The following is a 56793-nucleotide window of genomic DNA, read 5'->3' on the forward strand; positions in this document are numbered from 1 at the left end:
CGTACAAACAGATCGTCTGTGCGGCCATGCGCAAGCTGCTGCACCTGGTGTATGGCGTGGTGAAATCCGACAAACCATTCGACCCTCAGATCGCACTTGCGATGTGAGGATCAAGACGGTATCTACAGGTGACCGCGATGACCTGCACCACTGCGGTGGCACTACGGGTGTAGGAGCGGCCCCTGTGCCGCGATCGGCCCCGCAGGGGCCGTAAAATCAGCCCCCTTATCCTTCAGGCAAACCTGCCCGCCAAGCTCCGTCCATACCCGCTCACTCTCCCTCTCCCTCCGTATCATCCCGCGTGATCACCGAAATCTTGCCATTGCGCTCGACAATCGCATACTTGATCCGCTCCACTCGCTCCACCCCCTGATTGGCCCGTGCCGACTCCAAGATGTCGTCCTCGGTCAGCCGACACCGGCGCATGCGCCCGCGCAAGAAGCGTCCGTCCTCCACCACCACCGTGGCATGCCCATCCAGCAGACGCGCGGCGCGGGTCGACCGGACTTTGATCAACGACAACCCCACATCGAGCACGATCAGCGTGCTGATCACCAGCACGGCATTGGTGAACGAAAAGTCATCGCCCAGCAGCGCCTGCTGGGTGGCCTCGCCGATGATCAGCAGCAACACGAAGTCGAAGGTGGTCAGGTCAGACAGCGAACGGCGCCCTGCTACCCGGAACAGCACCATCAAGGCGATGTACATCGCCCCCGCGCGCAGCACTGCATCCATGGTCGATCCTCAGGGGTAGACGAAGGTGGCGAAACGCACGGCGCTGCCCGAACCGACCCGAGCTTTACCGACGATCGAGCCGACGCTGTCGTTGCGCAGGCTCAGGTAAAGCCGTGCGACCCCGTCGGCGTCGGTCTTCAGGTGCAACAGCAAGGCGCGCCCCTGACTGACCGACGCCGTCGGCTGCGGCTGCATCGACTCCACCGTCAGGTCACGGAACATCGGCCCGTCGAGCAACAGCTTGACCTCGGTCTCCGGTGCGCCCTTGACGCGGATATCGACATGCTCGGCCGCGCCGTTACGGCTGAAGCGCGCATACTCGACCTCGACACGGCCATCGGCGCTGGCCACCGTGCGATGACTGGCCGGCCCATTGCCGAACACGCCCGCCAACGCTGCGATGACCACCGCCAGCAAGACATACCAGCCGATGCGCTCGAACAGCCACACCCGCCGCTGCATGGACACGTCCTCCCGGACCGGGAATTCCCTGGACACCTCATCCTGCTCCATCGCCATGACACTCTACTCCGGCGCGGCCCTCAGGCCCGTTCGCCCTGTAACCAACGTTGATGAAAATGCATCAGTTGCACCAGCCCATGCATTGTGGCCTGGTGCAGCACCGCCTGGCGCTCGCCGAAGAACCGCTCGGTACGGCTGAAGATCGCGGGCGCCCCATGGCCTGCGAACCCCCAGGCGAAGCACACGGTGCCCGGCGCGATATCACCTTGCGCCTCGGGCCCTGCCACCCCGGTGGTGGCGATCGCCACATTGGCCGAGCTGTCGTTCAAGGCGCCCGCCACCATCTCTCGGGCAACCTCCTCGCTGGTCAGGCCGCAGCGCTCGATTGTCTGTGCCCGCACACCCAGCAACCGCTGCTTGGCCTCCGGGGAATACACCACATAGCCGCTTTCCAGCACGCAGCCCGTACCCGGTTTCTCGGACAACAACGCCACGATCCGCCCGGCCGTGCACGATTCGGCCGTGGTCAGCACCAGCTCATGCTGCTTGAGATACTTGAGCACCCGCTCGATGGGGTCGATGCCCATGACCTGTCCCTCGATCTGTCTGTTTGCCGATAGACGTCGAGGGCCTGGCAATGGTTCAGGCCAGGCACGGCCCGCGCCTTTTCAGAACGCCACAGGGCCCTTCGGCTCGTGGATGGGGCAACCACTGTGCTGCCGACGAAACGCGGCGGAGTGCTCGTAAGCCGCCTTGCGCACCCGCATCACGCCCCCGATCGGTCGGTGCGCCGCCAGGCCCTGCCAGGGGCTGAAGGCCATGTCATGATCGACCTTGCGCACGCCCTCGTCCGTGTAGCCCTGCTGTGGCGGCACGTGGATCCGTGCCACGGTCACATAGGGGCTGACGTCTTCCGGCCAGACCACAGAGGCATCCTCTACCGGCATCTGCGCCAGGTCGGTGGCCAACTGGATACGTACGTCCCACCCGCCCCCCTGTTGGCTGAGCACCTCGTCGATCACCCGGCGCAACCCATTCTCGTCACCGTCCAGGTCGATCGGGCGATCGGTCAGGGCCGTCAGGCCAGGCGACACTGGCGCCACGCTCAACTTGGCGTAGTAGCGCCCGTACAGCAGCGGCACCGAGGTATAGAACGTCTCGCCCAAAGGATGGGTCAGCGGGTGACCGCCCAGGCTCTTGAGCGTTGCGCTTTCACCACCGACCGCCTCGACCACCGCTTCGGCGCCGCGCAGGCCGGCCGACAGTACACGCTTGGTCAGCGGCATGCGATCGGTGGTCCTGGCCAGCAGCTTGAGCGTCTTGAGAAACGCCTTGGGGTTGGCGGCAGTGAACGCGGGCGCATTCTGCATCACGAAATCCTGGGTGACTTCGCCTTCGCTACCCGGCAGGCGCTCGCCGCGCACGCCAATCACCTTCAGTGCCAGCCCCCGTGGCGTGGAGACCCGGTCGTCCAGCAGATCACCAGGGTTGGTCGACACACGCATCACCACCGGGTAGGTGCCAGGCTGGCTGAACAGCCCCTGCGCCAGGGGCTCGGGCAGGCCGTCGAACACTTGCACCTGACCATGCATGAAGGCATGGGCCTTGGCATGCACGCTGCGCACGGGGTGTTGGTAGTGCGCGTTGGTCGTCTCGAGGATCGTGTGCAACGCTTCGATCAGCCCTTGGGTGGTCTCCTGTTCATCTTCGGCCACCTGTTCGAATTCGGGGCGAAAAGGCAGTGGCTGGGGGGTCACGGTCGTCATGGTCAGTCCTGCGTCGGCCAGGCGTCGATGGGCGCCTTCGGGCTTCCCAGATGACAATTGGCCATCAGCGGTGTTCCACATGCTCCCCTGCACTTCGTCGCCTGCTCCCACGCGAGGGCCTGACATCCTGCACGGCTTATCGCCTGGCGCTTGCAGCTTGTCGTCCGGTCCTTACAATCACCGTGATATCACGCACCGCTCACGTACCTCTGCAGGCCTGCCGCCCATGGCACTCGACCCCATCACCATGCTCACCTTGACCATCGCGCTGGCCGCGGCGGCTGCGCTGTACCTGGCCATCGAATGGGGCAGCGTGCGCGAGCAGTCGTTGCTGTACTGGAGCGCCGGGTTCGCCACCATCAGCGTGGGCTGCACCCTGTCGCTGCTGCGCAGCCAAGGCCTGCTGGTGGTCGGCATCTGGTTCGCCAACGGCCTGCTGATCACGGCGCACTGGCTGTTCCTGCTGGGGGTGGCGCGCTTCACCGAGCGCGGGCTGTCACGGGCCTGGTACCTGATCTTCGTCTGTTGGCTGGCCATGCTGGCGCTGCCGGCCGAGCCGTACTGGTCCAAGGTCATGACGGTGGTCAATGCCTCGCTGGTGGCGTTGCTGTCATTGCGCGCCAGCTTCCTGCTGCGCCCGCACGGCCGCTCCCTGAGCGTGGGGGCCGTGCAGTTGCGCCATGTGCTGTTCTTCCATGGCGCCTTCTACATCGCCAAGGCGGCCATCGCGATCCTGCCCGGCACCCTGCTCGACCTGGCGGCGCTGCGCGGCGAGATCATCCAGGTGTCGTTGGTCGAGGGGGCCATGGCGATCATGTTGATCGCCCTGTCGATGACCGGGACAGAGCGCCATCGTCGGGAAAAACGCATCGCCCGACTGGCCGCGCGCGACCCCTTGACCGCGCTCTACAACCGGCGCGCCCTGGAGGTCCGGGCCCCCAGGCTGCTCGAGGAGGTCTCGGCGACGAGACCCGGCGGGTTGCTGCTGATCGACATCGACCACTTCAAGCAGGTCAACGACCTGCATGGCCATGCGGCCGGCGATCAATTGCTGGTGATGCTGAGCGAGCTGATTCGTGCGGTGCCTCCCTATGGCGCCCTGCCCGCGCGCCTGGGCGGCGACGAGTTCGTGATCCTGCTGGCCGATACTTCGGCCGAGGCGCTGCGCACGGTTGGCGAGACCTTGCGCGCGCGCTTCCACGCCGCAGCGGCCTTGGCCTTCGAGACGCCCGACCCGGTGACCCTGAGCATGGGTGCCAGCCTGTTCGACACCCCGGGCGCCCACCTGACGGACGTGATCGATCGCGCCGACAGGGCGTTGTACGCGGCCAAGCGCGCAGGCCGCGACAACGTGCGGCTGATCGACCAGACGACGGCCATGGGTGTATTGCTTCAGGTGGACTGACACGCGGATCGGTCGATGGCCTCCACGTGAACCGCGCACCGCTCGACAGGCTGGCAGAACCTTTCCTCGCGCTGCTCACTCGTACGCTTAGGCACACGAAACGTCAGTCTTTAGAGGGAGCACCACCCTATGCGGCTCATCCATCCCGCAGCCCGTTATCGCCCTTACACTTCTGCGTCCGGCGGCTGGGGGTCGGCCCATTCGGTGATGAACATCCTCTGGCGCGAGCAGGCCCTGCGCAAAGGCCCCCTGGCACTGCTCAAGCAGAACAAGCCCAAGGGCTTCGCCTGCGTCAGCTGCGCCTGGGCCAAGCCGGGCGACCCACACGCGCTGGAGTTCTGCGAGAACGGCGCCAAGGCCACGGCCTGGGAACTCACCGCCCTGCGCACCGAGCCGTCGTTCTTCGAGCGCCATACCCTGACCGAACTGCGCGGCTGGACCGACTATGCGCTCGAGCAACATGGGCGCCTGACCCACCCGCTTCACTACGACGCTGCCAGCGACCGCTACCTGACCACCTCCTGGGAGGAAGCCTACACGCGCATCGGCGCCACGCTGAAGACGCTGCAGCCTGACGAAACCGTGTTCTACGCCTCGGGGCGCGCGTCGCTGGAAACCTCCTTCATGTACCAGTTGCTGGCCCGGGCCTATGGCACCAACAACCTGCCGGACAGCTCCAACATGTGCCACGAGAGCACCTCGGTCGGGCTACAGGAAAGCATCGGCGTGCCCGTGGGGACGGTGACGCTGGAAGACTTCGAGCACACCGACTGCCTGTTCTTCTTCGGCCAGAACGTCGGCAGCAACAGCCCGCGCATGCTCCATCCCCTGCAGGAAGCCCGCAAGCGCCACGTCCCGATCATCACCTTCAACCCCTTGCGCGAGCGAGGACTGGAGCGCTTCGTCAACCCGCAGTCCCCCTCCGAGATGCTCGGGCCGCAGTCCACCGTGATCAGCACCCAGTACCACCAGGTGGCGATCGGCGGTGACACGGCCGCGGTCATGGGCATCGCCAAGGCGCTGCTGGAGATGGACCGTCAGGCGTCGGCCCAAGGGCATGCCCCGGTGATCGACCGTGCCTTCATCGAGACCCACACCGAGGGGTTCGACGACTTTCTCGCGAGCGTCGAGCGGCACACGTGGGACGCGCTCGAGCAGCGCAGTGGCCTGAGCCGCAGCGCACTGGAGGCCGCCGCCACGGTGTACGCCCGCAGCGAACGGGTGATGATCGTCTACGGCATGGGCATGACCCAGCATCGCCACGGCGTGGAAAACGTGCAGATGCTGGTGAACCTGCTGTTGCTGCGCGGCAACATCGGCAAGCGCGGCGCCGGCATCTGCCCGGTGCGCGGACATTCCAACGTGCAGGGCCAGCGCACCGTCGGGATCACCGAAGACCCGGCCAAGGTGCCGGTCGAGAAGATCGAGTCGCTGTTCGGCTTCAAGGTGCCCGAGCACAAGGGCATGGCGACCGTGGATGCCTGCGAAGGCATTGTCGAGGGTCGGGTCAAGGCCTTCATCGGCCTGGGGGGCAACTTCCTGCGCGCCATCCCCGACACCGATCGCATGGAGCCGGCCTGGGCTGGCCTGAAACTGAACGTGCAGGTGGCGACCAAGCTCAATCGGACCCACCTGGTGCCTGGCGCCGACGCCTGGCTGCTGCCCTGCCTGGGTCGTATCGAGATCGACCGCCAGAACGGTCACGAACAAGCCTACAGCACCGAGGACAGCACCGGCTGCATTCGTGGCTGGCGGGGCACGGCCGAGCCGGCCAGCGAACACCTGCGCTCGGAAGTGGCCATCGTCGCCGGCCTGGCCCAGGCCATGCTCGGAGGGCGGACGCAGATCCCGTGGGAAGCCTGGCGCCAGGACTATGCGCTGATCCGCCAGGCCATCGGCCAGGTCTACCCGGAGATCTTCCACGACATGGAGGCCCGGATGTGGGAGCGCGGCGGGTTCCATCGCCCGCTTCCGGCGACCCGCCGCGAGTGGGCGACCCCGTCGGGCAAGGCGCAGTTCAAGGTGCCCAACGGGCTGGACGAAAACCCGGACATGGCCGGTGACGTCACGCGGCGCGACATCGTGCAGTTGATGACGCTGCGCAGCAACGACCAGTTCAACACCACGGTCTACGGCTACGAAGACCGTTTCCGTGGCGTCAGCGGCACCCGCAGCGTGATCTTCCTCAACCGCAACGACATCGTTCGCCTGGGCTTCGCGGCCGGGGACTGGGTGCGCGTGCGCACCGCCGTCGATACCCAGGTGCGCCGTGAGGTCGGGCCGCTCCAGATCATCGCCTACGACATCCCCGAAGGCTGCGCCGCCGCCTATTACCCCGAGGCCAACCCGCTGATCCCGCTGTGGCACTACGCCGAGCGCAGCAAGGTGCCGGCCGCCAAGTCCGTGCCGATCACCCTGCACCACGCCCGGCCGGAGCAGAGCGACCTGGACCATGCCGTGCCCGAGAAGGACCAGGTCATCTGACACGGCCTGACGCGTCCCGGGTCGCCTGACACGGGGCGCGTTCAGCGACGCGTGAGCATCCCCAGGGTCAGCAGGATGGCCAGCAGCGCGATCGCCGTGGCGATCAGCCCCAGGTGGTCCAGGCCGAAGGTGGTGATGCCGGCGCCCCCGAGGATCGCCCCCAGACCGATGCCGGCGTTGGCGGCCGAGATGTTCAGGGTCGCCGCCAAGGCCTGCGCCCGACCACCAGCCTGCATGACGCGAACCTGGCAGATCGGGAACAGCGCCGTGTAGGCCACGCCCCAGGCGATCAAGGCGACGATCACCCAGAGCCCATGAGCGGCAGCCGGTACGGCGGCCAGCATGCCGACCGCCAGCACCACCAGAAACAGCAGCATCGCCCCCAGCGGGCTTCGGTCCACCAGATAACCACCTAGCTGGTTGCCGACCATGCCGACCGCACCGAAGCCCATCAGCCACCAGCCCACCTGCCCTGCCGGAACCCCGGCCAGTTGCTCCAGGGTGTCGGCCAGGTAGGTATAGGCTGTGAACATGGCGGTGAAGGTGAGCACCGACAGCAGCACATGGGCGATGAAGCGCGGCTCGCGCAGGATCGCGGTCTGCCGTTCACCTTCGGCCGCTGCCGGTGCACCTGGCAAGGACGGCATGACCCGGTGCATCAGCAGGGCGATGGCCACGCACACCCCGGCCAGCAGCCAGAAACTGCCGCGCCAGCCAACGGTGTCGGCCGCCACGGTGCCCAACGGCACACCGAACACCAAAGCGGCCGAGATGCCCAGGTACACCCGCGAAACGGCCTTGCCCGCGTTGCCCGGACCCGCCAGTTGGCTGGCCGTCTCGCTGGCCGTACCCCAGAACACGGGCAGGCCGAGCGCCGGGATGAAACGGGCCAGCGCCAGCACCCAGACATTCGGGGCCACCGCTGCCAGGGCATTGGCGGCAGTGAACACCAATAGGATGCAGGTGAACAGCCGCTTGCGTTCGACCCGGGCCAGACGGGCCGTGAGCCAGGGTCCACAGAGCATGACGGTGAAGGCGAACAGCGTGACGGTCTGACCGGCCAACGCCACCGAGATGCCCAGGTCACGGGCCAGGGCCGGCAGCAGGCCGAGAATCAGGAATTCGGTGGTGACGATGATGAAGGCGGCGACGGCCATGATCAGGATCGGCAGGCCCGACCGGGTGGACGCCTGGGCGAACGGCGCCGCCTCGAGGGTGGATGTGGACGACATGACACTTGACTCCAAACGATTTGCCGTCAGGCTATTGGAGAATCTGCGGATGATCTCGGGTAAAACATCCTGATTGCCCGGACGTGAATTCCTGAATGGGGAGCAATCGATGCAAGGTTCCGAGCGGCTCAAGGGCTTGGATGTGTTCGTCGCCGTGGCGGACCTGGGCGGTTTCACCGCTGCGTCCGATCGCCTGAACCTGACCAGCTCGGCCGTGGGCAAGCGCATCGCCCGGCTCGAAGCGCGTCTGGGCGTGCGTCTGTTCCAGCGCACTACGCGGCGCCTGACCCTGACCGAGGCCGGTGCATCGTTCTACCGGACGTGCGTGTCGGTGCTGGCGGAACTGGAAGAAGCCGAGACGGCCCTGGTCACGCACGATCACGAGCCGCAAGGGCGAGTCCGGATCGACCTGCCAGCGTCCTACGGGCGCCTGCACGTGTTGCCGCTGATTCTCGACTTCGTGCGCCAGCATCCACGCCTGCAACCTCACGTGTCGTTCTCCGACCGTTTCGTCGACCCGGCGCACGAAGGCATCGACATCGTCGTGCGCATCGGCGGCTCGGACGCCTGGTCCGCCGCCTTGGGGCATCGCTACTTCGGCGCACAACGCCTGGTGTTCTGCGCGTCGCCCACGTACCTGGCGGCGCATGGCGTACCGCAATCGGCCGCTGACCTGGACCATCACCATTGCGTGGGCTACGCCCACGGCGACGGGCAGGTCAGCCCCTGGTTCTTCAAGGGGCGCCAGGCGGGCGATCAGGAGCGCCGCGTGGTGCAGACGCGCATCGCGGTCGGCGATGGCGAGGGCGAAGTCGCGGCCGTGCTGGCAGGCCATGGCGTCGGGCAACTGCCGACCTGGCTGGTGCAGCGGCACCTCGACACCGGGGCGTTGGTCGAGGTACTGCCCACCCTGGCGACCGATGGCCTGCCGATGAACCTGGTCTGGCTCAAGAGCCGCGAGGGCCTGCCCAAGGTGCGCGCGCTGCTGGATTACCTGGCCGAACGCCTGGCACCGTTCGGCAGCCTGGAGCCGACGCGGTCGGCTGGCCATTCAGGCATTGTCGACGCCCAGGGATGAAGGGGACGCCAGTTCTTGCCCTTCGAGCAATCCGGCCGCCTGCGCCAGGATGGCGACGATCTCCTCCCGGACTCGCCGCACCCGAGCGACGGCGCTGTCGGCGTGACCGACCAGCCAGAGCGTTTCCTGCAAGGGCATGGGTGTCGGCAGGCGCTGCAACCCCTGCGCCAGAAAACACGGCAAGATCCCGACCCCCAGGCCTGCACTGATCGCTGCGCGCTGACTGTGCAGATGCGTGGTGCGCAGGTCCGGCTGGCGCCCGGTCAAGGTTTCCAACCAGCCCCTGGCCGGCAGCTGAAGCTCGCCGGCCCAACCGACCAGGCGCACGCGTGACAGGTCCGTGTTCAGGCCAGGCGCCGCATACAGGCCATACGCCTGCGTGCCCACCCGCTGACGTGTCAGGGCGCCCTGTTCCGGTTTGACCAGACGCAGGGCCAGGTCGGCCTCGCCTCGGGCGATGCCAATGGGCGTCACGCCCGTCAGACATTCCAGTTGCAGCGCAGGATACTGCCTCAACAGCGGCTGCAACGCCGGCATCAGGATGTGATCGAGCAAGGTCTGAGGTGCGGCCAGGCGGACGGTGCCGCTTACCGTCTCGCCTGGCGTGCCATGGGCGGTGAAGCGCGCGATGGCCGCCTCGACCCCCTCGGTCTCGCTCATCAAGCGCTGCGCATCGTCCGTGGGCAGATAGCCGCTGGCATGCCGCACGAACAACGAGGTCCCCAAGGCACTTTCCAGCGCGCCGATGCGCCTGCCCACCGTCTGGATGCCCACATTCAGATGACGCGCCGCGCCGCTCAAGCCGCCGTGACGCATGACGGCGGCGAAGTACCGCAGGTCATTCCAGTTCAGGGGGGTGTTCATGGTTGGAAAACTGTCTTCCCTCTATCGTCATGGGTGTCGAAATGGCGCGCGGGGGATGATAGGTCACCCGTTCACAGAGTATCCAGCATGACACAGCAAACACCCGAACAGGCCAAGGCCTTGATTGGACGCTACCTCGACGCCTTCGCCCGGGGCGATGCCCAGGCGACCCTCGCGTGCATTCATCCACAGGCCATCTGGCATATCGATGGCGATCCCGAGGTGGTCACGGTGGGCCTGCTTCAGGGGCGCGAGGCCATCGCGACCTGGTTGGCGCGTTTCCCCGACGGTTTCCAGGCACAGACGTTCTCCATCCGCTGCCTGCTGAGCGATGGGCAGGACGTCGTCGCCCTGGGTCGCTTCCGGCACCGCGTGCTGCCTGGCACGAGCCTGGTCGACAGCGACTTCGCCATTCGCTTCACGCTCAAGGATGGCTTGATCGTTCGTTACCAGATTTTCGAAGACTCGCTAACGATCGCCCAGGCACGTGCCACGGGCTCGCCTGCCCGTCAGCTGCCGGTGGAGGGCGGGCGTCTGGGCTGGAACGACGTGGGGAATGGCAGCCCGGTGATGTTCTTGCATGGGCTGTTCCTGGATCGCAACGTCTGGAACCCGGTGATCGAAGCCTGCGCGGCCACTCATCGCTGTGTGGCGTTCGACATGCCAGGCCATGGCGTCAGCCAGTGGCGGGCCGGGCTGACGCTTGAAGGCATGGCGCGCACGTTTGCGTTATGGGCACGGGAGAACGACGCGGTGCCTTTGACGATCGTGGGGCATAGCCAGGGCGGCATGGTGGCGCTGCAACTGGCGGCAGCCTTTCCCGACCTGGTGAAACGTGTGATCGTGATCAACACCAGCGCACGCGAGGAACCGGCCGAACGCCTGCCCGTCTGGCGCAGGCGCCACGAACGGTTGCTGACGGGCGCAAGCGAACAGGTGTTCAACGAGGTACAGGCTTTCGCCGGTCGACCTGCGCCCTGTCTGTGGCAATCGGCCGAGCAGGCACGGCAGCGTCAGGTACTGCATCAACAGGCGCCGGCTGGCTTGGCCATGGCCTTGCAAGCCGCCGTGCTGGAGCGCAAGGACATGCGCGCATGCCTGGCGCGGATTCGTTGCCCGGTCACGGTATTGGCGGGTGGCCAGGACCTTGCGACACCACCTGAGCTGGGCAGGGAAATTGCCATGTCGGTGCGTCGAGGGGTCATTCAGGTGGTGGAGCATGCCGGGCATCAGTTGCCTACGGAAGCGCCGGACATCATCGCCGAAGCGATCATGAAGGATCATCGGGCGGCATGAGCTGAGCGTTCGGAAATGGGCTTGCCCGCGATGGCGCGGGTGCAGACGCCACCCCATCGCCCCCCCCTTCAACGCCTTCGAAGGGCATGGCGGCACGCGCCGCCATGAAGTCCCTTCGCCGATTGAGGTTCAGTGCGCCGCCCCAGCGCTCTGCCGTGGCACACCCTGCGCCTCCACCGTCACCGGCATCTCCGGCAATCGGTTGTTCATCACCCGCACGTTGCGCACCGGGTGCGCGAAACGCACGTCCAGGTCGCGCAGCCCTTCCAGCAGCTGCAGGTTGATCTCCTGTTGCAGGTCCATGTAGCGGTTGTAGTCCGGGCTCTGGACGATGTACACGACCTCGAACAACAGGCGGCTCTCGTCGAACGACAGAAAGTGCGCCCGATCGAAGCGCGTGTCCGGCTGGCGCTCGATGATCCCGCGCAGCATGGGCGACACCGCGCGCACCTTGTCGGCCGGCGTGTCGTAGCTGATGCCGAAGGTGAAGACGATGCGCCGGGTGTCCATGCGCTTGTAGTTGTGCAGGGTCTGCTTGAGCAGGTCGGCGTTGGAACACACCACCTGCTCGCCGCTGAGGCTGCGGATACGGGTGGTTTTCAGGCCGATGTGTTCGATGGTGCCGGCCACGTCGCCGAAGACCACGAAGTCGCCGATTTCGAACGGCTTGTCGAAGCCGATCGAGAGAGACGCGAAAATGTCGCTGAGCACGGTCTGCACCGCCAGGGCCACGGCGATACCGCCGACGCCGAGGCTGGCGACCAATGCGGTGATGTCCACGCCCAGGTTGGCCAGAATCGACAGCAACATGATCGCCCAGACCACGATCAGGCCCAGCACCGAGACGATGGTGGTCATGACCGGATTGAAGTGCCCCTTGTCCTTGTGGAACAGCAGGCCACGCCCCCAGAGACGTACGCAGGCGTCCAGCCAGAGGGCCACCTGCAACGCGAGGACCACGAACCAACCATGGGAAAGCCCCGCACGCCAGGTGCCGGGCAGGTCGATCAGTTTCAAGGCCAGCAGCAGGGAAAAGACGAACAGCAGCACGCCGCTGGTCCGGGTGACGATGGCCTTTGCCCAGATGCGGCCCTTGTGACCGCCGACCGTGTCTTCGTCATGGGCCAGGCGCCTGCGCAACAACGACACCAGGCTGCGCAACACCAGATGAATGACCACGGTCGCCGTCGCGACGATTCCGATGTTCAGCCAGACCGTCGTGTCCAGCCATGCCTGCCACTGCATCGTGCCTCCTCGAAAAAATTCACTGGTAAACAGTTCCTTTTTCGGAAGGCTCAGGGCTCAGAAGTTCCCGTCGATGTGACCGGGGCCGGCTCGCCGGGTCATGGCGACCGGCCATCTGGCAGGCTCAGCGGTAGCGTTCGAGCCAGTGTGCGTAGGGGGCTGGCAGCGTCCACGACGCCTTGTCGACGCCCAGCTCCTTGGCGGCGAAATAGGCCCAATGGGGGTCGGCCAGGTGCGCGCGCCCGACCGAGACCAGGTCCAGCTGACCTGCCTCGACGGCTTGGTGAGCAAGTTGCGGGGTACCGAAGCCCCAGGCCGAGGTCACCGGCAAGTCTGCTTCGCGACGCACGCGCTCGGCGATCGGCCCCATGAAGGCCGGGCCCCACGGGATGTTGGTGTCGGGGATGGTGAAGCCCACGCTCACGCTCAGCAGGTCCAGACCGCCGGCCTTGAAACGGCGCGCCAGCTCGATGGACTCGGTCAGGGTCTGCTCGTCGCGCCCGTCGTACTCGATCACACCAAAGCGTGCGGTCAAGGGCAGGTGCTCTGGCCAGACCTCACGCACGGCCGCCAGGGTTTCGAGCAGGAAGCGGCTGCGGTTATCGAAGCTGCCGCCGTAGGCGTCGGTGCGCTGGTTGGAGTGCTCCGAGAAGAAGCTTTGGCCCAGGTAGCCGTGGGCGAAATGCAGCTCGATCCACTCGAAGCCAGCGTCACGGGCGCGGCGGGCGGCATCGACGAAGTTCTGCTGGACGCGGGCGATGTCCTCGAGGGTCATCGCGCGCGGCACCTTGGGCAGGTGCTCGCCGAAAGCGATGGCCGAAGGGGCGATGGTCTGCCAGCCGCGCGGGTCATCGTCGGCGATGTGGTCATCGCCCTCCCAGGGACGATTGGCACTGGCCTTGCGGCCGGCGTGGGCGATCTGGATGCCCGGGACGCAGCCGGCGGCCTTGATGGCCTTGACCACCGGAACGAACGCGTCGGCCTGTTCGTCGGTCCAGATGCCTGCGCAACCGGGCGTGATGCGCCCCTCGGGCGCCACGGCCGTGGCTTCGACCACCAGCAGGCCGGCGCCGCCTCGGGCCAGACCGGCCAGGTGCACGTGGTGCCAGTCGTTGATCAGGCCGTCATCGGCCGAATACTGGCACATCGGCGGGATGGCGATGCGGTTACGCAGCGTGACGTCCTTGAGGGTGTAGGGTTGGAACAGTGCAGACATGGACAAGCTCCTTGGGAGGCTCATGTGTTTTCGATAGTTCGATCATAATCGAACTATGGCATTTGATGAAACCCCCGTTATCATGTGCGCCATGCGATCCTACAAACACCCTCACCCTGATGACTTCATGCTCGAGCGCGTTCTCTACGCCTTGAGCGACCCCGTTCGCCTGGACATCGTGCGCTGCCTGTCCACGGTGGAGGAAGCCAGCTGCGGCGAGCTGGACGGTGGTCGTCCGAAGTCGAGCATGTCCCATCACTTTCGTGTGCTGCGCGATGCCGGGCTGGTGCAGACCCGTAACGTGGGGACCACCCACATGAACTCGTTGCGGGCCGAGGCCATGCAGGCGCGGTTCCCAGGGTTGCTGGCGTCGGTGCTGGCGCAGCGGTGAGGTGAGTGTGCCGGGCGAGCCTGTGCGCCTGGAGGGTTGAAGCTGGGTGTCTTGGCTGCACTGGCCATGGCAGGGGGACGCTTTTGCAGGACTGTCTTTGTGGGCCCTGGCGGGCCCAATCGCGGCACTGGGGCCGCTCCCACAGGGGTCGAGTCGGTCTGGCAGGCCATCGTTGAAGATCGGCTTGTGAGCAGTCCACACCGAGTGCCAGCCTGTGCGTCTGGAGGGTTGGAAAATTGCGGCACTGGGGTGAACCACACCTGTAGCCGCATGATGGCGTCGCAGGCCATCGCGGTCTTCTGTGGGAGCGGCCCCAGTGCCGCGATTGGGCCCGCAGGGCCCATGAAAACAGCCACACCCTACGGCCGAGGAACACAAGCGTCTCAGCCACGCCCCAGGCTCTTCATCAATGGCGCATCTGGATACCCGGATGTCGCAATCAGACAACGGCCTGGCGCTGGCAATCGATCGCCCGCCTCGCTTGCTCGCCATACTTGCACCCCTGGAATGACCCTGCGCCACGGGTCGTTCCGTGCGACACCGCGAGTCGGCAGCCTCGCTTCACAATTCCAACGCTGCGGCGCCCCTGTGCATCGGCCTTTGCGCCTGCACGCCTTTGACCCTCATTCGAACAACCTCGCGCCACGCGGCCAGCAAGCGCCCGCGCGCACTTTCGTGAAGATCTGACTGCCCATGCTCGCTACTTCCCTCCCCGGCGCACACGTCTCGACCGGCCAGCGCACCGCGTTGCTCGTGGCACACCTTGCCGCCGTGCTGTTCGGGCTCACCGGCATCCTCGGTGCCTTGATCCAGGCCGACGCCAGCGTCATCACCTTCGGCCGTGCCACCGTCGCCTTCATCGCCCTGGGCTTCGTGGCCGGCCTCAAGGGCACACGTCTGCTCGACGCGCTGACCTGGCGCAACCTGCCCACGATTCTCCTGACCGGAACCTTGCTTGCCGTCCACTGGGTCGCCTTCTTCATCGCCGTCAAGGTGGGGGGCGTGGCCATGGCGACCCTGGGGTTCGCCGCATTTCCAGCGTTCATTGCGCTGATCGACGTGCTGGTCCTGCGCGAGCGTCTGGCTACCTTCGACACCTTGCTGCTGATGCTGGTCTCGACCGGGCTGGTCCTGGTGGTGCCATCGCTCGACCTGTTCGACCAAGGAACGCTGGGTCTGGCGTGGGGGCTGGCCTCCGGCTTGGCCTTCGCCGTGCTGACCGTGGTCAATCGACGCCGCGATGCCAGCATGAACGCCCTGCAGGTCGCCTTCTGGCAGAACGTGGTGGTCGCCGTGCTGGTCGGCCCGGTCGTCTTCGGCGCCTCGGAGGGCCTTCGGCTACAGGGCGATGACTGGACGCACCTGATCCTGCTGGGCGTGTTCTGCACAGGCCTGGCGCAGTTTCTGTTCGTCAAGAGCCTGGAAGGCCTGCCGGCGCGCACGGCAGGCATGATCATCGCGCTGGAGCCGGTCTATGCGATCGCCGGGGCCTGGTGGCTGTTCAGCGAACAACCTTCGCTGCGCATGCTGTGTGGCGCGTCGGTGATCGTGCTCGCCACGCTGATGAGCGCTGCACGCAAGGCGCCCGCTCACTGACAGGCACGCCCTCCTTTGCCCCTCCGGGCGACGGTGGGCGTGGCCAGGTCATTGCAACCAGGGCGGTGGCGGCTCCTGGTCCTTGGCCGGACCTTGTTCGGCTTCGGCCCTGCCTGCGCGGCGGCGCGCATCCTCGAAGCGGGCTGCCTCGATTTCCCGCAGCACGCCCCCCACATCCGCCTCGTGGGTGTCGTCTTCGTACAGCCCCGTCAATGGCGCATCCGGCGTGAGCTGCCCGGCCTGGTACAACGACCAGATCTCACGCGCGTACCGCGTCTGCCTGATCGACGGGTCGAAGCGGCTGAAGTAACCGCTCATGTTCTCGACATCACGCTCCAGCATGCTGAACGCATGGTTGTTGCCCGCAGCATCCACCGCCTGAGGCAGGTCGATGATCACCGGACCGTCGGGACCGAGCAGCACGTTGAATTCGGACAGGTCGCCATGCACCAGGCCGGCGCACAGCATCAGCACCACCTGGCGGATGACGAACTGGTGATACTCGCGGGCCTGCTCCGGCTCCAGCACCACATCGTTCAGCCGCGGCGCCGCATCCCCGTCGGCATCGGTGACCAGTTCCATGAGCAGGACGCCGTCCAGGAAGTCATAAGGCTTGGGCACCCGTACACCGGCGCTGGCCAAGCGGAACAGGGCCGCCACCTCGGCATTCTGCCAGGCGTCCTCGGCTTCCTTGCGCCCGTACTTGGAGCCCTTGGCCATGGCCCGGGCCTGGCGACTGTTACGCACCTTGCGCCCTTCCTGATACTCGGCCGCCTGGCGGAAGCTCCGCTTGTTGGCTTCTTTGTAGACCTTGGCGCAACGCAAGGCCTGGCCGCAGCGGACCACATAGACCGCTGCTTCCTTGCCACTCATCAAAGGCCGGACGACTTCGTCGACCAGACCGTCCTCGATCAGCGGTTCAATCCGTTTTGGTGTCTTCATCGGGTGTTTTCTGGATACTGCGTGGCCGAACACCGGGCCATGGTCTCACAGGTGACGGCAATACGCTTGCCTGTCGAAACGCCCATGGCCCGGACCTGCCAGGCTGCCCGGCCTGGGCCGGACAGCCTTTTGCCTCACGGGGTGCGCGTCACCCGCCAGACCGTGTTGGCCAGGTCGTCGGCGATGATCAGCGCACCTTTCGGGTCCACGGTCACCCCGACCGGGCGGCCACGGGTCTTGCCATCGTCGTCACGGAAGCCCGTGGCGAAGTCGACCGGTTCACCGGCCGGCTTGCCGTCGCGGAACGGCACGAAGATGACCTTGTAACCCACCGGATCGGATCGGTTCCAGCTGCCGTGCTCGCCGACGAACACACCGTCGGCGAAGCGCTCGCCCATGGCCGGCAGCGAAAAGTCGACGCCCAGTGCGGCCACGTGCGAGCCCAGGCTGTAGTCCGGCTTGATGGCCGCGGCGACCTTGGCCGGGTCCTGCGGCTGGGCGCGCGGGTCGACGTTCTGGCCCCAGTAGCTGTAGGGCCAGCCGTAGAAGGCGCCTTCTGTCAGCGAGCTGAGGTAGTCCGGCACCAGGTCCGGCCCCAGTTCGTCGCGTTCGTTGACCACTGCCCAGACCTGGCCGGTGCCGGGCTGAATGGTCAGCGCCGTAGGGTTGCGGATCCCGGTCACGTAGGGCTTGTGCGCCCCGGTCTGGGCATCGATCTGCCAGACGACCGCACGGTCCACTTCGGCTTCCATGCCGCGCTCGGTGATGTTGCTGTTCGAGCCGATGCCCACGTACAGGAAGCGACCGTCGTCACTGACGGCCAGGGACTTGGTCCAGTGGTGGTTGATCTGCGACGGCAGTTCGGTGAGCGTGACCGGCGCACCACTGGCCTGGGTCTGCCCCTCGGTATAGGCGAAGGTCACCAGGGCATCCTGATTGGCGACGTACAGCTTGCCGTTGGCCAGGGCCAGGCCATAGGGCGCGTTGAGGTTCTCGGCGAACACCGTCTGCACCTCGTAGCGCCCGTCGCCATCAGCGTCACGCAGCAGCGTCAGACGGTTGCCACCCTTGACCTGGGTATTGCCCTTGGCCTTGATGTAGCCGGCGATCACATCCTTGGGCTTGAGCTTGGCGGCATTGCCACCGCGGCCTTCGGCGACCAGGATGTCGCCGTTGGGCAGCACCAGGGTCTGACGCGGAATCTTCAGGTCCTTGGCGATCGCCGTGACCGCGTAGCCTTCCGGCACCGTGGGGGTACGATCGCCCCAGGCACTCGGCTCGGCGATCTTCATGCTCGGCAGCAGGCCGCGCTGCTGTTCGGGCAGTTTCGGGTCCGGGCCGCGAGCCTGGGTCTTGTCGGGGTCGGTGTCGCCACAGCCGCTCAGCAGCAGGGCCATGCTCAAGGCCGTCAATGCATGGGTCGATTTCATACCACCTCCTCCGAACGCAGGCCGGTCAGGCCGATCCAGGCCGTGATCAGCGACAACAGGGCCACGATGGCGGACAGGACGAGGCCCGAGGGCATCATCGCCCAGGCGTCCTTGGCATGCTCGAACGCACCGACCAGGCCCAGCACCCACGTGACCAGCAGCAGCACGAAGTACAGCGCCGGGCGACCGCCCTTGCGCTCGGCGCGCACCAGGTTGACCAGCGCGAACAGCAATGCCAGCCCGGCGAAGAGCAAGCCGCCTGCGATCAGCCACGACGCGAAGTTGCTCCACTGGATCTGGTAGGTCTTGGCATAGGCGATGTCGCTGAGCAGCGCGCCCAGAAACAGCGGTACGGCGCCTGCGAGCAGGATCGCATGCAGCGGCCCGGGCCGGCAGCGATGAAGGGGGTAGGCAGTTGCGGTCACGGCGGTCTCCTCAGGGTTCAGCGACCTGGATCACGGCTTGACGTGGATACGCTGGGCCATCAGGGTCGCGCGGACGTTGCAGAGAAAGTGATTGCACCTTGACAGCTTTAGTTCACCGTCCGCCCTTGCTCAGACTCATCGGGCCCGTCGCGCGGGGGAAAATTTTGTTAACAAATTGTGAAAACAATATAAAAGAATTGATATTATCTGCGTTGAATTCTCATTTGCGAACGCGCTTCACTCGCGTCCTTTCGCTCGACTCAGGAACAGGCTCCCTTGAACCCTCGTTTTTCTGCCCTCGTACTGCTTGCCGGTGTCTGTAGCCACCCCCCGTCCCTCATGGCCGCTACCGAAGTGGTCCTGCCCAACATTCAGGTCGAAAGCAACAGTGAAGCCGACGGCGGCTTGAGCAAGGGCTATCAAGGCCGGACCGCCAGCAGCACCACCCGCCTGGGGTTGTCCAAGCAGGAAACGCCGCAGGCGGTGACCACCTTGACGCGCGAGCAGATCGATGACTTTCGCATCAACGACGTCAGGCAGGCCCTGCGTGCCGCGCCATCGGTCACGGTCGAGCAGATCGAAACCGATCGCACGATCTTCACCTCGCGTGGCTTCACCATCGATACGTTTGAGTACGACGGCATGGGCATGCCGTTCGCGGCGACGACCCTGATCGGCGCGCAGGACCTGGCCGAATACGAGCAGATCGACGTGCTGCACGGCGCCAATGGCTTGATGAGCGGCACGGGCAACCCGTCGGCCACGGTCAACTTCGTGCGCAAGCGCCCTACCCTCACGCCCCAGGCCTCGATCGGTGTCAGCGCCGGTGCCTGGGACAACCGGCGCATCGCCGCCGACGTGTCCGGCCCGCTCACCGACAGCGGGAACGTGCGTGGGCGCTTCATCTATGCCCATGACAAAGGCAATTCCTACCTGGATCGCTATGGCCACGAGCTGAACGTGGCCGCCGGGCTGCTGGCGTTCGACCTTTCCGACGCCGATACCCTGACCGTGGGTTTCTCCCAGCACAACAGCGATGCCAATGGCAGCAGCTGGGGCAACCTGCCCCTGGTCGATGCCAGCGGCCGGGCCCTTCACTACAGCAGCCGCAGCACCAGCGTGGGCCAGCCCTGGACCTACTGGAACCTGCACACGCAACGGGCGTTCGCCGAGCTGACCCACGCGTTCGGCAACGGCTGGAACGGCAAACTGACGGTGACCGGTGTCTCGCAGAAGCAGGACACCAACATGTTCTACCTGTACAACGTGGTCGGCGACGCTGCGACCTCGTACGCCAGCGACACCACCAGCGACGAGCATCAGTTGATCGGCGAGGCGCAGCTCTCCGGGCCGTTCACGCTGCTGGGCCGAGATCACGAGCTGACCCTGGGCGCTAACTATGGGCGTACACACCACACGGAACGCGGCTACAACGTCAGTGAGGACGGCTATTTCGACTCGTCCTTCTCCGAAGCGCTGGCCGGCCGCATCCTTCGACCCTCCTTGGCCTATACCAGCGAAGCCAATACCCAGAACTTCACCGACCGCCAGAAGAGCCTGTACGCCGGGGCCCGCTTCAGCGTGATCGACGACCTGCACTGGATCCTCGGCGCACGGATGCTCAGCGCCGACGGCGAAGGCGACAGCTACGGCAGCTCGCACTACACCCGCGAGCACGGCAAGGTCACCCCGTACACCGGTCTGGTGTATGACCTGACCCCGCAATGGGCAGTGTATGGCAGCTGGACGCAGATCTTCAGCCCGCAGTACGAGGCAGGCCTGGATGGCGGATTGCTCGACCCTCTGGAAGGCACCAGCGCCGAGGTCGGCATCAAGGGCAGTCTCATGGACCAGCGCCTGGACCTGTCCGCCGCGCTGTTCAAGACCCGTCAGGAGAACGTCGCCGCCAATCCGGTGTACGAGGGCAATCGCTACCTGTACGAAGGTGTGGACTACAAGAGCCACGGCATCGAGCTGGAGGCCTCGGGCGAACTGCTGCCTGGGCTGAACGTGCTGGCCGGCTACACCTACGTACGGATCGAGGACCCGGAGGGCGACAAGGCGCGTCAGTTCGTCCCCAGCCATAGCCTGCGCAGCCTGCTCACCTACCGCCTGCCGACCCTGCCGCAGGTCAAGGTCGGTGGCCGTTTGAGCTGGCAGAGCGCCGTGCGCAGCGACACGTATCATGAAGCGCGCCAGGAGGCCTACGCCTTGCTGGACCTGATGACCACCTACGACATCGACGATCACTGGAGCACGTCGCTGAACCTCAACAACGTCACCGACCGCAAGTACCTGCAATCGCTGCAGACCGGCAGCAGCTCGAACTACGGGGCACCGCGTAATCTGACGGCATCGGTGACCTGGACCTACTGAAGGCGCCAGGACTTGGAGGCGCCGACGCTGTCGACGGCGTTGGCTTCTATGGGGCTTGCCAGCCATGCAGGCGGCGACGGGCCGGACGCTATCGTGGGCAAGCCCGCTCCCACAGGTCCGTGGTGGCCGGCCTTACCGCGGCATGGTCGTGGGGGTCTGGACTGCATCAATGCTCTGATAGATCAACGCACTCCCTTGTCGGCGATGACGGCAGTCGGCGCGCCCTGTGGGAGCAGGCTTGCCCGCGATGGCGGCAGTGCAGGCGCCCTCGCCAGCCAGGCGGATCACTTCTTTTTCTTCAACGCCTTCAGGCGAGCCTTGGCCTGCTTGACCACCTCGGCGCGCTCGCCCTTCTTCAGGCGCTTCCACTCACGGATCTCGTCCTTCAGCCGCCCGCACCCGGTACAGACGCCGTCACGGACCTTGCAGTTCGAGGTACAGGGGTTGTCGCTGTCTTTGCCCAACTCATCGTCTCCCACAAGTGGCGAGCATGCCTATGGCTTCGACACGGCCATCGGGCCGACGACTCAACCGCAGCGAGGACGCGGCTAGAAGAAGCTGCGCTGGGCCTTGAGCATGACCATGCTGTCGCACTGGGCATTGATGCCCGAATACACGTCGCAGCCGCTGCCGCTCAGGTCCGAACCGCTGTAGATCAGGTCCAGGTCCATTCCCAGCCAAGGCCGCGACAGTTTCAGGGACCAGTCGCTGAAGGCGTTGACCTCACCGCCACCGCCAATGGTGAACGGCGTCCCTAACCGATGATGCGCCACCTTGAACGTCACGCCGATGTCGAGCAGCGGCACCTGCCCCAGGTCGGCGTACAGCGTCCCCGTCCGGTTGTCCGGGTTGTCGTTGAGCGCCCCACCCAGGCGACTGCCGAACATCGACAGGCCGCCGTACACGGCATGGCTGTCACCGCCCGAGATTTCGGGGTAGCTGTAATGGATCATGCCCACTTCGTACCCCAGGCTGGTGTCGAAGCGGTGGCGATAGCCCAGGTAGCTGTCCAGTTGCAAGGTGGCGGTCGGCGCAATGCCCATGCTCGGGGCGAACTGGCCGAAATACACGCCACTGGGGTGGGTGAAGTCCAGCCCCCCATGGAACGAGCTGACGGCGCTCGGCGCAATCAACCCTTGGGCCATGCTGCGCGAGGGGGTGGTACCGAGCTTGAAGTCGAAGTCGCCCAACTGCCGCTGGATCTGCTGGGCCCAGGCACCTGGGCTGAGGAGGACCAGGGCGGCCACCAGCAGAAGAGGCCTGGTCATGCCGGTCTCCTGAAGAGTCTGTTCTAGAGGGGAAGGAGGATACCTGCGTCGGCCACTGGTAGATGACCGTTCGTCGAGCCGTCACGTCGTACGGCTCACCGTTTCAGCTTCGACGAAACGGCCGCCAGCCCGACAGGGCATGGGCCCCGCCGCGCTGGCGGCCGCTTTGACGCCCCTTCTGGATGAGCGTCGCGTCGCGATCGGTCGATCAGTCGAGCAGGTCGGCAGGGACCTGACCGCCGTTTTCCGACAGCTTCTTCAACACTGCCTTGTGCAGCCACAGGTTCATGGCAGCCGAGTCATCGGTCGAACCGGTGTAGTTCAGTTCCTTGGCCAGCTCTTTGCGATTGGTCAGGCTGCTGTCGATGTTCAGCAGCTTGAGCAGGTCGACGATCGAGGTTTTCCAGTTCAGCTTCTCGCTGTTCTGGGCAGCCAGGCCATCGAGCTTGGCCGCGACGTCGACCTGTGACAGGGCAGCCGGGGCTGGCGTGGAGGCCGAGGCCGTCGCCCCTGGGGTGGTCGACGCGGAGGCGTCTGCCGAGGCGGCGCCGCCACCTGCGGTAGACGCGTCGCTGGCCGTTGGTGCGGTGCCCTGATCGTGTTTGCGCAGGCCCAGTTTTTCGAGGATGGTGCCGAAGAGACTCATGTCGATTTCCTTTCTCTGGAGGGAATGATCAAGCGGTGGGCATGACCGACGGACACACAGGCCCATCGGTTGCCCGGTTACGATCAACGGCCTTTGAGCGGATCGTTCGGTGGCGTGATCGAGGCATCGCGACGTACGGCGCCTGGATCGTTCTGGACCTCGACATCGGTGCGACGAACCGTGTCACGGATGGTTTCCTGATGGTCGCTGGACTGCTTGCCCACGCTGACCTCCTCCACCACGCGTGCCGATTTCTCGACCACGGCCTGCTCGGCGGTTTCCTGGATCTCGATCGAGCCGGCCTTGAAGCCGTCCAGGTCGGCTGCAGTGGCCGGACGGTCCACCGGGCGACGTTCGATGTGGGCGTGTTCCTCGTGCAGGTTGACCGTCTCTTCGACAGGACGCTCGCTGAGGCGCGAGACCACGCGAACACGGCCGGTGGCGACTTCGCGCTTGCCGACGCGCAGGTCTTCCTCGATCACCGGGATCGACGTGCGGCCCGTGGCAGTGTCGAGGCCGGCAGTGTCGAGGCTGCGGTCCACGACATCGGCGCGGTCGGCGCCCAGGTGGGTGCCGGCGACGTGCGTCGTGGCGCCTGTGTTTTCGCGGCTCCAGCCAGCGACACGCTCATCGACGTCGATGGCACCATTGCGCTCGAGAATCTCCTCGGCCTTGTCGGCCTGCTCGTCGCTCATGACCGTCACGGTCAGCACGGCAGCGCCGCGGCGGGACAGTTCGGGGTAGGCGGTGGCATAGCGGTGCGGCTTGTTGGCATCGTGTTCATCGGTGCCGAACAGGGAGCTGAAGAAATGGCTGACCTTCTCGCCGAAGGACTCATGATGAGCAGGATCGTCGGCACGCCCTTCGGCGGCATGCAATTCAGAAGACGACAGTTCGATATTGCTCTCGAGCACGTGTTGGGCCAGCAGATCGCGCTTGGCGGCCTGGGCTTCGGTCAGGGTGTCGAAAGCGGCAACGAGTGTATGAGTCATGCGTCTCTCTCTTTGCGGGTAATGGAACTGGGGGTCCGGGCAGCGGCAGGAGTGTCGCCTTGCGGGTCGTCGGTCGGCGCGTTGCGGTGCGTGAGCACGATGTCTTCACGGCGCAGGCTGACCGTCTGTTGGAACGGGACGTCTTCGACGAAAGGCCGGATATGCAGCTCTTCCTTGAGCACCAGGCGTTTTTCGACGACGAGGACTTCTTCGAGTACAGGAATGATGGTCACACCGTCCTCGACACGCGTCTGTGGCGGATGGTCCCGGTCCACCGGCGTGCCTTTGGCGACGCGCTCGACCGAAGCCCCTTCCTTGCGCAGGGTGTCGCGAACCACCTGTTCATGCGAATGCACCTGTTTGTCCACGGTGGTGATACCCGTGACGACAGTGCGCTTCGACAGGCTGGCTGCTTCTTCCAGCACGGGAATGGACGCTTCGTGGTGATCAGGTCGGGTGTCCATGACGCAACGCGTGTCCTCGAAATCTCATGGGTTACCCTTAACCTGAGTGACGCGAATGCACCTCGGTTCAACCGAATTGCCCTGCTCGGCCGACGAATGGTCGGCGGGTCGGCCGCCGGGCAAGGCAAGACTTTGCCAGGCAAAACCCGGATAATGCCGGCCTGTCGTTCTTCTACGGTTCTCTTCGTGGCCTGCGCCCTCCTCCTGAGTGTCGGCCGCGTCATGCCTTTTCGTTTCACTCGTGCTCACGGTGCCCCCCGCAATGGAAATCAAAGTCAACTTCCTCGACAACCTGCGACTTGAAGCCAAGTTCGACGATTTCACGGTGGTGGCCGACCAGCCGATTCGCTACAAGGGCGATGGCTCCGCGCCAGGCCCGTTCGACTATTTCCTGGCCTCCTCGGCGCTGTGCGCGGCGTACTTCGTCAAGCTGTACTGCCAGAGCCGCGACATTCCGACCGACAACATCCGTCTGTCGCAGAACAACATCGTCGACCCCGAGAACCGCTACCAGCAGATCTTCAAGATCCAGGTCGAGTTGCCGGCGGACCTGTCGGACAAGGACCGCCAGGGCATCCTGCGCTCCATCGACCGCTGCACGGTCAAGAAGGTCGTGCAGACTGGTCCCGCGTTCGTCATCGAAGCGGTCGACGACCTCGATGCCGATGCCCAGGCCCTGCTGATGCCGGCCCTCGATGCGTCAGGCCGCACCGAGGTGCTGGGCAAGGACCTGCCGCTGGAGCAGACCATCGCCAACCTGTCGGCGCTGATCGCCGACCTGGGCATGAAGATCGAGGTCGCCTCCTGGCGCAACATCGTGCCCAACGTCTGGTCGCTGCACGTGCGCGACGCGCAGTCGCCGATGTGCTTCACCAACGGCAAGGGCGCCAGCAAGGAGGCCGCCCTGGCGTCGGCGCTGGGCGAATTCATCGAACGGTTGAACTGCAACTTCTTCTACAACGACCAGTTCTGGGGCGAGGACATCGCCAACGCCGCCTTCGTGCACTACCCCAACGAGCGCTGGTTCAAGCCGGGTCGCCGCGACGCCTTGCCCAAGGAGATCCTCGACGCCCACTGCCTGGCGATCTACAACCCCGACGGCGAACTGCGCGGCTCGCACCTGTACGACACCAATTCCGGCAACACCGAACGTGGCATCTGCGCGCTACCCTTCGTGCGGCAATCCGATGGCGAGACGGTGTACTTCCCGTCCAACCTGATCGAGAACCTGTACCTGAGCAATGGCATGAGCGCCGGCAACACGCTGGTCGAAGCCCAGGTGCAGTGCCTGTCGGAAATCTTCGAGCGTGCGGTCAAGCGTGAAATCCTCGAAGGCGAGCTGGCCCTGCCCGATGTGCCCGAACACGTGCTGGCCAAGTACCCCTCGATCCTGGCCGGCATTCGCGGCCTCGAAGAACAGGGCTTCCCCGTGCTGGTCAAGGACGCCTCGCTCGGCGGTGACTTCCCGGTCATGTGCGTCACCTTGATGAACCCGCGTACCGGTGGCGTGTTCGCCTCGTTCGGCGCCCACCCGTGCCTGGAAGTGGCGCTGGAGCGCAGCCTCACCGAACTGCTGCAAGGCCGCAGCTTCGAGGGCCTGAACGACTTGCCGCGGCCGACCTTCGAGAGCCAGGCGCTGACCGAGCCGAACAACTTCGTCGAGCACTTCATCGACTCCAGCGGTGTGGTGTCCTGGCGCTTCTTCAGCGCCAAGGCCGACTTCGACTTCGTCGAGTGGGACTTCTCCGGGCAGGGCCAGGCGTCCACCGCCGACCAGGCCGCCGCGCTGTTCGGCATCCTCGACGCGCTGGGCAAGGAGGTCTACATGGCGGTCTACGAAGACCTGGGCGCTGCCGCCTGTCGCATCCTGGTGCCGGGCTACTCGGAGATCTACCCGGTCGACGACCTGATCTGGGACAACACCAACAAGGCCCTGGCCTTTCGCGGCGACATCCTCGACCTGCACCGTCTGGACGACACACGTCTGCAAGCGCTGCTCGAGCGTCTGGAAGACTGCGAGGTGGACGACTACACCGACATCGCCACGCTGATCGGCGTGGAGTTCGACGACAACACGGTCTGGGGCCAACTGACGATCCTCGAGCTGAAGCTGCTGATCCATCTGGCCCTGCAGCAGTTCGAAGAGGCGCTGGACCTGGTCGGCGCGTTCTTGCAGTACAACGACAACACGCTCGACCGCGGCCTGTTCTACCAGGCCATGAGCGCCGTGCTGGAAGTGGTGCTGGACGATGAGCTGGAGATGGCCGATTTCGAAGGCAATTTCCGTCGCCTGTTCGGTGATGCGCGCATGGACGCGGTACTGGGGTCGGTCGATGGCAGCGTGCGCTTCCATGGCCTGACGCCGACCAGTTCGAAGCTCGAAGGGCTGGACCGCCACCTGCGCCTGATCGACAGCTACAAGAAGCTGCACGCAGCCCGTGCCCGCGCTGCGGGCCTGAGCGACTGATCCGGCTGCCACGACCCGATCGGGCGGCCCGGCGGCCGCCCCTCACGTGGTAGAGTGCGCGCGTTCATCGCCTGCAGGATTTCCCCATGCCACAGCTGTCTACAGACGCTCACCTGCCCAGTTGGGCCCAGGTCAGCGACCGTCATCCGTGCGACGCCCTGCTCCTGGGCAACGGCGCCAGCCGGGCGATCTGGAAGCCGTTCGGCTATTTCTCGCTGTTCGAGCACGCCCAGCAGGTCCGGCACAAGGCGCTGGGCGTCAGCGACCAGGCCCTGTTCAAGTCCCTGGGCAGCGAACTGTTCGAGCCGGTGCTCAGCGCGCTCAACACCACGGTGCGCGCCAATGCCGCCCTGGCCATCGGCTCGACGGCACCGCTCAATCGCTACTATTCGATCAAGGAAGCGTTGATCCACGCCGTGCGCGCGGTTCACGTGCCCTTCGGGCGTTTGCCCGAGGCCACGCTGCAGCGCCTCAACACCGAGCTGCGGCGCTATGCCAGCGTCTACACCAGCAACTACGACCTGCTGCTGCCCTGGGCCCTACAACAGGCGCCTGACGGGTTCGCCAGCCGCTTCGACGAGCAGGGCTTCTTCGACGTGCGCCAGCGACCCGGCAACGGCACCCAGGTGTGGCACCTGCACGGCGGCCTGCACCTGCTCAAGCTTCCCGATGGCAGCACGCGTCAACGTGCGGCGCGGGCCGGCGAGCTGCTCGATGGCTTCGCCGTCAACCTGCCCGGCGAAGTGCCCCTGTTCGTCAACGAAGGGCCGAGCGACGACAAGCTGCGGGTCATCCGTCAGTCGGACTACCTGAGCGCAAGCCTGGGCGAGCTGGCGCGCGAGCGCCGTGGGCTGTGCATTCTGGGCCAGCACCTGGACATCGGCGACCAGCACCTGCTCGAGGCCATCCGCCAGGCCCGCCCCCAGCACCTGGCCATAGGCCTGCGATCACTGGGCGATGCGGCGGTCCTCAACCAGAAGCGCCACTTCAGCGAGCGGTTCGCCGGGCTCGCCAGTACGCCCGTGCATTTCTTCGATGCCGCCAGCCACCCTTTGACGATGCCGGACCTGGCCCTGGCCGTGCCCACGCCGCGTCGTTGACGACGGCTTCAGCGCGCCGTTGCGGATGACTCGGCGAGCCAGCCATCGGCGCGCAGCAGGGTTTCCAGGCAGTGCTCGCGCACGCCGTAGAAGCGCTTCAGGTCGTCGATCCGCGCCAGCTGCGCCGCATTGTCGGCGGGCTGGGCGCGCTTGACCGCCAGGATCATCTTGTTCTTGTTGGTATGTTCCAGCGAGATGAACTCGAAGACCTTGGTCTCGTAGCCACAGGCCTCGAGGTACAACGCCCGCAGGCCGTCGGTGAGCATTTCGGCCTGCTGCCCCAGGTGCAGCCCGTACTGCAACATCGGCTGCAGGACGTCGGGGCTGTGCAGCTGGGGGCGGATCTGCTTGTGGCAGCACGGCGAGCACATGATGATCGTCGCGCCACAGCGAATGCCCGTGTGGATCGCGTAGTCGGTGGCCACGTCGCAGGCATGCAGGGCGATCATCACATCGATCGCCGCAGGCACCACGCTGCGCACGTCCCCGCATTGAAAGTCCAGGCCAGGGTGGTCCAGCCGCGCGGCCGCGCCGTTGCACAACGTCACCAGCTCCTGACGCAATTCCACGCCTGTGACCTGCGCCTGACGGCCCAGTCGGTCGCTGAGGTAGTCGTGGATGGCGAAGGTCAGGTAGCCCTTGCCAGAGCCGAAATCGGCGACCTTCACCGGCTGCCCGGCGTCCAGGGCGGCAGCGCCCAGGGCATGGTCGAAGACTTCGATGAACTTGTTGATCTGCTTCCACTTGCGCGACATCGACGGGATCAGCGCCCCTTGCGCATCGGTCACGCCCAGGTCGCGCAGGAACGGGCGTGACAGGTCCAGGTAGCGTTTCTTCTCGCGGTCGTGGCCGGTCGAGGTCTGCTCACGGGCCACGGGCGCGCCATGTTGCTGGAGCATCGGCTTGCCTTTCTTGCTGAAGGCCAGCTGGGCCTCGCCCTCGTCGCTGAACAGGTGCGCGTTGCGAAAGCTGCCGGGCAACAGCTCGGCGATGACCGCGAGCGCCTGCGCCGTCGGCAGGTTGCGGGTAATGTCGCGGGTCTGGTGGCGGTAGACCAGCGACAGGCAGTCTTGCGCCTTGATCCGTACCGGCTTGGCGATGAGGCGCTGCAAGGTCTCGTCGGCGCCGACGGGGCGGGCCAGGACCAGCTTGCTCAAGCGCTGCCCTTCGAGCGCAGCGGCCAGCAGGGCCAGGAACCGGTCACGCGCATCGGGCGTGGAAGCAGCAGGTGTAACGGACATGGGACAGGGTGCCTCGAAGAACGGATGACGCGCCAGGAGCGCTGTGGCCGGCATTCTACGTCGAGGGCGCTGCCGGGCGCAGCCTTTGTCGATGGGCGCACCGGGCCGCGCCGTTTCTCGCACGCACACAGGGATGCCGTGATGGCGCCGGGATAGCCTGGGGGCTGGCGCTGCTCACCGCCCTGTCGATCGCGACGTGCACCCGGCGGATGGGTGGCGTTGCGGTTGGCGTAAGGGTGTGTGATTGTGTTGATGGGCTTCATGGGCCAGGCTTTTCAACATCTTTGCCCAACACGATGTGGACCACATCGCTGCTCTGGCAGCGTGGTTCAGCCCCCTGTGGGAGCGGGCTTGCCCGCGATGCAGGCGGTGATGGGTCGGACGCTATCGCGGGCAAGCCCGCTCTCATAGAACATAAAATATCTTGTTGATTTTAAAAGGAATAATTTCAGGATTTTGTGGGCCCTGCGGGCCCAATCGCGGCACAGGGGCCGCTCCCACATGGGACCGCGATTGCCTGTGCCACTGCGGCGGGTGTAGGAGCGGCCCCTGTGCCGCGATGGACCGCAAAGCGGTCCCAGAAATCGATCAGCGACACAGCATCTGAGCACTGCCAGCTATCGCCATGTTCTCTGCGCGACAGCGCGGCGCCGGGGCGGCGGGCGAACTCCCACAGGATGGACTGCGCTTGCCTGTATCAGGCCGGTGAAGCTGTGCGACACGCCTCTATCGCACGTCCGGCTGCAACGGGCCCTTCGACCCATCGTGCCTGCCTCTGCCTCAGTCCAACACCACCAACCGGTTCGGCAGCTCGTCCCGCGCCTGCGTCAGCGGCACGTGCACCGCCAGCAGCGCACCGCAGGCCTCGATGCATTCGACGAAGCCGTCCAGGGTCTTGCCCTGGCGCACCTGCTCGGTGAACCGGGCGATGATCCCGTCCCAGGCGCCGTCCTCCAGGCGCTCGGCCACGCCATGATCCACCAGGATCTCGACGTAGCGCTCTGCCTCGCTGACGAAGATCAGCACGCCGGTGCCTCCGACCGTATGGTGCAGCCGCTGCTCGAGAAACTGCCGACGCGCCAGGTTGGCGGCCCGCCAGTGGCGGACGCGGCGCGGAATCAGGCGTGTGGTCAAGGCCGGGAGGCGAAACACCAGGCACAGCACGATGAACGTCAGCCACTGGGTCAACAGCAGCAGGTTCACGCTCAGCCAGCCGAACACATAGTGCAGCACCCCCGGCACGATCAAGGCCACCAGGCTGGCCCACAGCAGCGGGATGTAGGCGTAGTCGTCGGCCCGTCGTGCCAGGACCGTGACCAGCTCGGCATCGGTGCCGCGCTCGACCCGGGCGATCGCTTCGGCCACGTGGCGTTGTTCGTATTCGCTGAGCAGTGTCATGCCGTCATCATCTCGTTGAGTGTCGTTCTACCAGCCACCGGACGAACCTCCGCCCCCGAAACCACCACCGCCGCCGCCAAAGCCGCCGCCTCCACCGCCACCGAAGCCGCCGCCGCCGAAGCCACCCCCGCCGAAACCGCCGCCCAGGCCACCGCCGAAACCACCGCCGCGACCACCACGGCCACCGCGGCCGCCGCCAGAGCCGAGCCCCTGCACCACCAGCACGAAGACGAACAACAGGACCACCATGCCCGCGCCCCATGGCACCGACTCGCCTCGGGAGGCATCATCGGCCGCCCGCTGCGGCTCGGCCAGGGGGTCACCCCCGAGCACCTGCAGCATGGCGCTGACCCCGGCGACGATCCCGTCGGCGAACGCCCCCTTGCGAAACGCCGGGGTGATCACGCTGTTGATGATCACCGAGGATTGGGCGTCGGTCAGCCGGTCTTCCAGGCCGTACCCGACTTCGATGCGCAGCCGCCGCTCCTGCTTGGCGACGATCAGCAGCGCCCCGTTGTCCTTGCCCTTCTGGCCGATGCCCCAGTGTCGCCCCAGCCGATACCCGTAGTCCTCGATGCTGTCACCGCCCAGGTCGGGCACGGTCACCACCACCAGCTGGTCGCCGGTCGCCTGCTCGTGCGCCTTGAGCATGTTGTCGAGTTGCTGGGTGCTGGCGGCATCGAGCAACCCGGCGGTGTCCACCACACGGCCGGTCAGCGTCGGAAACGCCGGCTCGGCCTGAAGGCTGGCACTGACCAGCCACAGGGCCAGCCAGACGAACGCCATCGCCCGGCGCATCAGAATTTCACTTCAGGTGCCTTGTCGGCGTTGGCGCTGGTCGCCTCGAAGCTCTCGCGCACCTTCAGGTCGCTGTACATCACGCTGTGCCAGAGTCGCCCCGGGAAGGTGCGGATCTCGGTGTTGTACTGCTGCACGGCGGTGATGAAGTCGCGACGCGCCACGGCGATGCGGTTCTCGGTGCCTTCGAGCTGCGACTGCAGGGCCAGGAAGTTCTGGTTGGACTTCAGGTCCGGGTAGCGCTCGGACACCACCATCAGGCGGCTCAGGGCACTGGTCAACTGGCCTTGGGCCTGCTCGAACTGCTTGAGCTTGTTCGGATCGTCCAGCGTGCTGGCGTCGACCTGGATCGAGGTGGCCTTGGCCCGCGCCTCGATCACGGCAGTCAGCGTCTCCTGCTCCTGACGGGCGTAGCCCTTGACGGTCTCGACCAGGTTGGGGATGAGGTCCGCACGGCGCTGGTACTGGTTCTGCACCTGGCCCCAGGCTGCCTTGACCTGTTCATCGTATTGCGGGATGTTGTTGATGCCGCAGCCGGCCAACAGGCTGCCCAGCATCAGCAACACCACCATCTGGACAGACTTGATCTGAGTCATCTGCATGTCGCGCACGCTCCCTGGTTCGCTCTCGAATAATCATGAATCGGGCATAATCGGCCGGTAACCGCTGGATCGGGCTGGCCCGATCGGCTAAAAAGCCCCGGCAGACTCTACAACAATAGTCGCTGAGCTTCTCTCATCGCGCGCCCGTCGCCGTGGATAGGGACAGCGGCCCAGAGAAAAGAATTCATGAAAAATCTCCGTGTGCTGGGCCTGGTCATCGTGCTGGCCAGCCAATCAGCCCTGGCCGCGACACCCGACCTTCACGACAAGGCAGCCTTCATCGACCACCTGATCGCGCAGATGACGGTCGAGGAAAAGGTCGGCCAGTTGCGCCTGATCAGCATCGGCGCCGACATGCCGCGGGAAAAGATCCGCGAAGAGATCGCCGCCGGCCGCATCGGCGGCACCTTCAACTCGATCACCCGCGACGAGAACCGCGCGATGCAGGACGCCGCCCTGCGCAGCCGTTTGAAGATCCCGATGTTTTTCGCCTATGACGTGATCCACGGCCACCGTACCGTATTCCCGATCAGCCTCGGCCTGGCCGCCACCTGGGACCTGGACGCCGTGGCCCAGGTCGGGCGTGTGTCGGCGCTGGAGGCAGCGGCCGACAGCGTGGACATGACCTTCGCGCCCATGGTCGACATCGCCCGTGACCCGCGTTGGGGGCGCACCAGCGAAGGGTTCGGCGAGGACACCTACCTGACCGCTCAAATGGGCCGGACCTTGGTCCAGTCGTTACAAGGCAAGGGCACGGATCAGGCCGACAGTGTCATGGCCATCGTCAAGCACTTTGCCCTGTACGGTGCCGTCGAGGGTGGGCGCGACTACAACACGGTCGATATGAGCCTGCCGAAGATGTACAACGATTACCTCCCTCCCTATCGGGCGAGCCTCGATGCCGGGGCAGGTGGCGTGATGGTGGCCTTGAACTCGATCAACGGCGTGCCGGCCACTGCCGACACCTGGCTGTTGCACGACCTGCTGCGCCAGTCATGGGGCTTCAAGGGGGTGACCGTGAGCGACCACGGCGCCATCGAGGAACTGATTCGCCACGGGGTAGCCCGCGACGGCCGCGAAGCCGCCAGGCTGGCGCTCAAGGCCGGGGTCGACATGAGCATGAACGACTCGCTGTACGGCCAGGAACTGCCAGGGTTGCTGGCCGCCGGCGAAGTCACCCAAATCGAGCTGGACCAGGCAGTGCGCGAAGTGCTCGGCGCCAAGTACGAGATGGGCTTGTTCAAGGACCCTTACCTGCGTATCGGTCAGGCCAAGGACGACCCGAAGGACGTCCACGCCGATGATCGCCTGCACCGTCAGGCCGCCCGCGACGTGGCGCGCCGCAGCCTGGTGCTGTTGAAAAACCGCGGGCAGACTTTGCCTTTGAAGAAAGACAGCACCGTCGCACTGGTCGGGCCTTTGGCGGATGCACCGATCGACATGATGGGCAGCTGGGCGGCGGCTGGCCGTCCCGAACAGTCGGTCACGGTGCGCCAGGGGCTGACCGAGGCCCTGCAAGGCAAGGGTCGCCTGCTCCATGCGCGCGGCGCCAACCTGACGGACGACAAGGCGGTCGTCGACTACCTGAACTTCCTCAACTGGGATGCCAAGGAAGTCGTCGATGATCCACGGCCCGCTACGGTGATGATCGAAGAAGCGGTCGAGGCGGCCCGGCAGGCCGATGTGGTGGTCGCGGTAGTGGGCGAATCACGCGGCATGTCGCACGAGTCGTCCAGCCGGACCAACTTGAATATCCCAGCGGTGCAACGCGAGCTGATCAAGGCCTTGAAAGCCACGGGCAAGCCCTTGGTGCTGGTGCTGATGAACGGCCGTCCGCTGTCGTTGGCGTGGGAGCGCGAGCAGGCCGACGCTCTGCTCGAAACCTGGTTCAGCGGTACCGAAGGAGGACACGCCATCGCCGACGTGCTGTTCGGCGACTACAACCCGTCCGGCAAGCTGCCGATCACCTTCCCCCGTTCGGTCGGACAGATCCCTACCTACTACAACCACCTGAGTATTGGCCGCCCCTATAACCCGGGCAGTCCGGGCAATTACACGTCTCAGTATTTCGACGAACCCAACGGCCCGCTCTACCCGTTCGGCTATGGCCTGAGCTACACCCGGTTCGCCCTCGGCCCGCTCACGCTGTCGACCGACCGGGTGCAGCAGGGCCAGGGCCTGAGCGCCACGGTCACCGTGCGCAACACCGGCGCCCGCGAGGGCGAGACCGTGGTGCAGCTGTACCTGCGCGACACCACGGCGTCCATGAGCCGCCCGGTCAAGGAGCTCAAGCACTTCCAGAAGGTGGCGCTCAAGGCCGGCGAGGCGCGGACGCTGACCTTCACCCTGGACGCCGACGACCTGAAGTTCTACAACGGTCAGCTGCAGCACGTGGCCGAACCCGGTCTGTTCGAGGTGCAGGTCGGGCTCGATTCGCAGGCGGTGAACGACGCGCGCTTCGAATTGTTGTGACCCTGACACGGCCCGGCTTCGCCGGGCTCGTCGAACCGTTGGCCTCCGAGGACCGTCCATGCCCTCCTTGCTGCGCTCGCTACGCCTGATCGTGATCATCCTGGTGGTGCTGGCCGGCGCCGTCCTGTGCGCCAGCTGGGCCCTGCAACGCGCCGAGCGTCAGGCGCTGGAAGCCGATGCGCGACGGGCCAGCGAGCAACTGCACGTGTACGCCAACGCCCTGCATACCCTGATCGAGCGTTACCGGGCATTGCCTGCCGTGCTGGCGCTCGACCCGGAGCTGGTCCAGGCCCTGCAAGGCCCGGTGGACACGCAGACGCAAGACCGGCTCAACCGCAAGCTCGAACGCATCAATGGCGCGGCGGCCTCCTCCACCCTGGAACTGCTCGATCGCCACGGGCTGGCGGTCGCGGCCAGCAACTGGCGCCTGCCGACCAGCTATGTCGGTTCCAACTACGGCTTTCGCCCGTATTTCCAGCAGACCCTCAGCCACGGCAGCGGGCGGTTCTACGCGGTGGGCGTGACCAGTGGGGTGCCGGGCTACTTCCTGTCCAGCGCGGTCAACGATGAGCGCGGACGCTTTCTGGGTGCCATGGTGGTCAAGCTGGAGTTCCCCGAGCTGGAGCGCGAGTGGCGCCAGGGCAACGACATCCTGCTGGTCAGCGATGCACGCGGCATCACCTTCATTGCCAATCAGCCCGGCTGGCGCTACCGGGAGCTGCAGCCACTGACGTCCGAGGACCGCGCTGACATCGCCGCGACCCGGCAATATGACAAACAGCCCCTGACGCCGTTGCAGCACCAGGTGCGCACGCAGTTCCAGGACAACAGCCGCCTGAGCCGCGTCCAGGGGCCCACTGGCACGGCGGACTACCTCTGGGAGAGCCTGCCGCTGCCTGACGATGGGTGGACCTTGCACCTGCTGCGTGCGCCGCAGGTCGGCAAGGAAGGCGTCAATGCCGCGCTGACCGGCGCCCTGGCCTGGTTGAGCCTGGTGTTCGCCGCCTTGTTCGTGAACCAGCGCCTGCGCCTGGCGCGCTTGCGGGTGCGCAGCCGCGAGGCGCTGGAGCAGCAGGTCGAAGAACGCACCCGGCAATTGCGCCTGGCCCAGGAGGGCCTGGTGCAGTCGACCAAGCTCGCTGCGCTCGGCCAGATGTCCGCGGCGTTGGCCCACGAGATCAACCAGCCGCTGACCACCCAGCGCATGCAGCTGGAAACCGTGCGCCTGCTGCTCGACCACGGGCGCCACGCGGACGCGCGCCAGGCGCTCGAACCGCTCGAGCAGATGCTGACGCGCATGAGCGCCCTGACCAGTCACCTGAAGACCTTCGCCCGCAACAGCCCAGGTGGCCTGCGCGAGCGTCTGGACCTGGCCGAGGTGGTCGACCAGGCCTTGCACCTGCTGACCACGCGCCTGCGCGACGAAGGTGTCGAGCTGGCGCTGTACCTGGCACGTCCGGCCTGGGTGCGGGGCGATGCGATCCGCCTGGAGCAGGTGTTGATCAACCTGCTGCACAACGCCCTGGACGCCATGGCCGCCAAGCCCTACAAACGCCTGGAGATCCGCATCGACGTGCAGGACGGGTCGTGGTGCCTGAGCGTGCTGGATTCTGGCGGCGGCATCGACCCGGCCCACCTGCCGAACGTCTTCGACCCGTTCTTCACCACCAAGCCGGTTGGCGAAGGCCTGGGGCTGGGCCTGGCGATCTCCTATGGCATCGTGACCGAGGCCGGCGGCCGGCTGAGCGTCGACAACGCGCCTGGCGGCGCCCGTTTCAGCCTTCTTCTGCCACGTGACCTGGAGCCTGCATGTTGAACTCGGTGATCGTCATCGACGATGAACACAGCATTCGCACCGCCATCGAACAGTGGCTCGAGCTGGCCGGCTTCCAGGTCCAGCTGTTCGCCCGGGCCGAACCCTGCCTGGAGGCGCTGCCCGCGCATTTTCCCGGCGTGGTGATCAGCGATGTGCGCATGCCGGGCATGGACGGCCTGCAGGTGCTCGAACGCTTGCAGGCGCTCGACGCCGATTTGCCGGTGATCCTGCTGACCGGGCATGGCGACGTGCCGATGGCGGTGGAGGCCATGCGCAATGGCGCCTACGACTTTCTGGAAAAGCCCTTCAGCCCGCAGCACCTGCTCGGCAGCCTCAGGCGCGCGCTGGACAAACGCCGACTGGTGCTGGAGAACCGCCGCCTGCACGAGCAGGCCGACCTGCGCACGCGACTGGAGAGCAGCCTGCTCGGCATGTCGCCGGGCATGCGCCAGTTGCGTCAGCAGGTGCTGGATTTGGCCGCGCTGCCCGTCAACGTGCTGATCCGGGGCGAGACCGGCAGTGGCAAGGAGCGTGTCGCCCGTTGCCTGCACACGTTCGGCCCGCGCGCCGGCAAGCCTTTCGTCGCGCTCAATTGCGCAGCGATCCCTGAAGCGCTGTTCGAGGCCGAGCTGTTCGGGCACGAAAGCGGCGCCTTCACCGGCGCCCAGGGCAAGCGGATCGGCAAGCTGGAGTACGCCGACGGCGGCACGGTGTTTCTCGACGAGATCGAGAGCATGCCGCTGGCGCAGCAGGCCAAACTGCTGCGGGTGATCCAGGAGCAGACCCTGGAGCGGCTGGGCGCCAACCGCAGTATCCGGGTGGACCTGCGCATCATCGCCGCGACCAAGCCGGACTTGCTGGAGGCGGCCCGGGCGGGCCGTTTCCGCGAAGACCTGGCGTATCGCCTGAACGTGGCCGAGTTGCGCCTCACGCCGCTGCGCGAGCGCCGCGAAGACATCCTGCTGCTGTTCGAGCACTTCACCCAGGCCGCCGCGCAGCGCCTCGGGCGTGCAGTGCCGCCGTTGTCGGACGGGCAACTGGCGCGGCTGCTGGGGCATGACTGGCCGGGCAACGTGCGCGAGCTGGCCAATGCGGCCGAGCGGCATGCCCTTGGCCTGCAAGCCCCTGAACTCGAGGCGCCGACCACCGCCAGCGCGCTGCAGGCACAGATGGAAGCGTTCGAGGCCCAGTGCCTGCGCGCGGCCTTGCGCCAGCACCGGGGCGAGATCAAGGCGGTGATGGAGCACCTGAACCTGCCGCGGCGGACACTGAACGAGAAGATGCAACGCCATGGGCTGGTCCGGGACGATTTTCTCGTGCGCGAATAGGCGGATTCTTGCCGATGCCTTTGGATGGATCGGCGGAAAATTGCTGGCCTGATAGGCTGACAATCCCTTGTGGGAGCCGGTCTCATCAAGGCGTGACTTTGGGTGAACGGTCCGCAGGCCGATACCCGCGCAAAGGCAATGGCCCTGCATGAACGCTACGGTTGCCTACCTTGGCATACCTTCTGCAATGACCTGGGCAGTCACCGCATGGCGGTGCACCCCACAAAAACAACGAGAAGGTCATCCCCCATGGAGAACACCACTTCCCTGCCGCGCAGTGAAGGCGTCTCGCCCACTGTGCACAAGACCACCGCCTCCCGACTCAAGTCGATCTTCAGCGGCTCGATCGGCAACATGGTCGAATGGTACGACTGGTACGTGTACGCCGCATTTTCGCTGTACTTCGCCAAGGCCTTCTTCCCGGCCGGCGACACCACCGCACAACTGCTCAACACCGCCGCGATCTTTGCCGTGGGCTTTTTGATGCGTCCGATCGGGGGCTGGCTGATGGGCCTGTACGCCGACCGCAAGGGGCGCAAGGCTGCGCTGATGGCGTCGGTCCTGCTGATGTGCGCCGGCTCTCTGGTAATCGCCCTGACCCCCGGGTACGAGACCATCGGCGTGGCGGCGCCGATCCTGCTGGTGGTGGCGCGCCTGCTGCAAGGCCTGTCGGTCGGCGGTGAATACGGCACCTCGGCGACCTACCTGAGTGAAATGGCCACCAAGGAGCGCCGTGGCTTCTTCTCGAGCTTCCAGTACGTGACCTTGATCTCCGGGCAGCTCATCGCCCTGGCGGTGCTGATCATCCTGCAGCAGACCCTGACCACCGAGCAGCTCTACGCCTGGGGCTGGCGTGTACCGTTCGTGATCGGCGCGCTGTGCGCAGTGGTGGCGCTGTACCTGCGCCGCGGCATGGAAGAGACCGCCTCCTTCACCAAGAAGAAGGCGTCCGACGAAAGCCTGATGCGCACGCTGCTGCGCCACCCCAAGGAGCTGCTGACCGTGGTCGGCCTGACCATGGGCGGCACCTTGGCCTTCTACACCTACACCACCTACATGCAGAAGTACCTGGTGAACACGGTGGGCATGAGCATCAGCGACTCGACCACCATCTCGGCGGCCACGCTGTTCCTGTTCATGTGCCTGCAACCGTTGATCGGCGGGCTGTCGGACCGCATCGGGCGGCGTCCGATCCTGATCGCCTTCGGGGTGCTGGGCACACTGTTCACCGTGCCGATCCTCAGCACCCTGCACACCATCCAGAGCTGGTGGGGGGCGTTCTTCCTGATCATGGCGGCGCTGATCATCGTCAGTGGCTATACCTCGATCAACGCCGTGGTCAAGGCCGAGCTGTTCCCCACCGAGATCCGGGCGCTGGGCGTGGGCCTGCCCTATGCACTGACCGTGTCGATCTTCGGCGGCACCGCCGAATACGTGGCGCTGTGGTTCAAGAGCATCGGCATGGAAAGCGGCTTCTACTGGTACGTGACCGGCTGCATCGCCTGCTCCCTGCTGGTCTACGCGACCATGAAGGACACCCGCACGCACTCGCGCATCAACACCGACTGACCCTGCGCGTGGCCTGAATCGCACAGAGGGCACCGCGCGGTGCCCTCCCCTGTGCATTTGCAGATCACCGAAGGCTTGGCACACTATGGGGCCCGTCCATCAAGAGGAAGGGCCACCTGGCCCAGCGTCCATGTACTCCTACGAAACCGCCCAGGGCCACGGCCTGCCCCACGATCCCTTCAATGCCATCGTCGGCCCACGCCCGATCGGTTGGATCTCCTCCCACGACCGCGAAGGCCGCCTGAACCTGGCGCCGTACAGCTTCTTCAACGCCTTCAATTACGTGCCGCCGATCATCGGCTTTTGCAGTGTCGGGCGCAAAGACAGCCTCAACAACATCGAGCAGACCGGCGAGTTCGTCTGGAACCTGGCGACTCGACCGCTGGCCGAGGCCATGAACCAGAGCTGCGCCGCGGTGCCGGCAGAGGTCGACGAATTCGCACTGAGCGGGTTGACGGCAACGCCGTCGCGCCTGGTCGGTGTGCCGCGGGTGGGCGAAAGCCCGGTGGCGTTCGAATGCAAGGTCAGCCAGATCGTCCAGCTCAAGCGTGCCGACCAGGCCCTGGTGCCCAGCTGGCTGATCCTGGGTGAGGTGGTGGCGGTGCACATTGCCGAGCACCTGCTCAAGGACGGGATCTACGACACGGCGGCGGCGCAGCCGATCCTGCGGGGCGGTGGGCCGGCGGACTACTTCGAGCTGGGCGAGCTGTTCAAGATGAGACGCCCGGAGGCGTAAGAAGGCCGTGAAGGCGCGTCGGCCGAACGAAGAGGCCCGACGACTACGCGCCCTCCCCCCACACCAGCTCGCCGTCTTCATCCACCCCTGTCAACCGCGCCAGCACCTCGGCGGCGGCTTCATCCGCTGCAGCGGCCCGTGGGAAGACCTGCGCGTCCAGCACCTTGTGAAACCGGGGGGCGCCCGGACCGTGGGCGGCCTTCACGGCAATCGCGGCATGGTAGCCGCCTTCGGTCGGCACCATCGCCGACACGGCTTCGAAGCCAGGGAACACTTTGCGGGCCATCGTGGCCTCCTGATCAGGATGGACGTGAGGGCAAGCCAATCACGTCCTGGTTGCCGGGACGCGTGGTCACTCTTCGACGCTCATGTATTCCTTGGCCCACCGGATGTAGTCTTCAGGCTGCGTGTAGGTGTGCGACAGCTCGGTGGCGCTCAGGCTTTCGGCCTGGGTCTGACGGCCACGCTGCTGGCGCAGGCAGTCGTAGGTGGCCTTGATCGCGGCAAAATACGCCGCGTGCCCGTCGACCACGATGCGCACGCCCAGGCTGGCCAGGCGTGCATCGTCGGTAAGCTTGGGGTTGCCGTAGGTGACCAGCATCAGTGGCACGCTCAGGTGTTCGGCGATGGCTTCGAGCTGGTCGAAATCCTTCACACCGACCATGCAGATCCCGTCGGCACCGGCCTCCTGGTAGGCCCGCGTGCGGGCGATGACCTGCTCGAGCGGCAGCACGCCGGCATTGGTCCGGGCGATGATCGACAAGGCCGGGTCGACCCGGGCCTCGAGCGCGGCGCGGATCTTGCCGACGCCCTCCTCGACCGAGATCAGGTCGGTCGACTTGCGGCCGAACTGGGCCGGCAGCAGGGTATCTTCCAGGGTCAGCGCGGCGACGCCGGCACGTTCCAGCTCGACCACCGTGCGCATGACGTTGAGCGCATTGCCATAACCATGGTCGGCGTCGGCCAGCACTGGCAACTGGGCGACACGGCCGATGCGCGTGGCCTGCTCGACGAACTCGCTCAAGGTGATCAGTGCGAAGTCCGGCGCGGCCAGCACCTGCAGGGAGGCTACCGAACCGCCCAGGATGCCGACTTCAAAGCCCAGGTCGGCGGCGATGCGCGCCGACATCGGATCGAAGACCGAGGCAGTGTGGTAGCACGAGCCCGAGGCGAGCAAGGCGCGGAAATCGGTACGCAAATCGTGATGTGAAGCCTTGGGCATGGTCACTCCGCAATAACAGTGAAGGTGAACGGGCTGACGACCGACCTCTGAGCGAGGTCCACCTGGCTTTTTCTCGCCGACGCCATCGGGCAGCCATGCCGGACAGGGTGGCAGAGGAATAGAAGGTTTGGGTTACAGCGGTGAACAATCAGGCGACCTCTTGACGCACCATCGTGGTGCGAAGCCCCGTGATTCGGCCTGTGTGGCGTGATCACCTTACCACGCCAGGTGGCATACCAAAATGAAAGCACCTATGCAGATCCGGCATAGGGGATGCCGGAATTACATAGTTAGCTATCAAATCAGGTACGCTATCCTGCGTCCTCGTACCTGACCTGCGACCCCGCCCGCCCTCTGCCCAGGCCTGCCCCATGACTGCCTCGCTCCTGCCGAACATTCCCCGTGCAACGCTGATCGCCCTGATGCTGGCGACGTTGCTGGGCGCGCTCGACCAGACCATCGTGGCGGTGTCGCTACCGGCCATTTCCGCGCAGTTCGGCGAGGTCGGCCTGCTGGCCTGGGTGGTCTCCGGCTACATGGTGGCCATGACCATCGCCGTTCCGCTCTACGGCAAGCTGGGCGACCTGTATGGCCGTCGGCTGATGATCCTGACCGGCACGGCGGTCTTCACCGTGGCGTCGGTGGCGTGCGCTCTGGCCCAGGACATGCCGCAACTGATCGCCGCCCGTGTGCTGCAAGGGCTGGGTGCGGGCGGGATGATCTCGGTCAGCCAGGCGATCGTCGGCGACCTCGTGCCGCCGCGCGAGCGGGGACGCTACCAGGGCTATTTCAGTGGCATGTACGCGGTGGCCAGCGTGGCAGGCCCCGTCCTGGGTGGCGGCCTGACCGAGTACCTGTCGTGGCACTGGGTGTTCTGGGTCAACCTGCCGCTGGGGGTGTGCACCTGGTGGGCGCTGCAACGCGCACTGGGCGCGCCAGGCCGCACGCGCCCCGATGCACGCGTGGACTATGCAGGCGCAGTCCTGCTGACGCTGGGCCTGGGCAGCTTGCTGTTGGGCGTCACCTGGGTCGGCCAGGGTCATGCCTGGACCAGCCCGGCCGTGATGGGTCTGGCCGCTGGCGCGCTGATCGCCCTGCTCGCGTTCGTCGCCCACGAACGTCGCACGGTGCAGCCGCTGATGCCGTTGCACCTGTTCGGCAACCCCGTGGCGGTGCTGTGCTGGACGACGCTGTTCTTCGCCAGCTTCCAGTCGATCTCCCTGACCATGCTCGAGCCGCTGCGCGTACAGAGCCTCACCAGCGCAGGTGCCGACAGCGCCGCCCTGCACCTGTTGCCGCTGGCGATGGGCCTGCCCATCGGGGCCTTCACTGGCGGGCGCCTGACCTCCCGAACCGGCCGCTACAAACCGCAGATCCTGACCGGCGCCCTGTTGATGCCGGTGGCGATCCTGGGCCTGGCCCTCACCCCGGTGCAGGCGAGCCTGCCCAGTGCGCTGTGCCTGCTGGTGATCGGCATCGCCTGCGGGTTGCAGTTTCCCACCTCGCTGGTCGGCGCGCAGAGCGCGGTGGCGCAACACGACATGGGCGTGGTCACCAGTACGACCAACCTGTTCCGGTCCCTGGGCGGTGCGGTGGGCGTGGCCTGTATGTCCAGCGCGCTGCTGGCGCTGATGCTACGGGCCGGGCTGGGGCAGTCGGAAGGGGGCGACGTGTTGCTGGGCAGCCTGCATGCGCAGGGTCACGCGGCGAGCCCAGCATTGTCCGGCGTGTTCCGCCACCTGCTGGAAGGCAGCGCTGCGGTCTCGCTGCTGGGGACGCTCGCTGCGCTGACGCTGCCGGATCGGCCCCTGCGCGGGCGCAGCTAACAGGGGAAACACGTCTTCACACACCTTCACAAAAGGTCATTTGCGCAGGGCCGGGCTCCAGCGCAACATGTCCAGCCCGGTGTCGGCCCACTTTTCGGCATCGCCCCGCAGGTCGAAACTGTCCGGCAGCAACAGCCAGCGCTTGACCAGCCCGTCGACGTAAGCGAACAGCGCGAGCGCGGCGCGGTCAGTGTCCAAGGTCTCTGGCAATTGGCCACGGCGCACGGCATTGGTGACGGCTAACGAGATACTCTCATGGCATTCGATGATCGAACTCTGCCGTTGCTGGCGAATCTCGCACATGTCGTCGGTGAATTCGCACTTGTACTGCAGGATCTCGTTGATTCGCCGCGTGCGCGAATCCTGCACCACCTCCCGGAACAGACGCACCAGCAGTTGCCGGGTGCAGCCCAGGGGGTCGAGTTCGTCTTCGCTTTCGCTGGCCCGGGCCAGCGGGTCGAGGGTCTCGCGCAGGCTTTCGAGCAGCGCTTCGATCAATTCGGCCTTGTTGTTGAAGTGCCAGTAGATCGCGCCGCGGGTCACCCCTGCCAGTTCGGCGATCTCCGCCAGGGTGGTGCGGGCCACGCCGCGGTTGTAGAAGGCCTTTTCCGCGGCCTCGAGGATCTGGTTTCGAGTTTCCTGGGCTTCCTCTTTGGTACGACGAACCATGGCAGTACAACCTCATCAGCGCCCCTGCGCTGGGCAAGCGCGGAGCGATCGTGCCGGGCTCGTCCCGAAAGGCGGCAGCCGGTCTCGTTTATCACGGCCAGGGCGGGCAAATGGCCGCACCAGCGCTGTTTACAAACAACCATGAATGTAAGTATATTCATTAGCAAGCTATTTATCCACTCGGCGATACCGCGGCTCACCCGGCGGTACTTGCCGGGTCGCCCGATTGCCTACAGCACACTTCATCACTTTTGAGCGTCCCCCTGCTCTTGCGACCCGAGGACTGTCATGCAACTCAAGCCAGCCGTTTCCGCTCTGGTTTCTGCCGTCGCCCTGGCCACCCTGCTCGGTGGCTGCCAGAAAAAAGAAGAAGCCGCGCCCCCCGCGCAAGCTCCTCAGGTCGGCGTCGTCACCCTGAAAGCGCAACCCTTCACCCTGACATCCGAACTGCCGGGCCGCACCAGCGCCTACCGGGTCGCCGAAGTCCGTCCACAGGTCAACGGCATCATTCTCAAGCGCCTGTTCAAGGAAGGCAGCGACGTCAAGGCCGGGCAGCAGCTCTACCAGATCGACCCTGCGGTCTATGAGGCCAACCTGGCCAATGCCCAGGCCGACGTCCAGGCCACCCGTTCGCTGGCCGGCCGCTACAAGCAGCTGATCGACGAGCAGGCGGTGAGCCGGCAGGAATACGACGATGCGCGCGCCAAGCAGCTGCAGGCCGAGGCCACGCTCAAGGCTGCCCAGATCGACCTGCGCTACACCAAGGTGATGGCGCCGATCAGCGGTCGCATCGGCCGCTCGGCCTACACCGAGGGCGCGCTGGTGAGCAATGCGCAGACCAACGCCATGGCCACCATCCAGCAGCTCGACCCGATCTACGTCGACGTCACCCAGTCGTCGGCCGAACTGCTCAAGCTGCGCCGTGACCTGCAAAACGGCCAGTTGCAGCGCGCTGGTGACAACGCCGCCAAGGTCCAGCTGGTGCTCGAAGACGGCTCTGTCTATGCACAGGAAGGCCGCCTGGAGTTCTCCGAAGTGTCGGTCGACGAGACCACCGGCTCGGTGACCCTGCGCGCCCTGTTCCCCAATCCGGACCACACCCTGCTGCCTGGCATGTTCGTCCATGCGCGCCTGAGCGCGGGCGTCAACCAGAACGCCATCCTGGCGCCGCAGCAAGGCGTGACCCGCGACATCAAGGGCCAGGCGACCGCGATGGTGGTCAACCAGGACAACAAGGTCGAGCAGCGCTCGCTCAAGGCCAGCCGCACGTTGGGCAACGACTGGCTGATCGAGGACGGCCTCAAGCCGGGCGATCGGCTGATCACCGAGGGCTTGCAGTACGTGCGCCCTGGGGCCGAGGTCAAGGTGAGCGAGGCCACCAACGTCAAGCAACCGGGCGAGCAAGGCCAGGCCGGCGCCGCCGACGCGGGCGGCAAAGGGGAGTAAGTCATGTCCAAGTTCTTCATTGATCGCCCGATCTTCGCCTGGGTGATCGCACTGGTGATCATGCTGGTCGGCGCCTTGTCGATCCTCAAGCTGCCGATCAGCCAGTACCCCAGCATCGCGCCACCGGCCATCGCCATTTCCGTGACCTACCCGGGCGCTTCGGCGCAGACCGTGCAGGACACCGTGGTGCAGGTCATCGAGCAACAGCTCAACGGCATCGACAACCTGCGTTACGTGCAGTCGGAGAGCAACTCCGACGGCAGCATGACCATCACCGCCACGTTCGAGCAGGGCACCGACCCTGACATCGCGCAGGTCCAGGTGCAGAACAAGCTGAACCTGGCGACCCCGCTGCTGCCGCAAGAAGTGCAGCAACAGGGGATCCGCGTGACCAAGGCGGTCAAGAACTTCCTGATGGTGATCGGTCTGGTGTCCGAGGACGGCAGCCTGACCAAGGAAGACCTGGCCAACTACATCGTCTCGAACATGCAGGACCCGATCTCCCGGACCTCCGGGGTCGGTGACTTCCAGGTCTTCGGCGCCCAGTACGCCATGCGCATCTGGCTCGACCCGGCCAAGCTGAACAAGTACCAGCTGACCCCGGTCGACGTGCGCACGGCGATCACCGCGCAGAACGTCCAGGTCTCCTCCGGCCAGTTGGGCGGCCTGCCGGCCGTGCCAGGCACCCAGCTCAACGCCACCATCATCGGCAAGACCCGTCTGCAGACCGCCGAGCAGTTCAAGAACATCCTGCTCAAGGTCAACCGTGACGGCGCCCAGGTGCGCCTGGGCGATGTCGCCGAAGTCGGCCTGGGCGGTGAAAACTACGCGGTCAGCGCGCAGTTCAACGGCAAGGCGGCCTCGGGCCTGGCGGTCAAGCTGGCCACCGGCGCCAACGCCCTGGAAACCGCCAAGGCGCTGCGCCAGACCATCGCCGACCTGGAGCCGTTCTTCCCGCCAGGCGTGAAGGCCGTGTTCCCGTACGACACCACGCCCGTGGTCACCGAATCGATCAGCGGCGTGATTCACACGCTGATCGAGGCAGTGGTGCTGGTGTTCCTGGTGATGTACCTGTTCCTGCAGAACTTCCGCGCCACGATCATCACCACCATGACCGTGCCGGTGGTCCTGCTGGGCACCTTCGGCATCCTGGCGGCGGCCGGTTTCAACATCAACACCCTGACCATGTTCGCCATGATCCTGGCCATCGGCCTGCTGGTGGACGATGCCATCGTGGTGGTGGAGAACGTCGAGCGGGTGATGTCCGAGGAAGGCTTGCCGCCCAAGGAGGCCACCAAGCGCTCCATGGGGCAGATCCAGGGCGCCCTGGTCGGTATCGCGCTGGTGCTGTCGGCGGTCCTGCTGCCGATGGCGTTCTTCGGCGGCTCCACCGGGGTGATCTACCGCCAGTTCTCGATCACCATCGTCTCGGCGATGGGCTTGTCGGTGCTGGTGGCGCTGGTCTTCACGCCGGCCCTGTGCGCCACCCTGCTCAAGCCGCTGAAAAAGGGCCAGCACCACGAAGCCAAAGGCGGCTTCTTCGGCTGGTTCAACCGTCAGTTCGACCGCAGCGTCAACGGCTACGAGCGCAGCGTGGGCAGCATCCTGCGGCACAAGGTGCCGTTCCTGCTGGCGTATGCGCTGATCGTGGTCGGCATGATCTGGCTGTTCACCCGCATCCCGACCGCCTTCCTGCCGGAAGAAGACCAGGGCGTCCTGTTCGCCCAGGTACAGACCCCGGCCGGTTCGAGTGCCGAGCGCACCCAGTCGGTGGTCGACCAGATGCGTGAGTACCTGCTGCGCGACGAGTCCGACACCGTGTCGTCGGTGTTCACCGTGACCGGCTTCAACTTCGCCGGCCGTGGCCAGAGCTCGGGCATGGCGTTCATCATGCTCAAGCCGTGGGAAGAGCGTTCGGCCGAGAACAGCGTGTTCGGCCTGGCCGAGCGTGCACAGCAATACTTCTTCAGCTTCCGCGACGCGATGGTGTTCGCCTTCGCGCCGCCAGCGGTGCTGGAGCTGGGCAACGCCACCGGCTTCGACGTGTTCCTCCAGGACCGCGCCGGGCTCGGTCACGAGAAACTGATGGAAGCGCGCGGCCAGTTCCTGGCCAAGGCGTCCCAGAGCAAGATCCTCGCCGGCGTGCGCCCCAACGGCCTGAACGACGAGCCGCAGTACCAGCTGATCGTCGATGACGAGCGTGCCAGCGCCCTGGGCGTGACCATTGCCGATATCAACAACACCCTGTCGATCGCGCTCGGGGGCAGCTACGTCAACGACTTCATCGACCGGGGTCGGGTGAAGAAGGTCTACATCCAGGGTCAGGCCAATGCGCGCATGAGCCCGGAAGACCTGCAGAAGTGGTACGTGCGCAACGGCGCAGGCGAAATGGTGCCCTTCTCCTCGTTCGCCCATGGCGAGTGGACCTACGGTTCACCCAAGCTGTCGCGCTACAACGGTGTCGAAGCGGTCGAGATCCTCGGCACCCCGGCGCCTGGCTACAGCACCGGTGACGCCATGGCGGAGGTCGAGCGCATCGCTGGCGAACTGCCGGACGGCATCGGCTTCGCCTGGACGGGCATGTCCTACGAGGAAAAGCTGTCCGGTTCGCAGATGCCGGCGCTGTTCGCCCTGTCGCTGCTGTTCGTGTTCCTCTGCCTGGCCGCCCTGTACGAAAGCTGGTCGATCCCGATCGCCGTGGTGCTGGTCGTGCCGCTGGGCATCATCGGTGCGCTGATCGCCACCAGCCTGCGCGGGCTGTCCAACGACGTGTACTTCCTGGTCGGCCTGTTGACCACCATCGGCCTGGCGGCGAAGAACGCGATCCTGATCGTTGAGTTCGCCAAGGAGCTGCACGAGCAAGGCAAGAGCCTGTACGACGCGACCATCGAGGCCTGCCGCATGCGACTGCGCCCGATCATCATGACCTCGCTGGCCTTCATTCTCGGCGTGGTACCGTTGACCATCGCCAGTGGCGCCGGCTCCGGCAGCCAGCACGCGATCGGTACCGGCGTGATCGGCGGTATGCTCAGTGCCACCGTGCTGGCGATCTTCTGGGTCCCGCTGTTCTTCGTCGCCGTGTCGTCGCTGTTTGGCAGCAAAGAGCCCAAGCATCCAGACACCCCTGAAACTTCACGTAATGAGGCTGGGCAATGACCAAGTCTTTGTTGTCCCTGGCGGTTACCGCCCTGATCCTCGGCGGCTGCTCGCTGATTCCCGACTACCAGACGCCGGAGGCGCCGGTTCCGGCGCAATGGCCACAGGGTCCGCAGTACTCCCCGGCCGAGTCGGCCGAGGTGGCGGCCGCCGAGCAAGGCTGGCGCCAGGTGTTCCGCGACCCGGCGCTGCAACAGCTGATCCAGACCGCCCTGGTGAACAACCGCGACCTGCGCGTCGCGGCCCTGAACACCGAGGCCTATCGCGCGCAGTACCGCATCCAGCGCGCTGACCTGCTGCCGACGGTCTCGGCCACCGCCGCTGGCTCTCGCCAGCGCTTGCCGAGCGGAGTCTCGCCAACAGGGCAATCGGCCATCAGCAGCCAGTACTCCGCCACCTTGGGCATCAGCGCCTACGAGCTGGACCTGTTCGGTCGGGTACGCAGCCTGTCCGAGCAGGCGCTGCAGACCTACCTGTCCAGCGAAGAGGCACGGCGCTCGACCCAGATCAGTCTGGTCGCCAGCGTGGCCAACGCCTACTACACCTGGCAGGCCGACCGCGAGCTGCTCAAGCTGACCCAGGACACCCTCAAGGCGTTCGAGCAGAGCTATTCGTTGACCCGCCGCAGCACCGAAGTCGGTGTGTCCTCGGCACTGGACCTGAGCCAGGCGCGGACCTCGGTGGAAACCGCCAAGGTCAAGCTGGCCCAGTACCAGCGCCTGGTCGCCCAGGACATCAACAGCCTGACCGTGCTGCTGGGCGCCGGGCTGCCGAACGACCTGCCCGAGCCGCCGAAGCTGGACGACACCAAGCTGGCCGACGTGCCGGCCGGCCTGCCGTCGGACATGCTGCAGCGGCGTCCGGACATCCAGGAAGCGGAGTACCTGCTCAAGGCCGCCAACGCCAACATCGGCGCGGCCCGCGCGGCCTTCTTCCCGAGCATCAGCCTGACCTCCAACGCCGGCACCCTGAGCGCCGACGCCGACGGGCTGTTCAAGGGGGGGTCGGGGACCTGGCTGTTCCAGCCGCAGATCAATCTGCCGATCTTCACCGCCGGTAGCCTCAAGGCCAGCCTGGACTACGCGAAGATCCAGAAGGACATCAACGTGGCCCGCTACGAGAAGACCATCCAGACGGCGTTCCAGGAAGTGTCCGATGGCCTGGCGGCGCGCAAGACCTTCCAGGATCAGGTTCAGGCGCAACGCGACCTGGTCGCCGCGAACCAGGACTACTATCGCCTGGCCGAGCGTCGCTACCGGATCGGGATCGACAGCAACCTGACCTTCCTCGACGCCCAGCGCAATCTGTTCAGCGCCGAGCAGTCATTGATCACCGACCGCCTGACCCAGCTGACCAGCGAGGTCAACCTGTACAAGGCCCTGGGCGGCGGCTGGTACGAGCGTACTGGTCAGGCCCAGCTGTAAGACCACACGGCCCCAGCGACAGGACACCGGATGAACATCTCATCGGGGTCCTGGCGCTGGGGCCGTCGTGTTTCTGTCGTCTACCGTGCCGCCCGGCGCGCCTCGGCAGAAGGCTGGCCGATGAAGCGCAACATCCACAGCCCCACCAGATCGCCTTGATGCGCGTGGGCCAGGCTGTTGATGGCCTTGTCGTAGACCGCTGGGTCGAAGTGGTGCTGGCGTGCCTCGAGCAGGGCCTTGGCGTAGTCGTGCACGAATTCGGGATGCCCTTGGAAGCACAGCACCTGATCGCCGATGTGATAAGCGGCGTAGGGGCAGAAGTCACTGGAGGCGATGACCTGGGCCCCCGGGGGCAGACGGGTGACCTGATCCTGGTGGCTGATGAGCAGGGTGAGTTCCGACGCCTCTTCATCCATCCCTGGCGCGTGCGCGTCCAAGGTGTAGCGATGCACCCCGACACCCCACCCTTGGGGTGCACGCCCGGCCTGCCCGCCCAGGACCAGCGCCAGCAACTGGTGCCCGAAGCACACCCCCAGCAGTTTCTCGCCACGCGCGTACAGCGAGCGCAGGTAGACCTTGAGTGTCTGAATCCAGGGATCGTCGCCGAACGAGTCGGCCTTGCTGCCGGTCACCAGGTAGGCGTCGAACACGTCGTCCTCGCCCGGGTAGTGCCCGTTCATCACGTTGTACACCTGGAACTCGGCAGCGACCGGCTGGCGTGCGAACAACTGCTCGAACATCTTTCCGTAGCCTTCGTACTGCGCGATCAGCTCGGGTCGCAGGACGTCGGTTTCCAGGATGCAGAGGCGTAGCGACATAGGGTTAATCCTGAACGACATAGTGTGGATGGACCCGTAGAGCGTGCCGCGAAAGCCGCGTACAAGCAAGGGCAAGCCATCTGACGAGTGGCGTTCGTCGGGTCGTTCGCATGTTCGTCGATCACCCGTGTCTAGTTCAGGTATGCCAGCGCGTTCAACGAACATGCCCTGCACTTCGCGCATAAGTTGGCATAAGGTTAGAACAAAGCGTTCTCAAGCGATCATCGCGCTGACCCTGCAGTGGGTTATATACCCTGTAAGAAGACAGGACGTGGAAACAGCGGGGGTTGCTGTCACGTTCCACTGTACGAGAAGGAAAGCCACGATCTATCAGGAATAACAAAAAGAAGGCAGTCCGCCATGTTCAGAGATTCGAAAGTCCGCCAGGCAGGTCTCATCCTGTTCGCCACGACCTTGTTGCTGATCTTGCCGAACCTGACCCGCCTGTTTGGGTGATGCAGGGGGGCAAGTTCACAGGCAGATCTTGAGCGCCCGAAAGCACTGCGCACCGAGGGGTGTCATACGTCGAGCGGTATTGATGCAGGGTTGTCTGATCCATCAGGTGGCTGACTGATGGGCCCTGCGGGCCCAATCGCGGCACAGGGGCCGCTCCTACAGTTTTGGACCGCATCGCTGATCTGTCAGCTCGATGCGATCCCCCTGTGGGAGATTCTATGGTTTCCACCAAGTGTGATGTGGGCCCTGTGGGCCCGATCGCGACACAGGGCCACTCACCCGTAGCCGCACCACGGCATCGTCCCCTGTGGGAGCGGCCCCAGTGCCGCGATTGGGACCGCAGGGCCCACGAGGTCAGTCACCACGGGTATCGCCGAGAGGGACTGACCACACCAAGATGACGCTTGCCTAGAGGCCCTATCACGCAAACGTGGCAGCCTCAGGCCAGCTCGGCCATCCGAGCCTTGGCCTGGCCCAGGCCCTTCTCCTGATGATCGCCACCCATGTTCAAGCCTTCGGCATGGACGAAGGCGACATCGGTAATCCCGATGAATGCCAGGACCTGGCGCAGGTAGGGTTCCTGATGGTCGCTGGCGGCGCCGGCATGCAAACCGCCGCGGGCAGTCAACACGATCGCCCGCTTGCCTTCGAGCAGGCCGACCGGCCCATTGGCGGTGTACTGGAACGTCACGCCGGCACGCAGCACATGGTCCAACCACGCCTTCAACGTACTGGGGATGGTGAAGTTGTACATGGGCGCAGCCAGCACCAGCACATCGGCCTGCAGCAGTTCGTCGATCAGTTCGTTCGACCGCGCCAGCGCCTGACGCTCTTCGGCGCTGTGCTGGTCCTCAGGCTTCATCCAGCCGCCCAGCAAGTCCATGGCCATGTGAGGCACCGGGGTGATGGCCAGGTCACGTACCGTCGGTACGTCTTCAGGGTGTGCGGCCTGCCACTGGGCGATGAAGTCACGGGTGAGCTGGCGGGACACCGAATCCTGTTGGCGAGCGCTGCTTTCGATGATCAGGGCGTGGGACATGGAAAACTCCGAAAATGAGGGGTGGCGATTCGATGGACGCAGATTACCCCCTTGACCTATCGATAAAAAAGCGCAAAAGTTCGGGTCAACCTATCGATAAAACCGTTCTTTCGACGGCTTCAGGAGCCTTGCATGAAAGCGCCTCGCGTCACCCTGGATCAATGGCGAACTCTACAGGCCGTCGTCGACCATGGCGGGTTCGCCCAGGCCGCCGAGGCCCTGCACCGCTCTCAGTCTTCGGTCAGCTACACGGTGGCGCGCATGCAGACCCAGCTGGGCGTTCCGTTGCTGCGCATCGATGGGCGCAAGGCCGTGCTCACCGAAGCCGGCGACATGCTGCTGCGCCGCTCGCGGCAACTGGTCAAGCAGGCCAGCCAGCTCGAGGACCTGGCCCATCACATGGAGCAGGGCTGGGAAGCGGAGGTGCGCTTGGTGGTCGATGCCGCCTATCCCAGCGCACGGCTGGTTCGGGCCCTGGCGGCCTTCGTGCCGCAGAGCCGGGGCTGTCGGGTTCGCCTGCGCGAAGAAGTGCTGTCGGGGGTCGAGGAGGTGCTCAAGGATGGCATCGCCGATCTGGCCATCAGCAGCCTCAACCTGCAGGGCTACCTGGGCACCGAGCTGAGCGCCGTGGAATTCGTCGCGGTCGCGCACCCCCAGCATGCCTTGCACCGGCTCGACCGCCAGCTCACCTTCCACGACCTGGAAAGCCAGTTGCAGGTGGTGATTCGCGACTCCGGGCGCGCACAACCTCGCGACGTCGGTTGGCTCGGGGCCGAGCATCGGTGGACGGTGGGCAGTCTGGGCACGGCAGCGACGTTCGTCGGCAGTGGGCTGGGGTTCGCCTGGCTACCTCGCCACATGATCGAACGCGAACTGCGCGAAGGCCTGCTCAAGCCCCTGCCGCTGGATCAAGGCGGCAGCCGACACCCTCTGTTCTACCTGTATGCCAGCAAGGACAAGGCCCTGGGCCCGGCCACGCAGATTCTCATCGACCTGCTGCACCGCTTCGACACTGCGCCGCTGGACGTGCCTTTCGTCGCACCTGCTCAAGCCTGACGCTCGGAACGCCTGCCCATTGCCAGGGTCCGACACTGAAGACACGTCGAGGCGGTCACATCGCGTCACAAACCGACGCCTTCGGGCAGCCTGACTACGCGCCACGCATGACTGGCGGCCGCTGGCGTTTCGCGGCACCCTACGCGCGTCATCACCGCGCCTGATCAGGCTCATCCGGCAAGCGCGGTCGTCGTATCCACCTCTCAAGGATCATTGCGCCCATGTTGAAACCCCTATTCCTGGCGGCCTGCTCGCTCGCCTTCGCCACCCAGGCCCTGGCCTCGGATGCACAGCCGCACGTTCAGCTGACCACCAGCCTGGGTACCATCGAGATCGAACTGGACGCCGAAAAGGCCCCGCTCAGCACCCAGAACTTCCTGAAGTACGTCAAAAGCGGGTTTTACGACAACACGATCTTCCACCGCGTGATTCCAGGCTTCATGGTGCAAGGCGGCGGCTTCACGACCCAGATGGACCAGAAGCCGACCCGCGATCCGATCCGCAACGAAGCCAGCAATGGGCTGCACAACGCCCGTGGCACCCTGGCCATGGCGCGCACTGCCAATCCGAACTCGGCCACCAGCCAGTTCTTCATCAACGTGGCCGACAACGCCTTCCTCGACCCCGGCCGCGATGCAGGGTATGCCGTGTTCGGCAAGGTGACCAAGGGCATGGAGGTGGTCGACCAGATCGTCAACGCGCCCACCGGCATGCAGAAAGGCATGCGTGACGTGCCGAAGGACCCCATCCTGATCAAGTCGGCCAAGCGCCTCGACTGAACCGGGGTGTCACACGGATGTGAACGACCTCGGTCGCGCAGAACAGGAGCCCAGATGTCCAAGCTGTATCGTCGTTTCGAGCAATTGATCGATATCTTCCGCGAGGCGCCCACCGAGGCGCCTCCCGGCAAGGTGTTGCCGTTCTACTTCTATTACTTGCGTCAGGTCTGGCCCAGCTTCGTCGCCCTGCTGGTGGTCGGGCTGGTGGCCTCGTTGATCGAGGTGGCGATGTTCAGCTTCCTCAGCCGCATCATCGACCTGGCCCAAGGCGCGCCCGACCCTGATTTCTTCAGCGCCCATGCCAGCGAGCTGACCTGGATGCTGGTGGTGGTGCTCCTGCTGCGGCCGATCTTCTTCGGCCTGCACGACCTGCTGGTGCACCAGACCATCAACCCGGGCATGACCAGCCTGATCCGCTGGCAGAACCACACCTACGTGCTCAAGCAGAGCCTGAACTTCTTCCAGAACGATTTCGCCGGCCGTATCGCCCAGCGCATCATGCAGACCGGCAACTCGCTGCGCGATTCGGCGGTGCAGGCGGTGGACGCGCTGTGGCATGTGCTGGTCTATGCGATGAGCGCGCTGGTGCTGTTCGCCGAAGCCGACTGGCGCCTGATGCTGCCGCTGCTGGCCTGGATCGTCCTGTACATCGCTGCGCTGATGCACTTCGTGCCGCGGGTCAAGGCGCGCTCGGTGGACTCCTCCGATGCCCGCTCACGGCTGATGGGGCGCATCGTCGATGGCTACACCAACATCGCCACGCTCAAGCTGTTCGCGCACACCGACCACGAGCGCCAGTACGCGCGCGAGGCGATCCGCGAGCAGACCGAAAAGACCCAGCTGGCCTCGCGGGTGATCACCAGCATGGACGTGGTCATCACCACGCTCAACGGCCTGCTGGTGGTGCTCACCACCGGCCTGGCGCTGTGGTTGTGGAGCCGATCGCTGATCAGCGTCGGCGCCATCGCCCTGGCGACCGGCCTGGTGATCCGCATCGTCAACATGTCGGGCTGGATCATGTGGGTGGTCAACGGCATCTTCGAGAACATCGGCATGGTCCAGGACGGCCTGCGCACCATCGCCCAGCCGGTGACGGTGACCGACCGGCCCGATGCCCCGCCGCTTCAGGTGCGTCGCGGCGGTGTACACTTCGAGCACGTGGCCTTCCATTATGGCCAGGGCAACAAGGTGATCGACGGGCTGGACCTGCAGATCCGGCCGGGGGAGAAAATCGGCCTGATCGGCCCGTCGGGCGCCGGCAAGTCGACCCTGGTCAACCTGCTGCTGCGCCTGTACGACCTGGACGGCGGGCGTATCCTGATCGACGAGCAGGACATCGCCCACGTCAGCCAGGCCAGCCTGCGCGCGCAGATTGGCATGATCACCCAGGACACCTCGCTGCTGCACCGCTCGATCCGCGAGAACCTGCTCTACGGGCGGCCCGAGGCGAGCGACGACGAAGTGTGGGAGGCCGTACGCGGCGCCCGGGCCGATGAGTTCATCCCGCTGTTGTCCGATGCCGAAGGGCGCATGGGCTTCGACGCGCATGTCGGCGAGCGTGGGGTGAAGCTGTCCGGCGGCCAGCGCCAGCGCATCGCGATCGCCCGCGTGCTGCTGAAGAACGCCCCGATCCTGATCATGGACGAGGCCACCTCGGCGCTGGATTCGGAAGTCGAAGCGGCGATCCAGGAGAGCCTGGAGACCTTGATGCAGGGCAAGACGGTGATCGCCATCGCCCACCGCCTGTCGACCATCGCACGCATGGACCGGCTGGTGGTGCTGGAGCAGGGGCGGATCGTGGAAGTCGGCAGCCATGCCGAGCTGCTGGCCCAGGGTGGGCTGTATGCGCGCCTGTGGCAGCACCAGACCGGCGGCTTCGTCGGCGTCGATTGAGCGCGAGGGCAAGGCCAGGGTTGTCTGACGAGGTGGCTGGCCGCACAATGCGCGCCTGGCACCTCGCCGGGCCCGGCGCCCACCTCGCGTGGCCGCCCTACCCGCTCGGCCCTCTTCCGCTTTGCCGCAGGAACCCCGCATGAAACTGGACAAACCCTCTGCCATCGCCCGTCGCAACGAAACGCTGACGCGCCCGGTGCTCACCCGCGACAACACCTTGTTCGCGGCCCTCGACCCCAAGCGTCAACTGTGGTGGTTCGAAGTGCCGGTCGCCTTGTTGCGCAAGGGGCAGCCCGATTGGGTCAACCTGCTGTTGCACACGCCGGACACCGACACCCTGCAACACCTGAAAGTCCCGGTCAATTTCCTGCGGGCGCATCAGGAGCAGATGGAAGTACGCAACGCCGGCAAGCGCCGTTCGACCATCAGCCTGGCCTTGAGCGCCGACCGCGACTCCCTGCTGCGCGACACCCGTCCCGGTGGCGAGCAGCTGGACTTCACGCCCTTCGTGCAGGCCTGATCAGGCCCGCTCGATGCGGTCGTCATGGATGACGATGCGCCCCTGCTTGAACAGGCCGCCGATGGCCTTCTTGAAGTTGCCCTTGCTGACGCCGAACAGCTGGCTGATCACCTCGGGGGCACTCTTGTCGGAGACCGCCAGCGTGCCACCGGCCTCTTCCAGGCGCGTCATGATCTGCTGTTGCAAGTCATCGGACAGGGCCTGACCGACCGGCTGCAGGCTCAGCGAGACCTTGCCGTCGCTGCGCACGTCTTTGATGAAGCCGGCTTCCTGCATCCCCGACCGCAGGAACTTGAACACCTCGTTCTTGTGGATCAGGCCCCAGTGACGGTCCTCGATGATCGCCTTGAAGCCCATCGGCGTCTCGCCCGCGATCAGCAGCCGCACCGGTTGCCCCGGCGTGTAGCTGGCTGGCGTGCGGTCCAGGTAGCGGTCCAGGCGCGCCGTGGCGGTGATGCGCCGGGTGCGTTTGTCGAGGTAGGCATGCACCACGCAGTAGTCGCCGATCTTCAGCGGGCGCTGCTCTTCGGAGTACGGCATCAACAGGTCCTTGGACAGCCCCCAGTCGAGGAAGATGCCGGCGTTGTTGATGTCCTTGACCTTGAGGCTGGCGAAGCCGCCGACCTGCAGCTTGGGTTTTTCGGTCGTG

General features: G+C 65.6%; 48 protein-coding genes (1 of these 48 only partly in view). 22 read left to right on the plus strand and 26 right to left on the minus strand.

The annotated features are described in order from the left end of the window. Nucleotides 1-270 precede the first annotated feature (270 nt). The 4 genes from G7Z99_RS14185 to G7Z99_RS14200 all read right to left on the minus strand — a co-directional run bounded on the left by G7Z99_RS14185 (nt 271) and on the right by G7Z99_RS14200 (nt 2963). A complete protein-coding gene (locus G7Z99_RS14185) occupies nt 271-735 on the minus strand; it encodes a DUF421 domain-containing protein (RefSeq protein WP_181094828.1) in 465 nt (154 codons plus the stop codon). Between the two features lie 9 nt (nt 736-744). Then, nucleotides 745-1254 (minus strand): hypothetical protein, encoded by a 510-nt coding sequence (locus G7Z99_RS14190; RefSeq protein WP_308812295.1) that lies wholly within the window; start codon nt 1252-1254, stop codon nt 745-747. 23 nt (nt 1255-1277) lie between these two features. Beyond that, nucleotides 1278-1784, minus strand: a complete 507-nt coding sequence (locus tag G7Z99_RS14195) for a CinA family protein (protein ID WP_181094830.1) — start codon at nt 1782-1784, stop codon at nt 1278-1280. Nucleotides 1785-1865: 81 nt separating this feature from the next. Continuing rightward, entirely contained in the window at nt 1866-2963 is a 1098-nt protein-coding gene (locus G7Z99_RS14200) for a catalase family protein (protein ID WP_181094832.1), read from the minus strand. A gap of 226 nt (nt 2964-3189) precedes the next feature. On the opposite strand from G7Z99_RS14200, the gene G7Z99_RS14205 reads away from it, so the two are divergent. Both G7Z99_RS14205 and G7Z99_RS14210 read left to right on the plus strand, forming a co-directional pair. After that, nucleotides 3190-4368, plus strand: a complete 1179-nt coding sequence (locus G7Z99_RS14205) for a GGDEF domain-containing protein (RefSeq protein ID WP_181094834.1) — start codon at nt 3190-3192, stop codon at nt 4366-4368. A gap of 129 nt (nt 4369-4497) precedes the next feature. Continuing rightward, nucleotides 4498-6852 carry an FdhF/YdeP family oxidoreductase gene (locus G7Z99_RS14210; RefSeq protein ID WP_181094836.1) on the plus strand — a complete coding sequence of 785 codons (2355 nt, stop codon included), beginning with the start codon at nt 4498-4500 and terminating at the stop codon, nt 6850-6852. 41 nt (nt 6853-6893) lie between these two features. Here G7Z99_RS14210 and G7Z99_RS14215 read toward each other — a convergent pair whose 3' ends face one another. Next, entirely contained in the window at nt 6894-8084 is a 1191-nt protein-coding gene (locus G7Z99_RS14215) for an MFS transporter (protein ID WP_181094838.1), read from the minus strand. A gap of 109 nt (nt 8085-8193) precedes the next feature. Between G7Z99_RS14215 and G7Z99_RS14220 the strand changes: the two genes are divergently transcribed. Next, a complete protein-coding gene (locus tag G7Z99_RS14220) occupies nt 8194-9162 on the plus strand; it encodes a LysR family transcriptional regulator (protein ID WP_181094840.1) in 969 nt (322 codons plus the stop codon). Here the strand turns inward: G7Z99_RS14220 and G7Z99_RS14225 are convergent. After that, nucleotides 9136-10026 (minus strand): LysR family transcriptional regulator, encoded by an 891-nt coding sequence (locus tag G7Z99_RS14225; RefSeq protein ID WP_219854227.1) that lies wholly within the window; start codon nt 10024-10026, stop codon nt 9136-9138. The genes G7Z99_RS14220 and G7Z99_RS14225 overlap by 27 nt on opposite strands. Nucleotides 10027-10113: 87 nt before the next feature. Here G7Z99_RS14225 and G7Z99_RS14230 point away from each other — a divergent pair, with 87 nt between their 5' ends. Next, nucleotides 10114-11322 carry an alpha/beta fold hydrolase gene (locus G7Z99_RS14230; protein ID WP_181094842.1) on the plus strand — a complete coding sequence of 403 codons (1209 nt, stop codon included), beginning with the start codon at nt 10114-10116 and terminating at the stop codon, nt 11320-11322. A gap of 129 nt (nt 11323-11451) precedes the next feature. On the opposite strand, the gene G7Z99_RS14235 is transcribed toward G7Z99_RS14230, so the two are convergent. Together G7Z99_RS14235 and G7Z99_RS14240 are read right to left on the minus strand one after the other, a co-directional pair. Beyond that, complete coding sequence (locus G7Z99_RS14235) at nt 11452-12567, minus strand: mechanosensitive ion channel family protein (protein WP_181094844.1); 1116 nt, start codon at nt 12565-12567, stop codon at nt 11452-11454. A 124-nt stretch (nt 12568-12691) separates the two neighbouring features. Next, nucleotides 12692-13783, minus strand: a complete 1092-nt coding sequence (locus tag G7Z99_RS14240; RefSeq protein WP_181094846.1) for an NADH:flavin oxidoreductase/NADH oxidase — start codon at nt 13781-13783, stop codon at nt 12692-12694. Nucleotides 13784-13838: 55 nt separating this feature from the next. Between G7Z99_RS14240 and G7Z99_RS14245 the strand changes: the two genes are divergently transcribed. Further along, nucleotides 13839-14174: an ArsR/SmtB family transcription factor gene (locus G7Z99_RS14245; RefSeq protein WP_181094847.1), complete on the plus strand. Its 336-nt coding sequence runs from the start codon at nt 13839-13841 to the stop codon at nt 14172-14174. Between the two features lie 693 nt (nt 14175-14867). Next, nucleotides 14868-15770, plus strand: a complete 903-nt coding sequence (locus tag G7Z99_RS14250) for a DMT family transporter (RefSeq protein WP_181094848.1) — start codon at nt 14868-14870, stop codon at nt 15768-15770. 48 nt (nt 15771-15818) lie between these two features. Here G7Z99_RS14250 and G7Z99_RS14255 read toward each other — a convergent pair whose 3' ends face one another. From G7Z99_RS14255 to G7Z99_RS14265, 3 genes are all read right to left on the minus strand, one after another. Further along, on the minus strand, nt 15819-16712 hold the full coding sequence (locus G7Z99_RS14255; RefSeq protein WP_181094849.1) for a PA4780 family RIO1-like protein kinase: 894 nt from the start codon (nt 16710-16712) through the stop codon (nt 15819-15821). Between the two features lie 134 nt (nt 16713-16846). Beyond that, on the minus strand, nt 16847-18142 hold the full coding sequence (locus tag G7Z99_RS14260) for a PQQ-dependent sugar dehydrogenase (protein WP_181094850.1): 1296 nt from the start codon (nt 18140-18142) through the stop codon (nt 16847-16849). Further along, nucleotides 18139-18567, minus strand: coding sequence for a DUF2231 domain-containing protein (locus tag G7Z99_RS14265; protein ID WP_181094851.1), 429 nt, complete (start codon nt 18565-18567; stop codon nt 18139-18141). The genes G7Z99_RS14260 and G7Z99_RS14265 overlap by 4 nt, the downstream gene beginning before the upstream one ends. 339 nt (nt 18568-18906) lie before the next feature. On the opposite strand from G7Z99_RS14265, the gene G7Z99_RS14270 reads away from it, so the two are divergent. Further along, nucleotides 18907-20943 carry a TonB-dependent siderophore receptor gene (locus G7Z99_RS14270; protein WP_181094852.1) on the plus strand — a complete coding sequence of 679 codons (2037 nt, stop codon included), beginning with the start codon at nt 18907-18909 and terminating at the stop codon, nt 20941-20943. 284 nt (nt 20944-21227) lie between these two features. Here G7Z99_RS14270 and G7Z99_RS14275 read toward each other — a convergent pair whose 3' ends face one another. The 5 genes from G7Z99_RS14275 to G7Z99_RS14295 all read right to left on the minus strand — a co-directional run bounded on the left by G7Z99_RS14275 (nt 21228) and on the right by G7Z99_RS14295 (nt 24313). Beyond that, complete coding sequence (locus G7Z99_RS14275) at nt 21228-21407, minus strand: DUF1289 domain-containing protein (protein WP_181094853.1); 180 nt, start codon at nt 21405-21407, stop codon at nt 21228-21230. A gap of 84 nt (nt 21408-21491) precedes the next feature. Next, nucleotides 21492-22211, minus strand: a complete 720-nt coding sequence (locus G7Z99_RS14280; RefSeq protein WP_181094854.1) for a TorF family putative porin — start codon at nt 22209-22211, stop codon at nt 21492-21494. Between the two features lie 208 nt (nt 22212-22419). Further along, complete coding sequence (locus G7Z99_RS14285; protein WP_181094855.1) at nt 22420-22857, minus strand: DUF3597 domain-containing protein; 438 nt, start codon at nt 22855-22857, stop codon at nt 22420-22422. 83 nt (nt 22858-22940) lie between these two features. Then, nucleotides 22941-23849, minus strand: a complete 909-nt coding sequence (locus G7Z99_RS14290; protein WP_181094856.1) for a YsnF/AvaK domain-containing protein — start codon at nt 23847-23849, stop codon at nt 22941-22943. Continuing rightward, nucleotides 23846-24313, minus strand: a complete 468-nt coding sequence (locus G7Z99_RS14295) for a YsnF/AvaK domain-containing protein (protein WP_181094858.1) — start codon at nt 24311-24313, stop codon at nt 23846-23848. Before G7Z99_RS14295 ends, G7Z99_RS14290 begins: the two co-directional genes overlap by 4 nt. Nucleotides 24314-24575: 262 nt before the next feature. On the opposite strand from G7Z99_RS14295, the gene G7Z99_RS14300 reads away from it, so the two are divergent. Together G7Z99_RS14300 and G7Z99_RS14305 are read left to right on the plus strand one after the other, a co-directional pair. Next, the gene (locus G7Z99_RS14300) at nt 24576-26780 is read left to right on the plus strand and encodes an OsmC domain/YcaO domain-containing protein (RefSeq protein ID WP_181094860.1); all 2205 of its coding nucleotides are present in this window, start codon (nt 24576-24578) and stop codon (nt 26778-26780) included. 86 nt (nt 26781-26866) lie between these two features. Further along, nucleotides 26867-27880, plus strand: coding sequence for a DUF4917 family protein (locus G7Z99_RS14305; RefSeq protein ID WP_181094862.1), 1014 nt, complete (start codon nt 26867-26869; stop codon nt 27878-27880). Between the two features lie 8 nt (nt 27881-27888). Here the strand turns inward: G7Z99_RS14305 and G7Z99_RS14310 are convergent, their stop codons facing one another. The 4 genes from G7Z99_RS14310 to G7Z99_RS14325 form a co-directional block, all read right to left on the minus strand. Beyond that, nucleotides 27889-29121, minus strand: coding sequence for a class I SAM-dependent methyltransferase (locus G7Z99_RS14310; RefSeq protein WP_181094864.1), 1233 nt, complete (start codon nt 29119-29121; stop codon nt 27889-27891). Between the two features lie 780 nt (nt 29122-29901). Continuing rightward, on the minus strand, nt 29902-30519 hold the full coding sequence (locus G7Z99_RS14315) for a TPM domain-containing protein (protein ID WP_181094866.1): 618 nt from the start codon (nt 30517-30519) through the stop codon (nt 29902-29904). 27 nt (nt 30520-30546) lie between these two features. After that, entirely contained in the window at nt 30547-31317 is a 771-nt protein-coding gene (locus G7Z99_RS14320) for a TPM domain-containing protein (RefSeq protein ID WP_181094868.1), read from the minus strand. Next, nucleotides 31317-31919, minus strand: a complete 603-nt coding sequence (locus G7Z99_RS14325; RefSeq protein WP_181094870.1) for a LemA family protein — start codon at nt 31917-31919, stop codon at nt 31317-31319. The genes G7Z99_RS14320 and G7Z99_RS14325 overlap by 1 nt, the downstream gene beginning before the upstream one ends. A 186-nt stretch (nt 31920-32105) precedes the next feature. On the opposite strand from G7Z99_RS14325, the gene bglX reads away from it, so the two are divergent. The 5 genes from bglX (at nt 32106) to G7Z99_RS14350 (ending at nt 39840) form a co-directional block, all read left to right on the plus strand. After that, entirely contained in the window at nt 32106-34391 is a 2286-nt protein-coding gene (bglX, locus tag G7Z99_RS14330) for a beta-glucosidase BglX (protein WP_181094872.1), read from the plus strand. Between the two features lie 58 nt (nt 34392-34449). After that, nucleotides 34450-36207: a sensor histidine kinase gene (locus tag G7Z99_RS14335; protein WP_181094874.1), complete on the plus strand. Its 1758-nt coding sequence runs from the start codon at nt 34450-34452 to the stop codon at nt 36205-36207. Further along, nucleotides 36201-37535, plus strand: coding sequence for a sigma-54-dependent transcriptional regulator (locus G7Z99_RS14340; RefSeq protein WP_181094876.1), 1335 nt, complete (start codon nt 36201-36203; stop codon nt 37533-37535). The genes G7Z99_RS14335 and G7Z99_RS14340 overlap by 7 nt, the downstream gene beginning before the upstream one ends. Nucleotides 37536-37784: 249 nt before the next feature. Then, nucleotides 37785-39104: an MFS transporter gene (locus tag G7Z99_RS14345; RefSeq protein ID WP_181094877.1), complete on the plus strand. Its 1320-nt coding sequence runs from the start codon at nt 37785-37787 to the stop codon at nt 39102-39104. Between the two features lie 130 nt (nt 39105-39234). Beyond that, nucleotides 39235-39840, plus strand: a complete 606-nt coding sequence (locus G7Z99_RS14350; protein ID WP_181094879.1) for a flavin reductase family protein — start codon at nt 39235-39237, stop codon at nt 39838-39840. Between the two features lie 43 nt (nt 39841-39883). Here G7Z99_RS14350 and G7Z99_RS14355 read toward each other — a convergent pair whose 3' ends face one another. Together G7Z99_RS14355 and G7Z99_RS14360 are read right to left on the minus strand one after the other, a co-directional pair. Continuing rightward, nucleotides 39884-40126, minus strand: a complete 243-nt coding sequence (locus G7Z99_RS14355) for a hypothetical protein (RefSeq protein ID WP_181094880.1) — start codon at nt 40124-40126, stop codon at nt 39884-39886. Nucleotides 40127-40192: 66 nt separating this feature from the next. Further along, entirely contained in the window at nt 40193-41062 is an 870-nt protein-coding gene (locus G7Z99_RS14360; RefSeq protein WP_181094882.1) for an isocitrate lyase/PEP mutase family protein, read from the minus strand. Between the two features lie 371 nt (nt 41063-41433). Between G7Z99_RS14360 and G7Z99_RS14365 the strand changes: the two genes are divergently transcribed. Next, on the plus strand, nt 41434-42888 hold the full coding sequence (locus G7Z99_RS14365) for an MDR family MFS transporter (RefSeq protein WP_258197039.1): 1455 nt from the start codon (nt 41434-41436) through the stop codon (nt 42886-42888). A gap of 36 nt (nt 42889-42924) precedes the next feature. Here the strand turns inward: G7Z99_RS14365 and G7Z99_RS14370 are convergent, their stop codons facing one another. Continuing rightward, nucleotides 42925-43557 carry a TetR family transcriptional regulator gene (locus tag G7Z99_RS14370; RefSeq protein ID WP_181094884.1) on the minus strand — a complete coding sequence of 211 codons (633 nt, stop codon included), beginning with the start codon at nt 43555-43557 and terminating at the stop codon, nt 42925-42927. Between the two features lie 288 nt (nt 43558-43845). On the opposite strand from G7Z99_RS14370, the gene G7Z99_RS14375 reads away from it, so the two are divergent. Genes G7Z99_RS14375 through adeC form a run of 3 tightly spaced genes read left to right on the plus strand, consistent with a single transcriptional unit; the run spans nt 43846 to nt 49583 of the window. Then, nucleotides 43846-45003, plus strand: a complete 1158-nt coding sequence (locus G7Z99_RS14375) for an efflux RND transporter periplasmic adaptor subunit (RefSeq protein WP_181094885.1) — start codon at nt 43846-43848, stop codon at nt 45001-45003. A gap of 3 nt (nt 45004-45006) precedes the next feature. Beyond that, the gene (gene ttgB, locus G7Z99_RS14380) at nt 45007-48159 is read left to right on the plus strand and encodes a multidrug efflux RND transporter permease subunit TtgB (protein WP_181094887.1); all 3153 of its coding nucleotides are present in this window, start codon (nt 45007-45009) and stop codon (nt 48157-48159) included. Further along, nucleotides 48156-49583 carry an AdeC/AdeK/OprM family multidrug efflux complex outer membrane factor gene (adeC, locus tag G7Z99_RS14385; protein ID WP_181094889.1) on the plus strand — a complete coding sequence of 476 codons (1428 nt, stop codon included), beginning with the start codon at nt 48156-48158 and terminating at the stop codon, nt 49581-49583. Before ttgB ends, adeC begins: the two co-directional genes overlap by 4 nt. Nucleotides 49584-49663: 80 nt before the next feature. On the opposite strand, the gene G7Z99_RS14390 is transcribed toward adeC, so the two are convergent. Both G7Z99_RS14390 and G7Z99_RS14395 read right to left on the minus strand, forming a co-directional pair. Then, nucleotides 49664-50401 (minus strand): amidotransferase, encoded by a 738-nt coding sequence (locus G7Z99_RS14390; protein ID WP_181094891.1) that lies wholly within the window; start codon nt 50399-50401, stop codon nt 49664-49666. Nucleotides 50402-51296: 895 nt separating this feature from the next. Beyond that, nucleotides 51297-51896, minus strand: coding sequence for an FMN-dependent NADH-azoreductase (locus G7Z99_RS14395; protein WP_181094893.1), 600 nt, complete (start codon nt 51894-51896; stop codon nt 51297-51299). A 132-nt stretch (nt 51897-52028) separates the two neighbouring features. Here G7Z99_RS14395 and G7Z99_RS14400 point away from each other — a divergent pair, with 132 nt between their 5' ends. The 4 genes from G7Z99_RS14400 to G7Z99_RS14415 all read left to right on the plus strand — a co-directional run bounded on the left by G7Z99_RS14400 (nt 52029) and on the right by G7Z99_RS14415 (nt 56144). Continuing rightward, complete coding sequence (locus G7Z99_RS14400) at nt 52029-52952, plus strand: LysR family transcriptional regulator (protein ID WP_181094895.1); 924 nt, start codon at nt 52029-52031, stop codon at nt 52950-52952. Between the two features lie 221 nt (nt 52953-53173). Next, nucleotides 53174-53731, plus strand: a complete 558-nt coding sequence (locus G7Z99_RS14405; RefSeq protein ID WP_181094897.1) for a peptidylprolyl isomerase — start codon at nt 53174-53176, stop codon at nt 53729-53731. Between the two features lie 54 nt (nt 53732-53785). Continuing rightward, nucleotides 53786-55624, plus strand: coding sequence for an ABC transporter ATP-binding protein (locus G7Z99_RS14410; RefSeq protein WP_181094898.1), 1839 nt, complete (start codon nt 53786-53788; stop codon nt 55622-55624). Nucleotides 55625-55763: 139 nt separating this feature from the next. Then, a complete protein-coding gene (locus tag G7Z99_RS14415; RefSeq protein ID WP_181094900.1) occupies nt 55764-56144 on the plus strand; it encodes a hypothetical protein in 381 nt (126 codons plus the stop codon). On the opposite strand, the gene G7Z99_RS14420 is transcribed toward G7Z99_RS14415, so the two are convergent. Beyond that, nucleotides 56145-56793, minus strand: the 3' portion of a protein-coding gene (locus tag G7Z99_RS14420) for a CvfB family protein (RefSeq protein ID WP_181094902.1). 188 nt of this gene lie beyond the right edge of the window; only the last 649 of its 837 coding nucleotides appear in the window; its start codon lies off the right edge, out of view; it ends in the stop codon at nt 56145-56147.

This window comes from Pseudomonas entomophila (assembly GCF_013523165.1).
GTDB classification, from domain to species: domain Bacteria; phylum Pseudomonadota; class Gammaproteobacteria; order Pseudomonadales; family Pseudomonadaceae; genus Aquipseudomonas; species Aquipseudomonas entomophila_A.

Excerpts from the sequence above, each read along its gene's own strand:
- G7Z99_RS14185 (WP_181094828.1), bottom strand. The coding sequence starts at position 735 with ATGGATGCAGTGCTGCGCGCGGGGGCGATGTACATCGCCTTGATGGTG.
- G7Z99_RS14190 (WP_308812295.1), bottom strand. The coding sequence starts at position 1,254 with ATGGCGATGGAGCAGGATGAGGTGTCCAGGGAATTCCCGGTCCGGGAG.
- G7Z99_RS14195 (WP_181094830.1), bottom strand. The coding sequence starts at position 1,784 with ATGGGCATCGACCCCATCGAGCGGGTGCTCAAGTATCTCAAGCAGCAT.
- G7Z99_RS14200 (WP_181094832.1), bottom strand. The coding sequence starts at position 2,963 with ATGACGACCGTGACCCCCCAGCCACTGCCTTTTCGCCCCGAATTCGAA.
- G7Z99_RS14205 (WP_181094834.1), top strand. The coding sequence starts at position 3,190 with ATGGCACTCGACCCCATCACCATGCTCACCTTGACCATCGCGCTGGCC.
- G7Z99_RS14210 (WP_181094836.1), top strand. The coding sequence starts at position 4,498 with ATGCGGCTCATCCATCCCGCAGCCCGTTATCGCCCTTACACTTCTGCG.
- G7Z99_RS14215 (WP_181094838.1), bottom strand. The coding sequence starts at position 8,084 with ATGTCGTCCACATCCACCCTCGAGGCGGCGCCGTTCGCCCAGGCGTCC.
- G7Z99_RS14220 (WP_181094840.1), top strand. The coding sequence starts at position 8,194 with ATGCAAGGTTCCGAGCGGCTCAAGGGCTTGGATGTGTTCGTCGCCGTG.
- G7Z99_RS14225 (WP_219854227.1), bottom strand. The coding sequence starts at position 10,026 with ATGAACACCCCCCTGAACTGGAATGACCTGCGGTACTTCGCCGCCGTC.
- G7Z99_RS14230 (WP_181094842.1), top strand. The coding sequence starts at position 10,114 with ATGACACAGCAAACACCCGAACAGGCCAAGGCCTTGATTGGACGCTAC.
- G7Z99_RS14235 (WP_181094844.1), bottom strand. The coding sequence starts at position 12,567 with ATGCAGTGGCAGGCATGGCTGGACACGACGGTCTGGCTGAACATCGGA.
- G7Z99_RS14240 (WP_181094846.1), bottom strand. The coding sequence starts at position 13,783 with ATGTCTGCACTGTTCCAACCCTACACCCTCAAGGACGTCACGCTGCGT.
- G7Z99_RS14245 (WP_181094847.1), top strand. The coding sequence starts at position 13,839 with ATGGCATTTGATGAAACCCCCGTTATCATGTGCGCCATGCGATCCTAC.
- G7Z99_RS14250 (WP_181094848.1), top strand. The coding sequence starts at position 14,868 with ATGCTCGCTACTTCCCTCCCCGGCGCACACGTCTCGACCGGCCAGCGC.
- G7Z99_RS14255 (WP_181094849.1), bottom strand. The coding sequence starts at position 16,712 with ATGAAGACACCAAAACGGATTGAACCGCTGATCGAGGACGGTCTGGTC.
- G7Z99_RS14260 (WP_181094850.1), bottom strand. The coding sequence starts at position 18,142 with ATGAAATCGACCCATGCATTGACGGCCTTGAGCATGGCCCTGCTGCTG.
- G7Z99_RS14270 (WP_181094852.1), top strand. The coding sequence starts at position 18,907 with ATGGCCGCTACCGAAGTGGTCCTGCCCAACATTCAGGTCGAAAGCAAC.
- G7Z99_RS14280 (WP_181094854.1), bottom strand. The coding sequence starts at position 22,211 with ATGACCAGGCCTCTTCTGCTGGTGGCCGCCCTGGTCCTCCTCAGCCCA.
- G7Z99_RS14285 (WP_181094855.1), bottom strand. The coding sequence starts at position 22,857 with ATGAGTCTCTTCGGCACCATCCTCGAAAAACTGGGCCTGCGCAAACAC.
- G7Z99_RS14290 (WP_181094856.1), bottom strand. The coding sequence starts at position 23,849 with ATGACTCATACACTCGTTGCCGCTTTCGACACCCTGACCGAAGCCCAG.
- G7Z99_RS14295 (WP_181094858.1), bottom strand. The coding sequence starts at position 24,313 with ATGGACACCCGACCTGATCACCACGAAGCGTCCATTCCCGTGCTGGAA.
- G7Z99_RS14300 (WP_181094860.1), top strand. The coding sequence starts at position 24,576 with ATGGAAATCAAAGTCAACTTCCTCGACAACCTGCGACTTGAAGCCAAG.
- G7Z99_RS14305 (WP_181094862.1), top strand. The coding sequence starts at position 26,867 with ATGCCACAGCTGTCTACAGACGCTCACCTGCCCAGTTGGGCCCAGGTC.
- G7Z99_RS14310 (WP_181094864.1), bottom strand. The coding sequence starts at position 29,121 with ATGTCCGTTACACCTGCTGCTTCCACGCCCGATGCGCGTGACCGGTTC.
- G7Z99_RS14315 (WP_181094866.1), bottom strand. The coding sequence starts at position 30,519 with ATGACACTGCTCAGCGAATACGAACAACGCCACGTGGCCGAAGCGATC.
- G7Z99_RS14320 (WP_181094868.1), bottom strand. The coding sequence starts at position 31,317 with ATGCGCCGGGCGATGGCGTTCGTCTGGCTGGCCCTGTGGCTGGTCAGT.
- G7Z99_RS14325 (WP_181094870.1), bottom strand. The coding sequence starts at position 31,919 with ATGCAGATGACTCAGATCAAGTCTGTCCAGATGGTGGTGTTGCTGATG.
- bglX (WP_181094872.1), top strand. The coding sequence starts at position 32,106 with ATGAAAAATCTCCGTGTGCTGGGCCTGGTCATCGTGCTGGCCAGCCAA.
- G7Z99_RS14335 (WP_181094874.1), top strand. The coding sequence starts at position 34,450 with ATGCCCTCCTTGCTGCGCTCGCTACGCCTGATCGTGATCATCCTGGTG.
- G7Z99_RS14340 (WP_181094876.1), top strand. The coding sequence starts at position 36,201 with ATGTTGAACTCGGTGATCGTCATCGACGATGAACACAGCATTCGCACC.
- G7Z99_RS14345 (WP_181094877.1), top strand. The coding sequence starts at position 37,785 with ATGGAGAACACCACTTCCCTGCCGCGCAGTGAAGGCGTCTCGCCCACT.
- G7Z99_RS14350 (WP_181094879.1), top strand. The coding sequence starts at position 39,235 with ATGTACTCCTACGAAACCGCCCAGGGCCACGGCCTGCCCCACGATCCC.
- G7Z99_RS14355 (WP_181094880.1), bottom strand. The coding sequence starts at position 40,126 with ATGGCCCGCAAAGTGTTCCCTGGCTTCGAAGCCGTGTCGGCGATGGTG.
- G7Z99_RS14360 (WP_181094882.1), bottom strand. The coding sequence starts at position 41,062 with ATGCCCAAGGCTTCACATCACGATTTGCGTACCGATTTCCGCGCCTTG.
- G7Z99_RS14365 (WP_258197039.1), top strand. The coding sequence starts at position 41,434 with ATGACTGCCTCGCTCCTGCCGAACATTCCCCGTGCAACGCTGATCGCC.
- G7Z99_RS14370 (WP_181094884.1), bottom strand. The coding sequence starts at position 43,557 with ATGGTTCGTCGTACCAAAGAGGAAGCCCAGGAAACTCGAAACCAGATC.
- G7Z99_RS14375 (WP_181094885.1), top strand. The coding sequence starts at position 43,846 with ATGCAACTCAAGCCAGCCGTTTCCGCTCTGGTTTCTGCCGTCGCCCTG.
- ttgB (WP_181094887.1), top strand. The coding sequence starts at position 45,007 with ATGTCCAAGTTCTTCATTGATCGCCCGATCTTCGCCTGGGTGATCGCA.
- adeC (WP_181094889.1), top strand. The coding sequence starts at position 48,156 with ATGACCAAGTCTTTGTTGTCCCTGGCGGTTACCGCCCTGATCCTCGGC.
- G7Z99_RS14390 (WP_181094891.1), bottom strand. The coding sequence starts at position 50,401 with ATGTCGCTACGCCTCTGCATCCTGGAAACCGACGTCCTGCGACCCGAG.
- G7Z99_RS14395 (WP_181094893.1), bottom strand. The coding sequence starts at position 51,896 with ATGTCCCACGCCCTGATCATCGAAAGCAGCGCTCGCCAACAGGATTCG.
- G7Z99_RS14400 (WP_181094895.1), top strand. The coding sequence starts at position 52,029 with ATGAAAGCGCCTCGCGTCACCCTGGATCAATGGCGAACTCTACAGGCC.
- G7Z99_RS14405 (WP_181094897.1), top strand. The coding sequence starts at position 53,174 with ATGTTGAAACCCCTATTCCTGGCGGCCTGCTCGCTCGCCTTCGCCACC.
- G7Z99_RS14410 (WP_181094898.1), top strand. The coding sequence starts at position 53,786 with ATGTCCAAGCTGTATCGTCGTTTCGAGCAATTGATCGATATCTTCCGC.
- G7Z99_RS14415 (WP_181094900.1), top strand. The coding sequence starts at position 55,764 with ATGAAACTGGACAAACCCTCTGCCATCGCCCGTCGCAACGAAACGCTG.